The organism is Reyranella aquatilis, assembly GCF_020880995.1.
GTDB lineage: Bacteria > Pseudomonadota > Alphaproteobacteria > Reyranellales > Reyranellaceae > Reyranella > Reyranella aquatilis.
Genome location: NZ_JAJISD010000003.1, coordinates 1 through 56,074, shown reverse-complemented (window position 1 = coordinate 56,074; position 56,074 = coordinate 1). Strand labels below are relative to the sequence as shown.

Below are 56,074 nucleotides of genomic sequence, written 5' to 3'. Positions count from 1 at the left end.
CAACGTGCGTGCCAATCCGCAGGCCCGCGAGATCGCCAAGCGCGACAAGGTCGACATCCGCTACTACAGCATCATCTACAAGGTCACCGAGGACATGCAGGCCCTGATGGTCGGCCTCCTCGACCCGACCTACAAGGAGACGCTGGTCGGCAACGCGCAGATCCGCGAGGTCTTCAAGGTCACCAAGGCCGGCAACGTCGCGGGCTGCATGGTCACCGACGGCAAGGTCACGCGCGGCAACAAGGTTCGCCTGCTGCGCGACAACGTGGTGATCCACGAGGGCACGCTGAAGACGCTCCGCCGCTTCAAGGACGAAGTGAAGGAAGTGCAGCACGGCTTCGAGTGCGGCATGGCGTTCGAGAACTACGACGACATCAAGGTCGGCGACATCATCGAGTGCTTCGACGTCGAGCAGGTCCAGCCGACCCTGTAGTCAAAGTCGCTCCCCCGTCGCCGGGGGAGTCGGCGCCGTCTTGCGGCGACGGTGGGGTCACAAGTCCACCGTCGCATTGACAGTTCCGTCGGCGTAGGACGCCGACACCTCCCCATTTGAATGGGGAGGTGCAAACAAGAGGTAACGCCATGTCGCGGCGTCGTTCGTCCGACAAGGAACATCGCGCCCCCGGCCAGCGTCAGCTCCGGGTGGGTGAGGAGATCCGCCATCTGCTGGCCGACCTGCTCGAGCGCGGCAACATGCGCGACCCCGAGCTGCGCGAAGCGTCGATCACCGTGACGTCGGTCGACGTCAGCCCGGACCTGCGCAATGCCACGGCCTTCGTCATGCCGCTGGGCGGCGGCGATCAGGAAAGGCTGCTGGCGGCGCTGCGTCGTGCCGCGCCGTGGTTCCGTGGCCGGGTCAGCGAGAAGGCGGGCCTGCGCAGCGCCCCCGAGATCCGCTTCGAGATCGACCGGACGTTCGACGAGGCCGACAAGATCGGCGCGCTGCTGCGCCGGCCCGACGTCGCGCGCGACATCAAGGACGACGATTGAGGTAGTACTCGTCGCGCGGGAAGAAATCCGTGTTGGGCGAGTCCGTCGGCACGGTCCTGCCGTCGTTGAGCACCTCGATCTTCTTGTCCTCGAACCACCTGCCCAGTTCGGCCCGGTCTATCCGCGCCGCCGTGAGATGCGAGGCCACGCCCGGCCGCGCCAGCAGCGCGGCGATCTTTTCGCGGCTGTAGGGGATGGGCCGGTCGCTGCCCAGCATCGCCGGATGGATCATCGTGACGTAGGGAAAGACCGAGCGGAACGTCGCCACCGATCGCTCGGTCGGCGCCCACTGCACGTAGATGCCGCCCGGCGCCAGTTTCGTCCGCACCTGCTCGAAGAACTCACGTGAATTGAGCAGGCCCGACAGCGCGGTCTTGGGCAGGATCGCGTCGGCCTCGATGACGTCGTAGCGCACCGGATCGAGCGCCAGCGAATGGCGGCCGTCGGCGACCGTCACGTCGAAGCGCCGGCTCGACAGCAGCTCGTCGACTCCCGACTTTCCCCCGGCGGCGGTGTAGGTCTTCAGCGTCTCGATAACCGGCGCCACGATCTCGATCACCTTTACCTGCTCGGTCGCGGGATTGAGCCCCGCCGCATAGGGCGTGCCGCCGGTGCCCGAGCCGATCACCAGCACGCGCCTCGGCGCATCGTGGGTCAGCGGGCCGATGGCGCCGAGATAGGCGTGGACGGTGTCGAAGGGCAGGCGGCTCTGCGAATGGCCCTGGATGTACAGGCGGCCGCCCTCGTCGCGGGAGTCGTTGCCCGACATCTTGAGCAGGCTGAGGCCGGTCTTGTCCTCGGCCACGATCGCCTTCTCGTCGGTGAGCCCGTGCAGGCGCCGCCAGAACTCCTCGCCGCCGGGAAAGAGCGCCAGCCCCGCGACCAGGACGGCTGCCGGAACGTAGGCCCAGCGGGTCGCGCGCGGTCCGGCGAGCTGCAGGACGGAGAAGGCGAGGCCGATGGCGACCAGCAGCTTCAGCGTGCCCGCCGTTCCCACGAGGTCGAGCAGGAGGAGCCCGGCCACCAGGCTGCCCATGCTGTTGCCGACGATGTTGGCGAGCTGCACCAGACCGACGCGGCTGCCCAGCCGGTCGAGGTCGCGCTGCACCGCCTTCTGCACGACCGGGAAGGAGAAACCCATGATGAATGAGGCCGGCAGCACCACAACTGCGAGCAGCAGCAGGATCAGCGCCGGGTTGGCGGTGTTGGGCCCCATGATGTCGTGATCGACGAAGGTGGCGGGGAGGATTCCTGCACCGATGCCGAGATAGACAAACCAGGCGCCGGCCAGAGCGAGCGCCGTGGCAATGCCCTGCATCAGGAAGAAGAAGCGCCGCGGATCGGCGATGCGGTCGATGACGCGTGCGCCCACCAGCAGGCCGGCGGCGTCGCCCAGCAGGAACACGGTGAGCACCAGCGAGAAACTGTAGCCGTTCGATTGCAACAGCACGCCGATCAGCCGGTACCAGACGATCTGCAGGGCGACGATCAGGAAGCCGCTGATGAACACCAGCAGCGACCAGCGCCACACGACGCCGTCCGCCGTCTCCGCCGCGACCGTCTTCGGCACCGGTTGGGCGGCTTCCATGTCGAGTCCGCGCGCCAGCAGCAGGCCGCCGCCCGCCACGACGAGGTTGATCAACGCCCCGAGATAGACGGCATTGTCGAAGCCCACCGTGCCGATCAGGTACCAGCCGCCGAAGAAGGCGCCGACACCCGCGCCCAGCGTGTTGAGCCCGTAGAGCCAGCCGATCAATTGCGCGGAGCCGGCGATCTGGCTCACCACCGCCTTGGACAGGAAGGGCAGCGAACAGCCCATCAGGAAGGTCGGCCAGAGCAGGCCCGCGAACACGACGGCGAAGATCACGGCACGCGATTCGGCGAGCGGCAGCAGGCCGCGATAGATCACGTCGTAGTAGAGCCACGGGCTCAGCAGCGCGAAGGCGGCGATCCCGACCTCGCAGATCGCGAAGGCGATCAGCGCCGCGCGGCGCGACAGGCGGTCGGCGTAGAGGCCGGCGGCGAGGCTGCCGATCCCGAGACCCAGCAGGAAGGCGCCGACGACGAGGGCGGCGGCGATCGTGTCGGCCCCGGCGAACAGGCCGAGCAGCCTGTGCCAGGCCGTCTGGTAGATGAGGGCCGCCACCCCCGAGAGGAAGAACAAGCCAAAGAGTGTCGTTTGCCGGACGCGATCCGACTGCCGGCCCAAATTCATGCCTGCACCCTGCCTGAAGGAACGGCTGGCGCGCAACGCCCTGCACGCCTAAACCCCTCCGCCATGGCGCGCAGGAAAAAGGGCGAGAAGATCGACGGCTGGGTCGTGCTGGACAAGCCCGTGGGCCTCGGCTCGACGCCGGCGGTCGGTCGCGTGCGCCGGCTGTTCGGCGCCCAGAAGGCCGGGCATGGCGGCACGCTGGATCCGCTGGCCAGCGGCATCCTGCCGATCGCGCTGGGGGAGGCGACCAAGACCGTGCCGTTCATCATGGATGGCCGGAAGGAATACCGCTTCACCCTGCGCTTCGGCGAGGCCCGCTCGACCGAGGATGCCGAGGGCGAGGTGACGGCGACCAGCGACGCCCGGCCGACCGACGACGCCCTTCGCGCGGCCCTGCCGGCCTTCGTGGGCGAGATCGAGCAGATGCCGCCGGCCTTCTCGGCGCTGAAAATCGACGGAAAGCGCGCCTACGACCTCGCCCGGGCGGGGGAGACGGTCGAACTGAAGCCGCGCCGGGTCCTGATCGAGCGGCTGGAGATGGTGGGACGGCCCGACAGGGATCACGCAGATTTTGTGGTCGGCTGCGGCAAGGGCACCTACATCCGGTCGCTCGGCCGCGACCTGGCGAAGGCGGTCGGGACCGTCGGACACCTGTCGGCGCTGCGCCGGACGGTCGTGGGGCCGTTCCGCGAGGCAGCGGCCATTTCGCTTCCCAAACTGGAGGCCCTCGGGCATATTCCCGCGCTCTTCGGGGCCCTGGCTCCCGTTGCGACCGCGCTGGACGACATCCCGGCGCTGGCCATGACGGAAGCCCAAGCGGACCGGCTGCGCCAAGGCCAGCCGGTGTTCTTGACCCGGGACGCACCTCCGTCCGGCGCACTCGTACGCGCCGAGGTCGGCAGCAGGCTCGTGGCGCTGGTCCGTTCGGACGGCGTCGCTCTCCAGCCGGTGCGCGTGTTCAACCTTTAGTTTCAGGAGATGACCGATGTCGATTACAGCCGACCGCAAGGCGGAGCTGATCAAGTCGTATGCGCAGGCCGAGGGCGACACCGGTTCGCCGGAAGTCCAGGTCGCGATCCTCAGCGAGCGCATTTCCAACCTCACCGAGCACTTCAAGGGCCACGCGAAGGACCACCATTCGCGCCGCGGTCTGCTGAAGCTCGTCGGCCAGCGCCGCCGCCTGCTCGACTACCTCAAGTCGCGCGACAACAAGCGCTACGAGACGTTGATCGAGCGTCTGGGTCTGCGTCGCTGATCCAACGGCCCCGTCCTTCGGACGGGGCCTTTTCGCGTCGCGTCGTCCGGTCCCCGTGATTTCGATCGGCTGACGCGACATCGCAGTAACCGGGAAGGCAGGGGCGAGAGCAAACGCCTGTCCCGGTCCTGTCGGCGCAAGGGCGTCGGCGGGCGGTCGCAGCCAAACGGGGGCAGGCGACCGTGATGGAAAGGATGAATGAGAATGTTTGAAGTCTTTCGCAAGGAACTCGACTGGGCCGGGCGCAAGCTCGTGCTGGAAACCGGCAAGATCGCCCGCCAGGCCGACGGCGCCGTCATGGCGACCTACGGCGGCACCACCGTGCTGGCCGCCGTCGTGTTCGAGAAGAAGCCGAAGCCCGGCCTCGACTTCTTCCCGCTGACCGTGAACTACCAGGAGAAGGCTTTCGCCGCGGGCAAGATCCCCGGTGGCTTCTTCAAGCGCGAGGGCCGTCCCAGCGAGAAGGAAATCCTCACCTCGCGCCTGATCGACCGCCCGATCCGCCCGCTGTTCCACGAGAGCTACCGCAACGAGACGCTGGTCGTCGTCACGACGCTGGCGCACGACCTCGAGAACGATCCCGACATCCTGTCGATGGTCGCCACCTCGGCGGCGCTCACGATCTCGGGCGTGCCCTTCATGGGCCCGATCGGCGCGGCGCGCGTCGGCTACGCCGACGGCAAGTACATCGTGAACCCGACCAAGGCGCAGATGGAGACGAGCGTGCTCGATCTCGTCGTCGCCGGCACCAAGGAAGGCGTGCTGATGGTCGAGTCGGAAGCCAAGGAGCTCTCCGAAGAGGTCATGCTGGGCGCCGTCATGGAAGCCCACCGCTCGTTCCAGCCGGTGATCGACGCGATCATCCAGCTCGCCGAGCATTGCGCCAAGGATCCGCTGCCGCTGACCGATCCGTCGGAAGCGTCGAAGACCGTGGCCGAGAAGCTGAAGTCCGAGATGCGCGGCAAGCTGGTCACGGCCTTCGCCGAGACGCAGAAGCAGGCCCGCCAGGCCAAGATCGGCGACGTGAAGGCCGAGGCCAAGAAGCTGTTCGAGGGCGATGACGCCGCGCTGGCCGCCTTCGGCGAGCAGTTCGGCAACCTCGAGGCCGACGTCGTGCGCAATGCCATCCTCGACACCGGCAAGCGCATCGACGGCCGCGACACCAAGACCGTCCGTCCGATCGTGGCGGAAGTCGGCGTGCTGCCGCGCGCCCACGGCTCCTCGCTGTTCACCCGCGGCGAGACGCAGGCGCTGGTCGTCACCACGCTGGGCACCGGCCAGGACGAGCAGATCATCGACGCGCTCGAGGGCGAGTACCGCGAGCACTTCATGCTGCACTACAACTTCCCCCCGTACTCGGTGGGTGAAGTCCGCCGCATGGGTTCGCCCGGCCGCCGCGAAATCGGCCACGGCAAGCTCGCCTGGCGCGCGCTGCGCCCGATGCTGCCGTCGAAGGACAAGTTCCCGTACACGATCCGCATCGTCTCGGAGATCACCGAGTCGAACGGCTCCTCGTCGATGGCCTCGGTCTGCGGCGGCTCGCTCGCCCTGATGGACGCCGGCGTGCCGATGGAGCGCCCGGTGGCGGGCATCGCCATGGGCCTGATCAAGGAAGGCGACCGCTACGCCGTCCTGTCGGACATCCTGGGCGACGAGGACCACCTCGGCGACATGGACTTCAAGGTGGCCGGCACCGAGAAGGGCATCACCTCGCTGCAGATGGACATCAAGATCACCTCGATCACCGAGGAGATCATGAAGGTCGCGCTCGGCCAGGCGAAGGACGGCCGCATCCACATCCTGGGCGAGATGGCCAAGGGTCTGGGCGGCGCGCGTGAGGGCGTCGCGTCGACCGCGCCGCGCATCACGCAGTTCACGATTCCCAAGGACAAGATCCGCGAAGTGATCGGCACGGGCGGCAAGGTGATCCGCGAGATCACCGAGCAGACTGGCACCAAGATCGACATCGAGGACGACGGCACGATCAAGGTCGCGGCGGTGGACGCCAAGGCCGGCCAGCGCGCCATCGACTGGATCAAGGGCATCGTGGCCGAGCCGGAAGTCGGCGTGATCTACACCGGCAAGGTCGTGAAGACCGTTGAGTTCGGCGCTTTCGTGAACTTCCTCGGTGCGCGCGACGGCCTCGTGCACATCTCGGAGCTGGCGCCGCGCCGCGTCGCCAAGGTGAACGACGTGGTGAAGGAAGGCGACCAGGTGAAGGTCAAGGTCCTGGGCGTCGACGACCGCGGCAAGGTCCGCCTCTCGATGAAGGCCGTCGACCAGGAGACCGGCGAGGACATCTCGAACAAGCCGGTCGATGTGGCTCCGGCCGCCGGCGAGTAAGGCCTCCAAGATCGGTTACGGAAACGGCGGCCCACGGGCCGCCGTTTTTGCGTGAGCCTCGAGCCCGACACGGGCGGCTCCGGCGTCTCCGCCGATTTGAGCGTCACGCCAGCCCGATGAACAATGCGTGCGGCGCGTGAGGCGCCTCGAGCGCGAGCGGCAGCCAGTCGCGGCGAAAGCGCCGCCAGATCTCCCTGCTCGTCGGGCTGCCCAGGCCATGGCCCGGTGCGACCTCGGCTTCGAACAGCCAGGGATTGAGGTCGGCGTCCAATCCGATATCGATGCCAAAGAAAGTTGGCGGCAGACCGCGCCAACCGGGGATGGCGCGCATCGCCCCCAAGATGCCACCCGTTTCCAGATAGCCGGCCAGTTGCGCCGCCGTCTGGACGAGTCGGTCTCTCACGCGCCGCGCGTCCGCGGTGTCGAAGGCCGTGTCGAGGAACGTCCGCAGCGCCACGCCCGGTGCCGCGAACGCACCGACCGGATGCTCGAGGGCGGACTTTTCGGCCGACAGCGGATTGACGAAGAGCGCCCCGTGCGTGCCGTCGCGGTAGGGGGCGGGCGACACGAAGACCAGCCCATCATGCCAAAGGCTCGAAGCACTGGTGACAGGCGCCCGCAAACTGATGTGCAGGCGGATGTTGATCTTGCGCCCTTCGTAGAGAAAAGGAGGCTCGATGAAGCGCTGCAGGACGGCAGGGCCTTGGGGCCACGGCTCACCGCCGGCGCCGCTCAAGGTGCGGATGCCCTGCGTACCCGCGAGATGCGGTGCCTTGACGATCCACCTGGCGTGCGGGTCGCTGCGAACAGCCGTCTTTGCCGCCTTCTCCTGCGCGGGCAGCCGGTAGGTTTCCGGCCACCACGCGGGGGGCTTCCTCGCTGAACCCTCGATCAGGCGGGCGAGGAGATCCTTCCGATCGATGCGCACCAGCGCCTCGACGTCGCGGTATTGCCAGAAGAAGATGGCCTGGTCGGCAAACTCATCGTTTTCGAGGAGCCGACTGCGAAGCGCCCGGCGCTGATCCGGCCGATCGAACTCGATCATCCATCGGGCAAAGTCGAGGGCGGGACTCGGCGGGGCATTCCGGCCCGGATAGGAGAGCTGGCGCGCAAAGGCGTGATCGCCGGCAAGATGAATGGCGTTGGCCGCGATCGCCCGTGTCTTGATCGTCGCGTCCGACAGGGCCAATGCCCGCAGGTAGTGGTGGGCACTTTCACCATAGTGCCCAAGCCTGCGGTGGCAGTACCCCAACCACTCTTCGATCTCGGCGGTCGTCCCGAACCGGGCGGCCCGCTTGAACTGCACCACCGCCCTTTCGTGCTCATAAAGCCGCGCCAGTGCCCAGCCGAACAGCTGGATCGCATCGCGCGAGTTGGGATGTTCCAGCGCAAAGCGCTCGGCGAGACCGAGCGCGGCGGGACGATCCGACTTCATCAGTCCGTCCACCGCTTCGTGGGCCTGCGCCGGTGTCAGCTGCAAGATCTTCACTCGGCCGGTGGGCAGGGGGTGTCACTGAAGGCGGCGCTGCCGCACGACTGTCTCGGGTGACACTTGCAAAGGAGGTGCAATTATTTCTTCACCATTAATGAAAGTTGATTCTGTAAAGACGCGAGACAATAATACGGTGGGGCTATGGGAATTGGGAAGTCGCTGATCCGGCAGCTGTCGTCTGCGGATCGGCAGGCTGATGCGACCCGCTCGAGGGTCGCGTCGGCTACGGATTGCTTGGGTACTGATCCGCCAGCGTCTTTCGAAATCAGGCCTCCGGACGCACCGCAGGGCGCGGCTGAGTGGATGTTCTCGGGTCACGAGAGGCAACGGGGAGACGGGTCATGGCAGCTTCATCCAAGAAGGCTAACGAGGCGCGCGAGCAGCACGATGACGACGACCATGGCGGGCGTCAGCCGCAGAGGCCGAACGATGTGCCGGAGCGGGGGGATCGGCACGATGATGATTCCGAACGCGGCGGCACCCCGAAATCCTTCGTGAACGCACCCCAGGCAAAAGACGACGCCTTCTCCTCGGCCGCGACCGGCATCACCGAGAACAGCATTGGAATCTACCGCCTGGACGTGATGCGCAACGACCTGGGAGGTAGTGCGAAGAAGCTCTGGTCGCTCGACAACGGCGTCAACAACACCGGCGCCCTGAACGGCTACGTCGCCGGTGATCTGCTGGTCCAGGACACAGCCCGCTCGCAGGCCGGCAGCTCCGACACCAGTCTCAACGGCGCCAGGATCTGGATCACGACCGATGGACAGGTCGGATACGACGCGTCGACGCTGTCGCCCTCGTTCAGGGTCCAGCTACAAGCCCTCAACGACGGCCAGTCGCTCACCGACAGCTTTACCTACGCCATCAGGCTGGCGAACGGCGCGCTGAGCTGGGCGACGGCGACCGTTCAGTTCGCCGGCTCGAACGATGCCGCGGTGATCTCGGGCGTGACGAGCGGGACGGTGACCGAAGCCGGCGGCGTCGCAAACGCCATTGCCGGCTTGCCGACGGTGACGGGGATCCTGACCGCCACCGACGCCGACAATGCCGCCAACAGCTTCCAGGCGGTGACGGCGGAGACGTTCACCGCGGGCGGCTACGGCAGCTACACCCTGACCGCCGGCGGAGCCTGGACGTACATGCTCGACAACGCCAACACCGCCGTTCAGTCGCTCAACGCCGGCCAGCACCTGACCGACACGTTCACGGTGCGCACGATCGACGGCACCGCTGAGCAGGTGACCGTCACGATCGACGGCACCAACGACGCGGCGGTGCTTTCGTCGGCGGTGGCAAATCTGACCGAAACCGACTCCGCCACCGACCTTTCCACGAGCGGGACGCTCACGGTCTCCGACGTCGACAGCGCGGCGTCCTTCGTCGCCCAGGCCGGCACGGCGGGCGCCTACGGAACCTTCGCGATCGATGCCGCGGGCGCCTGGACCTATACGGCAACCTCGGCGCACGACGAGTTCGTCGCCGGCCAGACCTATACAGACAGCTTTGTCGTCACATCGGCAGACGGTACGGCGACGTCGGTAACCGTGAACATCCTGGGCACCGACGACGTGGCGGTGATCTCGGGCGTCGTGACCGGCGCGGTCGTCGAAGCGGGCAGCGACAATGACGGCGGCACGCCGGTCGCGATCGGAACCCTCGCCGCTGCCGACGTCGACAGCGCGCCGAACAGCTTCCTGGCGGTGGCGGCAGCGACGGCTAGCGACAATGGCTATGGCGCCTATACCTTGGCGGCGGATGGGACCTGGACCTATACGCTCGACAACGGGAATGCAGCCGTCGAGGCGCTCGGGGCCGGCGATACGTTGACCGATTTCTTCACGGTCCTCACCGTCGATGGCACCGCGCAGCAGGTCGCTGTCACGATCAACGGTGCAGCCGATGGCCCCGTCAACCATGCGCCGGTGGCGAACGACGACATCCTGAACTCGGTGGTGACCTTCGAGCCGGGCACCTACAGCGAGAGCCGGTTGTACGACGACAGCCTCGGATACTATCGCTCATACGTGGACACCACCGAAGGCTATCGGTTTGCCGACAACGGCAGGGGCAACTATCGGCTGGGAGACTATGTCGAGGGACCATCCATCACCGTCTACGAGGGCGTCGACTATTCCTACGCGCTGTACAATTACGGCGCGGAGGGAGCCCCCTACGATACTGTGACCCACAATATGCCCATCGAGATGACGCGCATGGATGGCGGCGTCTTCGTGCTCGCGCGCGCCAACATCGTCGGCTACGACGCCTACTATAGGTCGGCGGTGCTGACCGAGACGGTGACGGGCTACCTTAACGGCGTCCAGGGGGTCACCCTGACGTTCGACCTGCCGAACACAGTGGACATCACGGTGAGCCACACCCACACGGTCGATCTGAGCGGCCTTGGAATGGTGGACAGGGTCGAGTTCGTGACCGAGGGCACGAACAACTCCTCCTACAACTACAACCATACCTTCATCGACAACATCGAGATCGTGCAGTCGCTGACGAACGAAGACACGCCCGTCCAGATTGCGTCCGCGACGCTGCTCGCCAACGACACCGATGCAGACAATGGCCATGTGCTGCATGTCGGATCGGTGTCGGCGACCAGCGCCCTCGGCGCCGCGGTGTCGATCGATGGCAACGGCGCGATCACCTACGATCCCACCGTATCGAGCGTCCTCGGTGCGCTGGGCGAGAACGAGTTCGCCAACGACAGCTTCACCTACACCGCTGTCGACGAACATGGCGCCAGCTCCCAGGCCACGGCATCGCTCCGCGTCGCCGGCGCTGCCGACGGTTCCGTCAACCACGCGCCCACGGTCGCCGATTCTCTGAACGGCGGGACGATCTATGTCTGGGCAGGAGCGGACATCCCCAACTACGACGGCGGGGGGCCGGGATACAACTTCAATCCGGATGCTCCGCCGGCGGTCGTCCATGCGCTCGACAATGCTACGGATGCGGACAACGATCCCTTGTCCGTGGCGAGCTACGAGGTCGTTGTCGGCAATTACATCGGCATGTGGGTCGATAACGCCTACTATGGCATCGACAGCAGCCAGGCGATCTCGCTCGATGCGGTCGCCAGTATCTTCACGCTCGATCCGAACGCCTATGCGCTGCAGGGTCTGCGCGTTGGCGAGTCCGCGACGCTGACGGTGGCCTACACCGTGTCCGACGGCCAGGCGACGACCGCGGACAGCGTTTCCTGGACACTGGTCGGGACTGACGAGGCCAGCCTCGTCGGTCAATTGCTGATCGCCTGATGTGACATCGTCCCGGATCGGGTCGAAGCTCGCCGATCCACCTCCCTCTGCACCGGTAGCGGCGGCCACGGGCCGCCGCTTTTGCGTACAGGACCGGGGCTCGGCATGGCCCATTGGAGTCACGATCGAGTGCACTTCGATGCGGCCGCTTCCCCGGGCGCGGGAATGGTGCGAGACCTGCGCCGTTGCACTCAAGGAGAACCCCAATGAAGAAGAAACGGCCTCTTCTCGCGACAGTCGCCGCGACCCTCGCCCTGGCGGCCGCTGGCGGCAGCAGCCAGGCCCAGCCTCTGACCGGGACGCCTGCGCCTCCGGCTTCCCGGTTCACCACGCCCATGCCGCCCGGCGTAGTCGTGCCCGACAGCGTCGAGACGCGCTTCGGCACCTTGCGTTTCCTGGGCGGCGTGCCCGACCAGGCCAGCACCGACAGGATCTACGACAATCTCGACTTCCAGCGGGCGGTGCAGGCCTATCTCCTGGCGCTTCCGGTGGTCAACCAGATGGCCAATCGCGCCGGCATCCTCGCAATGGGCCCGGCGAACACTACCGTGCCGATCTGGGAGCAGCTGGTCGATTCGCGCACCGTCGAACTGACGGCCAACGACAACACCCCCTACACCTGGTTCTGGCTGGACCTGCGCAAGGGCCCGCTGGTGGTCGAGGCGCCGCCCAAGGTTCTCGGGTTGGTCAACGACATCTGGTACCGCTGGGCCGGCGACATCGGATTTACCGGCCCGGACCGGGGCGAAGGCGGCAAGTTCCTCATCCTGCCGCCCGGCTACAAGGGCGAGGTGCCACCGGGCTACCATGTCGTCCGTCCGGGAAGCCTCAGCGTCTGGGTCGCGTGGCGCAGCTTCGTCGTCGACGGCAGCCCGGCGCCGGGCGTGGACCTCGTCAAGAAGATGACGAAGGTCTATCCGCTCGGCCAGGCTGCGGCGGCGCCGGCGATGAACTTCGTCGACATGTCGGGCAAGCCCTTCAACATGGTGGGTCCCGGCGACTTCCGCTTCTGGGAACTGCTGAACGAGGCCGTGCAGAACGAGCCGACCGAGACGCTCGATCCCACGACGCTCGGCTTCTGGGCGTCGATCGGCATCCAGAAGGGCAAGCCCTTCGCGCCCGACGAGCGGATGAGGAAGATCCTCACCGAAGCGGCCGCCGTAGGCGACGCGACGGGCCGCTCGCTCTTCTACCGGAACCGGGAGAAGGAGGCGTTGTTCTTCGACAACCGGAAATGGAAGCGCCCGTTCATCGGGGGCTACAGGTTCGAGTGGCAGCCCGGCGTCGCCAACCTGACCGGAAGCGCGATGTATTTCTTCGCGGCCACCGGCGTCACGCCGGCGATGGACACGCAGGTCGTGGGCGAGGGCTCGACCTATCCGTGGACGGCGACCGATGCGGACAACAACCCGCTCGACGGCGGCAAGAGCTACAAGCTTCATCTGCCGCCGAACATTCCGGTGAAGACCTTCTGGTCGGTGATCGTATACGACGCCCAGACCCGCTCGATGCTGCAGACCGATGCGCAGTTCCCGAGCGTCAGCAGCCAGAACAAGGCGGTGAAATCCAACTCCGACGGGTCCGTCGATGTGTATTTCGGGCCCAAGGCACCGCCGGGCCGCGAGAGCAACTGGATCCAGACCGTTCCCGGCAAATCGTGGTTCACGATCCTGCGGCTCTACGGCCCGCTGGAACCATGGTTCAAGCAGGAGTGGCGGCCGGACGACATCGTCCTGATGCCGTGAGGCGCGGCACGGGCGCGTGCGAACGACAGGCGGCGCGCCCTCGCCGGAATCGACTTCGGCGGGGCGCCTCGTCTAGCGTGCGGCCCGACTATTGCTTTTGGTGGGGCCATGAAGATCACGCGACGTCTGCTGACCAACCTTCTCTGCGCGGCGCCTCTATCGGCTGCGGCTGCGGTTCAAAGCCGGGCCCAGACCGCGGGTGCAGGAGATTGGCCGTCCCGGCCCGTCCGGTTCATCGTGCCCTGGCCCGCGGGCGGACTGAACGACATCATCGCGCGCTCGTTCAACGACAAGGTTTCGGCGGCGTTGGGCAGGACGGTGATCACCGACTTCAAGGCGGGGGCGGCGGGCCGCATCGGCGTGACCGAGATCGCCAAGGCCAGGCCCGACGGCTACACGATCGGCATGGGCAATCTCGGCCCGCTCACCATCTTCCCGTCGCTGTACAAGCAGATGCCCTACAGCGTGAAGGACGACCTGATTCCCATCACCATGTTCGCGGCCTCGCCGCTGGTGCTGGTGGTCGGGGGAGACTCGTCCATCAGGACGGTGAAGGACCTGATCGACGCGGCGAAGGCCAGGCCCGGCGTTCTCAACTATGCCTCGGTCGGGCCGGGCAGCCCCGCGCACCTCACCTTCGAGATCCTGAAGAAGCGCACCGCCATCGACCTCCTGCACGTGCCCTTCAAGGGCACCAACGAATCGCTGCCGGCGATGTTCGCGGGCGACATCCACGCGATGTTCGACACGCTGCCGCTCGCCCTGCCGCACATCCAGGCGGGCAAGCTTCGCGCGCTCGCGGTGACGACCCTGCAGCGCGTGCCGCAGCTTCCCGACGTACCGACGTTGAAGGAGCTGGGACTCGTCGATGACGAGGTGGTGACTTGGTACGCCGTGATAGCGCCTGCCGGTACGCCGCAGCCGATCGTCGACCGGCTCTACAGGGAATACACCGCGGCCGCCGGCACGCCTGAGGTGAAGAAGATGCTGACGGACAATGGCCTGATCTACCTGCCCAACACGATGGCGCAGTTCCAGGCGCGCATCGTCGAGGAAACCGCACGCTGGGCGCAGCTCATCAAGGAGAACAATCTCCAGCTGGATCAGTAGTCGAGGGATGATCACATTCTTGTTTGCGTAACTTCCGGCATGACAAGGCTTTCGAAGCTCTCCCGCCGCACCCTTCTCGCCGGTGCCGGCGTCGCCCTGATGCCATTCGCGTCGGCACATGCCGCAGGCCTCGTGCCGACGCCGGCACAGACCGAGGGGCCGTTCTATCCGGCGGGCTTTCCGGCCGACATGGACAACGATCTCGTGCAGGTGCGCGGGCAGGCGGCGCGGGCCATGGGCCAGGTGCTGCACCTGCAGGGCCGCGTGATCGATCTCGCCGGCGGGGCGCGCAACGGCGCGATGGTCGAGATCTGGCAGTGCGACGCCCAGGGGATCTACGACCATCCGCGCCAGTCCGGCCGCGACAAGCGCGACGCGGCGTTCCAGGGCTATGGCCGCATGCTGGTCGATGCCGGGGGGCGCTACAGCTTCCGCACCCTGAAGCCGGTCGCCTATCCCGGCCGCACGCCGCACATCCATCTCAAGGTGGCGACCGCCGACGGGCGGATGCTGACCAGCCAGTTCTATGTCGCGGGCGACCCGCAGAACGAGCGCGACGGCATCTTCCGCAACGCCGCCCGCACTCCGGGCCAGCGCGAGCGCATCGAGATGAAGCTGGAACCGGCGCCGGGCCTGGAACCCGACGCGCTGGCGACCACGATGGATATCGTGATCGGCTGAGGCGGCGGCGGGCTACTGCTCGCCGGCGGCGGTCGGCACGGCGCTGCCGTCGTGCGGCAGGCCGATCGCGTGGTATCCCGAATCGACGAAGTGCACCGTGCCGGTGACGCCCGCGCTCAGGTCCGACAGGTAGTAGAGCGCCGCGCCGCCCACATCCGACAGCTCGACGTTGCGGCGCAGCGGCGCCGCCTCGCGCGAGACGCGATAGACGTAGCGGGCGCCGCCGATCACCGCACCGGCCAGGGTGCGCATCGGGCCGGGCGAGATCGCGTTCACGCGCACGCCCTGCGGGCCGAGATCGGCCGCGAGATAGCGCACGCTCGCCTCGAGCGCGGCCTTGGCCACGCCCATGACGTTGTAGGACGGCATCACGCGCGTCGAGCCCTCGTAGGTCAGCGTGATCAGGCTGCCGCCCTCGGTCATCAGCGGCAGTGCGCGGCGCGCGATCTCGGTGAAGGAGTAGCAGGAGATGGTGAGGCTGCGCTGGAAGTTGGCCTTGCTCGTGTCGACGTAGCGGCCCTTCAGCTCCTCCTTGTCGGAGAAGGCGATGGCGTGGACGACGAAGTCGAGCCGGCCCCATTCCTTCTTCAGCGTCTCGAACAGCCGGTCGAGGCTCGCCTCGTCCTCGACGTCGGCCTCGACGACCACTTTGGAGCCGAGCTTCTCGACCATCGGCAGCACGCGCTTGCCGAAGGCCGAACCCTGGTAGGTGAAGGCCATCTCGGCGCCGGCCGCATGCAGCGCCTGGGTGATGCCCCAGGCGATCGAGCGGTCGTTGGCGACGCCCATGATCAACCCGCGCTTGCCCGCCATCAGCCCGGAGACTTTGGGAAAGTCCGAGCCGTCGTTGCGATCGTCTGGCATCGATCCTCTCAGTGATCGTAGCGGGAGAAGAGCAGGCAGGCGTTGGTGCCGCCGAAGCCGAAGCTGTTCGACATCACGGTCTGCAGGCCGGCCTTGTCGATGCGCTGGCGCGCGATGGGATAGCCCTCGGCGCCGGGATCGAGGTTCTCGATGTTGGCGGAGGCGGCGATGAAGTCGTCCTTCATCATCAGCAGCGAATAGATCGCCTCGTGCGCACCGGTCGCGCCCTGGCTGTGCCCGGTCAGCGACTTGGTCGAACTGACGGTCGGCAGCTTGTCGGGCTGCTTCTCGCCGAAGACGGCGCGGATCGCGTCCAGTTCGGTGATGTCGCCGACCGGCGTCGCGGTGCCGTGGGTGTTGATGTAGTCGACCGGCGTGTTGCGCCGCGGCGCGCCCGGGAAGCCTTCCAGGGCGAGCTTCATGCAGCGCAGTGCGCCTTCGCCCGAGGGCGCGACCATGTCGGCGCCGTCCGATGTCGCGCCGTAGCCGATCACCTCGGCATAGATCTTGGCGCCGCGCGCCTTGGCGGTCTCCAGGTCCTCCAGCACCACGATGCCGCCGCCACCGGCGATGACGAAGCCGTCGCGATCCTTGTCGTAGGCGCGGCTCGCGCGCTGCGGCGTGTCGTTGTACTTCGACGACATCGCGCCCATGGCGTCGAACAGGACCGACAGCGTCCAGTCGAGCTCCTCGCCGCCGCCCGCGAACATGCGGTCGGCCTTGCCGAGCTGGATGGTCTCGACGGCGTTGCCGATGCAATGGGCCGAGGTCGAGCAGGCCGAGCTGATGGAATAGCTCGGGCCCTTGATCTTGTAGGCCGTCGCGAGGTTGGCCGAGACGGTGCTCGACATGGCGCGCGGCACCTGGAACGGGCCGACGCGCTTGGGCCCCTTTTCCTTGGCCGTGATCGCCGCCTGGACGATGGCGCCGGTCGTCGGGCCGCCCGAACCGGCGACCAGGCCGGTGCGCTCGTTGGAGATCTCGGCTTCGCCGAGGCCGGCGTCGGCGATCGCCTCCTTCATCGCGAGATAGGCATAGGCCCCGCCATTGCCCATGAAGCGCATGAGGCGGCGGTCGACCAGCTCCTCGACGTTGAGCTTGAGGGTGCCCGCGACCTGACTGCGGAAACCCAATTCCCTGTATTGCGGCACGAACTCGATGCCGGACTTGCCTTCCTTCAGCGACTGCGTGACCTCGGCGGCGTTGTTGCCGATCGGGGAGACGATGCCGAGGCCCGTGACGACGACCCGCTTCATCAGACCGCCGCCGCGGCCGGAGCGGCGCCGTCCTTGATCAGGCCGACCTTCATGTCGATCGCCTCGTAGACCGGGTTGCCATCGGCCGTCACGAACCCGTCGCCCACGCCCATGACGAGCCGGCGCAGGATCACCCGCTTCGGATGGACGTGATAGGTCAGCTTCTTGACCGTCGGCACGATCATGCCGGTGAGCTTGACCTCGCCGACCCCGATCGCGCGGCCGCGGCCCGGCGCCTTCATCCAGCCGAGGAAGAAGCCCAGCATCTGCCACAGCGCATCGAGGCCGAGGCAGCCTGGCATCACCGGATCGCCCTGGAAATGGCAGCCGAAGAACCAGAGGTCGGGTTTGACGTCCAGCTCGGCGATGATCTCGCCCTTGCCGTATTTGCCCCCGGTGGAGTCGATCTTCACGATACGGTCGAACATCAGCATCGGCGGCAGCGGCAGCTGGGCGTTCCCGGGACCGAACAGGTTCCCCTTGGCGCATTCGATCAGGTCTTCAAAAGAATAGCTGTGCTTCTGCTCGCTCACATTCACCGTCCCGCAGGCCGCCCGGAAAGGGCTTCAGGGCCAGAATAAGGATGCCGGAGGCCCGGCGCAAACCAGCCCCTCCCGCGGGACAGGCCCTTTTCTTGTCTTTTTCGTCTGCTTACATAAGACTGCAATCATGTCAGGCAATAGCCCCGATTTTACCGCCTCCCTGCGCGCAGCCGGCCTGCGTCCGACCCGTCAGCGGGTGGCGCTCGCGCGGATTCTGTTCGAGAGCGGGCACCGCCACGTCACCGCCGAAGGGCTGCATGCCGAGGTGAAGGCGTCCCGCATGCCGGTATCGCTGGCCACGGTCTACAACACGCTGAACCAGTTCCGGGACGCGGGCCTGCTGCGCGAGGTCGTGGTCTCGCCGGGGCGGTCCTATTTCGACACCAATACCGGCGACCATCATCACTTCTTCGTCGAGACCGATGGCGAATTGCATGATTTCCCGTCCGATACCGTAACCGTGGCGGGCCTGCCGGCGCTGCCCAGCGGCACCAGCCTTTCCCGCGTCGATGTGATCGTCCGCGTGCGGCGCTGAGGCGTCGTTTCTTGAGAATCGTTTGCAACTTTTAGAACGTTTCTAAGAATCTTGACGACCCCCTGCAGGGCCTCCTAAATCCCCGGGCGAGATTGGCGGATGGGCCGATCGTAAAGGGAGAAGGATCATGGCGAACCTCAAGGGCTCCAAGACCGAAGACAACCTCAAGGCGGCATTCGCCGGCGAAAGCCAGGCCAACCGCCGCTACCTGTATTTCGCTCAGAAGGCCGACGTCGAAGGCCACAACGACGTCGCCGTCGTGTTCCGCTCGACCGCCGAGGGCGAGACGGGCCATGCGCACGGCCATCTCGAGTTCCTCGAGGTGAGCGGCGATCCGGCCACCGGCCTGCCGATCGGTCCGACCGACGCCAATCTCAAGGCCGCGATCGCCGGCGAGACGCACGAGTACACCGACATGTACCCGGGCATGGCGCGCACCGCGCGCGAGGAAGGCTTTGCCGAGATCGCCGACTGGTTCGAGACGCTGGCCAAGGCCGAGAAGAGCCACGCGGGCCGCTTCCAGAAGGCTCTCGACTCGATGGGCTGAGCCCCCCGGGCTTCGCGAAGGGGACCCCTCGCGGGTCCCCTTTTTCTTATCACCCACCGCTAACGCCACCCGCCGGCAGCAGAGCAGAACGAACATGCGCGAAGGCAGCCTCGAAGCTCCGATCCGTCACGCCCTCGATTGGCAGAACCCCTGGTTCTGGGACGAGGCTGCGCTCGAAAAGGAAATGGAGCGCGTCTTCGACATCTGTCACGGCTGTCGCCGCTGCTTCAACCTGTGCGATTCGTTCCCGCGCCTGTTCGACCTGATCGACAACGGGCCGACCGGCGAACTCGATGGCGTGAAGAAGGAAGATTACGCCGCCGTCGAGGAAGCCTGCACGCTCTGCGACATGTGCTTCATGACCAAGTGTCCCTATGTGCCGCCGCACGAATGGGCGCTGGATTTCCCGCACCTGATGCTGCGCCATCGCGCGGTGCAGGCGCGCAAGAAGGGCGTTGGCTTCATCGACAGGCAGCTGGCCGATACCGACCGCAGCGGCCGGCTGGGCAACTTCCTCGCCGCCGCCGTCAACTGGGCCACCGACGAGAAGAACACCACGGCGCGCCAGAGCATGGAGCGTCTCGCCGGCATCCATCATGGCGCCCGCCTGCCGCGCTATGCCTCGGAGACCTTCGAGCTTCGCGCCCGCCGCGAAGGCGCGCAGTTGAACGAGGCCGCGCCGGCCTTCGGCAAGCGCAAGGCGGTGCTCTATGCCACCTGCTTCGTGAACTTCAACAACACCGACATCGGCGCCGCGGCGCGGGCGGTGCTGGCGAAGAACGGCGTCGAGACCGAGGTCGTGCACCCGGCCTGCTGCGGCATGCCGAAGCTCGAGCTGGGCGACATCGAGTCCGTCGCCAACGCGGCGAAGCAGGTTTCCGCCGCCCTCCTGCCGTGGGTCGACAAGGGCTACGACATCATCGCGCTGACGCCGTCCTGCGCGCTGATGCTGAAGTTCGAATGGCCGCTGATCTGCCCGCACGATCCGGCGATCGAGCGCCTGTCCAACGCCACGTTCGACCTCTCCGAATACGTCGTCGACATCGCCAAGAAGCACGGGTTGGCGCCGGGCCTCGAGCCGCTGGAAGGCGGCATCAGCGTCCATCTCGCCTGCCATGCGCGGGCGCAGAACATGGGCGCGAAGGCCGCCGAGATGCTGCGCCTGGTGCCGCAGACCAAGGTCGCGGTGATCGAGCGCTGCAGCGGCCACGGCGGCATCTGGGGCGCCCGCACCGAGAACTTCGAGACGGCGGTCAAGGTCGGCAAGCCCGCCGCGCAGGCCGCGCTCAAGAACGACACCAGCTACGTTGCCTCGGAGTGCCCGCTGGCGGCCGATCACCTGATGCAGGTGATGGAGATGACCGCGGGCGACACGGCGCCGAAGCCCTCGCGCGCCAGCCATCCCATCGAACTCTTCGCCCAGGCCTACGGCCTCGCAGGGGACAAGCCATGACCGTGCGCAAGATCGAGCCGTCCGACATCATCGCGACCGCCGAGTACGCGAAGCTGCGGGCCGATCGCCGCCGCCAGATCGCCGAAGTGAAGAAGAACCGCCGGCTCGAGGTCGGTCCGTTCGCGACGTTCTACTTCGAATCGTTCGACACGATGCTGCACCAGGTGCACGAGATGCTGTTCATCGAGAAGGGCGGCGCCGAGCAGCTGCCCGACGAACTGGCAGCCTACAATCCGCTGATTCCCACCGGCAGCGAGCTGGTGGCGACCGTGATGTTCGAGATCGACGATCCGCTGCGCCGCGCGCGCGTGCTCGGCATGCTGGGCGGCGTCGAGCACAAGGCGTTCATCCGGGTCGGCGGCGAGACGATCCGCGGCGTGCCGGAGGACGACCAGGAGCGCTCGCGCGAGGACGGCAAGGCCTCCTCGGTGCAGTTCATCCGCTTTCCTTTCACCACGCCGCAGATCGAAGCGTTCCGCAGCGGCGCCGCCGATATCGTCGTGGGCTTCGATCACGCCAACTACGGCCACATGGCGGTGATGCCGCCGAACGTGCGGCAGGCGCTCTCCGGCGATTTCGCCTGAACGGCGTCCTCCCGCCTCAGTAGTTCATCGGCAGGACGAGCACGACCGGATCGCCGCGCATGCCATTGGGCACCGGCGGCAGCGGCATGGCGCGCCGGATCGCGGCCATCTCGGCCTCGTCGATCAGCGGCCAGCCGCTCGACCGGTCGAGCCGCAGGTCGATCAGCCCGCCGTCGCGATTGATGGTCACGCGCGTGACGACGCGGCCGTGCTGTCCGCCGGCGCGCGCGGCCGCCGGATAGCTGCGATACGGCTCGATGTGGCGATACACGCGCGACAGATAGTCGTTGCGGGCGCCGCCGTCCGAGGCGGCACCCTCCATCGAACCGCTCGACGGCGGGCCGAGACTGGAGGTTTGCGGCGGGTAGTCCTCCAGCCTCTTGCCCGGAACCTGGGCCACGCGCGGCGCGACCGGCGGGCGTGACGCGGGGCGGACCTGAGTCGGTCGCGGCATCTCCGCCTGGGGCTCCAGCGTCACCTGCGGTTTCCACGACGAGGCGTCGGTCTGCCATGCCGCTTCGGCTTCGGCCTCGCTCGGCGTGGCGGGCGCCGTCATCGCCGTCGCGGTCTCGGTTGGCGGGGGAAGCGGTGTCTCCGTCGCGGTCGGTGCCGGGACGGGCAGCGGCGTCGGCGGGGCGGGCATTTCGCTCGCCGCTGCCGGCACCGAGGGCGCCGGCACCGCCGGTGTGGGCTTGGGCGCGGATGGGGGCGCGACCTCGGGCGCTCGCTCGCGGGGCTGAGCGGGCTCCGGCTTGGCGGGCGCAACGGCGGTCTGCTGCGGGGGCGGGGCGGGAACTTCGGGTGGGGCGGGTTCGGCGGGTGCCGTTGCTGCGGCCGGGGGCGCCTCGGGCCTCACCGGCGATGGCGAACTCGCGGGCGATGCGGCCACCGGCGTCTCGGCGTTGCCGACCGACAACGGCGCCGGCTCCATCGAGATCATGATGGGCGTCTCGAAATGATCGAGGCGATGCAAGGGAGAGGCCCACCACAGTCCCGCGGCGACGAGCGCATGCAGGCCGACCGCCAGGGCAAGGGCTGCCGGCGACATGCGCCCGGATTGCGACCGGATGAAACTGTCGTGCGTCACGGCTTCCGCGTTTTACGACCCGGCGCCGGCCGCGGCCAGCCGCATCGGCGCAGGCCCGGGCGCCGTCAGCGCTGCTGGTTGAAGTTGAAGCTGACGGGCAGCTGGAACGTATGGCGATCGCCGGTGATGTCCGCCGGCAACGGCGGATAGGGACTGGCTCGGCGGATCGTGTCCATGACGCCGTGGTCGAGCGAGGTCAGCCCGCTCGACCGCTCGATGGCCACGTCCAGCAGCCGTCCGTCGCGCGAGATCGTCACCCGCGCCAACACCGTGCCGCTGGTACGAACCGGGCCCGTCTCCTTGGGAACGTAGGGGAACTGGGAAATCCGGCGCATCACCTGCCAGAGATACTGCTCCTGCGCCCGCTTCTGGCCGTAGGTGTCGGCTGGGTTCTGGAACGTGGGCGAAGACTGCCGGGCGGCCGACTGGGTCTCGCCGTGGGCCGGCGGGGCGTTGAGCGGTGAGGGCCGCGGCGCCGGCTGGCTGTGGGCGGGCGGCTGCGGCGCCGGGCGCGGCGCGGGCGGCGGGGGTGGCGGCGGCCGGACCGCCTGCTGCGGCGGAGGCGGAGCGGGACGGGGCACCGGCAGCGGCTTGGGCACGTCGCGCTCGGTCACGGGCGGTGGCGGCGCCTCGAGCGGCGGCAGCGCCTGTTCCAGCGACGGAGGCGGCGGAGGGGGTGGCACGGGCTCGGGCCGGGCCATCGCCTGCTGCTGCGGCGGGGGTGGCGGCGGCTCGGGCTCGGCACGCTTGGCCTCGGCCTTCGGTTCGGGCTTCGGCTCTTCCTTGGCCTCCGGGCGCGGTTCTTCCTTCCGGACCTCCTCCTTGGAGCCTTCCTGGGCCGTCTTGTCGGGCGTCGGGATGTCGGTCGCCTGCTTGGCGGGCGTTTCGGCGCCGGCGACGTCGCGGGGATTTTTACTGGGTTCGGCGGCGGGCGGCGGCAGGCCGAGCCGCATCGGTGGCGCGGGGGGGCTGGGCGTGGGCGTCGGGGCGGCTGGCGGGGGCGGCGGCGGGGCGCTGGCGGCCGGCGGAGGCGCGGGCGGCGCGACCGGTGGCGCCTCGGGCTTGGCCTCCGGGATCGGTGGCAGGGGTGCCGGCGCCTCCATCGACACCTCGATCACGTCCTCGCGCGGTTCGACGGGACGCAGCGGCGAGATCCAGTACAGCGCCAGGCCCACGCCGACATGCAGCAGCACCGTCAGCGCGAGGGCGGCCGGCGGCATATGCTCGAAGCGCGAATAGGTGAGACTGACGTCGTGGGCCACGGTGACCCTGTTCTACGAGGCGACCCGGTCGGCCGCTAGTTGATCGGCTCGGACTTATAGACGCCCCACATGCCGCTGCGCTCGATCCAGCCGCTGACGCCGCCGGCAACCTTCACCCGGCACCAGTCGCCGGCGCAGGAGCGGATCTCGCCCAGCACTTCCGGCTCCAGCTTGGCGACGACCTCGGCGGACGAGGCCGGCGTCTTGTAGAGGCTGGCGGTCTTCGCCGAGATGATGAAGGACCGCTTGCCGGTGAGCAGGCTCTGATGGACCCAGCCGCTGGCGCCCTGCCAGTCGCGGATCTTGCGCCAGTTTTCGTACTCGGCGACGATTTCCACGGGCATCGCCTTGCGCTTGAAGACCCAGTCGACGGGATAGCGCGAACCGGGGCCGGTGCGGACGTTGACCTCGTCGGACCGAAGGGACGCGAAGCGGGGGATGGGCAGGCCCGAACCCTTGCGCTGGGCATTGGTCGGTTTGTCGGCGGCCAGCGCGGCCCCACCGCCCGTCTGGGGCAGTGAAAACGCCGCCAAAGCGACGCTGAAGCCACAAACCAGGACCGACGATCGAATTCCCATTGGCCGCTATATACCTTAAATCTTCATATTCAGCGACAAGTCTTTGAAATGGCGCGACTTTCCGGCACGCGGTCCACTGGGCCCGTTTGCTGGACAAAACGCGCGCGGACTTGGTAATCGGGCGGGGTCCCTGTCTCGAGCCAGCGCCGGTCCCATCCTCACATGCCGTCCACTCCGAAGAAAAAACCGCTGGTGATCGTCACCCGAAAGCTTCCCGACGCGATCGAGACGCGCCTGATGGAGCTGTTCGACACCCGCCTCAACGCCGACGACAAGCCGATGACCGGCCCTCAGCTCGTCGAGGCGGTGAAGACCGCCGACGTGCTGGTGCCGACCGTAACCGACCGCATCGACAGCCGGCTGCTGTCGCAGGCCGGGCCGAAGCTGAAGCTGATCGCCTCCTTCGGCACCGGCGTCGACCATATCGACCTCGACACGGCGCGGCAGCGCGGCATCACCGTCACCAACACGCCGGGCGTGCTGACCGAGGACACCGCCGACATGTCGATGGCGCTGGTGCTGGCGACGGCGCGGCGCATGGGCGAGGGCGAGCGGCTGGTGCGCGGCGGCAAGTGGTCGGGCTGGAGTCCGACCTCGATGCTGGGCGCGCGGCTGCAGGGCAAGCGCATGGGCATCGTCGGCATGGGCCGCATCGGCCAGGCGCTGGCCCGCCGGGCGCGCGGCTTCGGCCTCGCCATCCACTATCACAACCGCAAGCGCGTCCACGGCGACATCGAGCGCGAGCTTGAGGCGACCTACTGGGAGAGCCTCGACCAGATGCTGGCGCGCATGGACATCGTGTCGGTCAACTGCCCGCACACGCCCGCGACCTTCCATCTCCTGTCGGCGCGCCGCCTCAAGCTGATGAAGCCGACGGCGATCCTGGTGAACACCGCGCGCGGCGAGGTGATCGACGAGAACGCGATGGTGCGCATGCTGAAGGCGGGCGAGATGGCCGGTGCCGGCCTCGACGTCTACGAGAACGAGCCGCAGGTGAATCCGAAGCTGCTGGAGCTCGATCGCGTCGTGCTGCTGCCGCACATGGGCTCGGCCACGCTCGAGGGCCGCATCGAGATGGGCGAGAAGGTCCTGATCAACATCAAGACCTTCGCCGACGGCCACAAGCCGCCGGACAGAGTCTTGGCCACTATGTTCTAGCGCTTCATGGCAGTGCCGCAGGCGGCATTGCCATGAAGCGCTATAAATCCCCCTCCACCATCTCGCGCGCGCGATTGTCGATCAGCACGTCGCGCGTCGCGCGGCCGACCTGGGCGCCGATCAGGATGGTGAGCGAGGTCCAGTACATCCAGACCATGATGGCGGCGAAGCCGGCGGTGGCGCCGAACGCCGAGGTGAGCTGCGTCACTTCGAAATAGAACACCAGGGCGCGGTTGCCGGCCGCGAACAGCAGCGCGTTCACCAGTCCGCCGATCAGCGCGTATCGCCACGGCACCTTGCCCGTCGGCAGCCACTTGTAGATCAGCGTGAAGAAGCCCGAGAGCAGGCCGTAATGCACCGATGTCGAGATCGCCGGGCCGATCCAGACGCCGAGCACCGGAAAGCGTTCGAGCACGCCGGCATAGGCCGAGACGAGGACGCTCGACAGGATCACGACGATCAGGAGCACGCCCAGCACGATCATCAGCAGGATGGCGAGCAGGCGCGATTTCAGGCTGGCCAGGACGGGATGCACGGTCGGGCCGCGGTTGTCGCGCCAGATCGCATCGATGCCGTCGTCGAGTTCCACGAAGACACGCGTGCCGGTGTAGAGCAGCACGGCCGCACCCGCGAGTGCTGCGATGCCGCCGCCGCGGAACAGGTCCTCCGAGGCGAAGCGGCGGATGGTGCGCAGCTGGTCCTGCGCCACGACGGTGCCCAGCGCGTCGAAGATCGCTTCCTGCGCCATGAACCGGCCGACGAACGGCTCGGCGATGGCGATGGTGAAGATCATGATCGGGCCGAGCGCGAACATCGTGTAGAACGCCATCGCCGCGGCCGAGGTCGACAGCCGGTTCGCGAAGTAGCCGTAGCCGGCCTCGTAGGCGATACGCCAGAGCGTGGTGATCATGTTCAACGCAGGTGAGCAATGGCGTTGGCATAATACGCGAGAACAGGCCGTTCGGTTGCCACCACCGAAAAAAGCCCCTCGCCGCTCTCCTCGACGAGGTGGCGCAGCGACAGCATGCGCAGCCCGACATGGAAGGCATAGTCGCGATCGCCGCGCGGCAGGTAGAGCTTGGCGCCGCGGCTCTCGAAATGCGCGACCAGCGCCGAGGCCCTGACCTTGAGTTCCAGTTCGTCGAGCGGCCGGTCGGCCTCCAGGAGGACCGTCGCGATCAGCGATACCGGCAGCACGGGCACGAGCCGCGCGATCTCCCCCATCACGTCGGTCGCCAGCCGGCCGATGATCTCGAAACGCTGGTCCTTGCCGAGGGCGCGCAGGTCGTCGCCGCCCGGCCCACCCTGCGCTCCCAGCCAGTCCCGCGCCGAGATCGGCGCGCCGAAGTTCACGCAGGCATAGCCGAAGCGGAACCACTGGCCGCGCAGCATCAGGCCGACCTGGCTCGCCCAGAAGGACAGCGCGGTGCGCGCGGCGTACCAGACGCTCCGCCGCGGCGCCTCGCGGTCGAGCGAGCGCAGCAGGGTACGGTCCTCCAGCACGCGATCGTAGTTCAGCGCCACCGGCACGAAGACGATGTCGTGCGTGCCCTTGGGGTCGAACGATTTCAGCATGTAGTCGAACAGGCCGAGCTTGGGCTCGCGCAGCCGTCCGTCGCGCGACAGGCCGCCTTCGGGATACATCGCCTGGGCGACGCCGGCCTCGGTCGCCATGTGGACGTAGCGCTCCAGCACGCGGCGATAGATCGGGCTGTCGGAGTTGCGGCGCACGAAGTAGGCGCCCATGGACCGGATGAGCTGCTGCAGCGGCCAGATCCGCGCCCACTCGCCGACGGCATAGGAAAGCGCGGTGCGCTCGGCCGCGAGGAAGGCCACCAGCACGTAGTCCATGTTGCTGCGGTGGTTCATCACGAAAACCACCGTGGTGTCGGGCGCCACGCCGGCCAGGGTGCGCTCGTCGGCATAGCCCAGGCGCACGCGATAGAGGAAGCGCGCGACCGCCCGGGCGATCGAATAGCCGACCCGGAAATAGACGTAGGCGTTGAAGGTCGGCACGATCTCGCGCGCATAGCGGTGGACTTCCGTCATCGCCACTTCGCGCGGCACGTTGTGGGTGCGCGCATGCTCGTTGGCGGCCGCCACGACCTGCGGGTCGTAGATCAGCCGGTCGATCAGCACCTGCCGCTTGGTGAGCTGGAACGGCTTGATCTCGACGGCGAGCCGGCGGTTCACGCGGTCGATCAGCCGGTTGAGCCGGCGCCGCAGGAACCAGCGGCCGCTCGGGATCAGCAGCCGGTCGAGCAGCGACCACAGCGCGAAGGCCAGGATCGCGACGAACAGCCAGAGCGGAAGGGTGACGGGCTCGCTCATATGCGGCTTCCCCGCCGTTGCCGCGTCAGTACTGCTTGAGGCCGAGCCCGGCGATGGCGAGCAGGATGGCGGAGACGCCGAGGACCAGCGTGGTCGCCAGGGTGCCCAGCAGGCGGCCCTTCGGGATGAGGCCCAGCATCCCGCCCGCGTGCAGGATGCGGGCGACCAGCAGCGCCACGGAAAGCCCCGCCACCATGCGGAAGCCGTAGAAGTCGCTCGCCATGTAGATCATGAGGAGACAGAGCGGGGCGAACTCCATCAGGTTGCCGTGCGCCCGCACCGCCGCCTGCATCTCGGCATCGCCGCCGTCGCCCAGGTTGATCCGCTTGCGGCCGCGCATCAGCCCGACATGGACGGTGAGCATGGCGGCCATCAGACCGAGCAGGCCGGCACAGACGAAGAATACGGGCATTGGCGGCTCCCCCCGGACGGCCTCTCGATTTGCCGGCATTCTATGACCATATTCGCCAGGCACCAGCCGTCGAACGCACAGGGAGCCGTGCCATGTGGCGAATTCTGCGCAAGAAGACCGAGATGCCGACCGCCGACCGCGCCCTGCCGGGCCGCCCGGCGCCGGACTTCGAGATTCCCGTGATGCATTACGTCAACGGCAACCGCATTCAGCCGCCGTTCCCCGAGGGCCTCGAACAGGCGATGTTCGGGCTGGGCTGCTTCTGGGGCGCCGAGCGCGCGTTCTGGGAAGCGCCGGGCGTTCATGCGACCGCGGTGGGCTACGCCGCCGGCCTGACGCCCAACCCGACCTACGAGGAAGTCTGCTCCGGTTACACCGGCCACAACGAGGTGGTGAAGGTCTGGTTCGACCCGGCGAAGACCTCCTACGAGGCGCTGCTGCGGCTGTTCTGGGAGAGCCACGATCCCACCCAGGGCATGCGCCAGGGCAACGATGTCGGCACCCAGTATCGCTCGGGCATCTACACCTTCTCGGAGGCGCAGAAGCAGCAGGCGCTCGCCTCGCGCGCCGTCTTCCAGCAGGCGCTCGCCCGCAAGGGCTACGGCAAGATCACGACCGAGATCCTCGAGGCCCCGGCCTTCTACTACGCCGAGGACTATCACCAGCAGTATCTCGCCAAGAACCCCGGCGGCTATTGCGGCCTCGGCGGCACCGGCGTGTCCTGCCCGATCGGGCTGGGTGTCGCGGCGGAATAACGAGAAGCGCCTGCTCTCAAACTCCTCTCCGCCACGCAGTGGGGGAGAGGAAGGGGCCCATTGCGCAGCAATGGGAAGGTGAGGTGGTATTTGATCCGGACGGACACGGCCAAGCGATTGAGGGACACCTCACCCTCCCCACGCTTCGCGCGGGTCCCCTCCCTCTCCCCACGCTGACGCGCGCGGAGAGGGCGTTTCAAGACGCGGCCGCTAGACCGGCATCGGCGTGCTGTCGTAGCCGAATTCCTCGTCGAGCGCGGCGATCTGGCGGCGGAAGTCGATGCGCAGCCTCGCCTTGTCGCTTTCGTCGAGCCACGAGCCCTCGACCGAGTTCAGGCTGAACATCCGGGCCTTGTCCGGCCCCCAGCCGATCGTGTCGAACAGCGTCGTGAAGCCGTGGCCGAGATTGGTGCCGAACATCGCCGGGTCGTCGGTGTTGATCGTGACGTTGAGGCCGGCCTCGACCATGCGGCGGATGCGCTGCGGCCGGTGCGGCCGGTTGTGCAGCAGGCTGGTCCAGGCGCAGGGCGTGAAATAAAGCCCGTCCTTGCGCGCCTCGGCCATCACGTAGTCCGAGGCCAGCATGTTGTAGCCGTGGTCGATGCGGTCGCAGCGCAGCACGTCGCGGCAGATCAGGTAGTTGGTCGGCGGCGCCTCGAGCGGCGTGAGGTAGTCCTCGCAGCAATGCGCCGTGCAGCGCAGCCCGCCCTTGCGGGCCAGCGCATAGGCCTCGGCGAAGATCGCAGGCGGGCCGACGCTCTCGTTGCCGTCGAGGCCGATGCCGATTACCAGCTCGTGGCGATGGGCGAGCGCGGTCTCGACGATCTCGACCGCTTTCGCGGGCGAATTGATCGAGCGGTCGATGCAGCAGATCAGCCGTGCCGAGATGCCGAAGTCGCGTCCCACCCGTTCCACGCCGTCGGCCATGCCCGCGACCATCGACGGATAGTCGATGCCGTTGGGATAGAAGTAGTCGGGATTGAAGAAGAACTCGACGTGCCGCAGGTTGCCGTCGCGGCTCGCATCCTCGCAATACTCGTAGACCGCGCGGCTGAAATCCTCCCGGGTGCGCAGCACCAGCGCGGAGAGGCGCAGGATCTCGAGGAAGCCGTCGAAATTGGGCCACTGGTAGAGCTGCTCCGCGGGCCGCGGCAGCGGCAGGCCGTACTTCTTCGCGAGTTCGGCCACCGTGGTCGCGCGCAAGGTGCCGGCGATGTGGCAGTGCAGCTCGGCCTTGGGGATGCGCCGCAGATAGTCGTCGGCAACGGCTTTCGCCATGGCGGCGCTCCTCACTTCTTCTCGATGTTGTAGAGCAGCATCACCGGCGACTTCAGCACGCCTTCGAGATTGTTGCGCCAGGCCGACGGCGTCGTGAACTGCGCCAGCGGCAGGTAGAGCACCTGCTCGTAGGCGCGGGCCTGGATCTCGGTGGCGATCGCCTTGCGCGCCGACTCGTCGGCCGCGGTGGCGAACTTCAGGCGAAGCTCGTCGGTCTTCTCGTCCTTCGGCCAGCCCCAGGCGGCGGCCGGCGGGCCCGAGGCGACCAGGAACGGGTTGCTGAGCGGGTTGCCCTGGTCGGGCACGGAGTTCGTCGTGTGGGCGAGGTTCCAGCCGCCCTTGTCGACGGGCCCGGTGTTGAGCCGGCGCGTGGCGAAGGTCTGGAAGTCCATCGACACCATGTCGACCTTGAAGCCGAGATCGACCAGCACCTGGCGCGTGACGTTGCCCAGCGCCGCAATGCCCGGCGCGTTGGCGACGTGCAGCATCACCAGCGGCTTCGAGAAGTCGACATTGGCCTCCTTCAGCATTGCCTTGGCGGCGGCCATGTCGAAGGAGGGGATGCCCGCCTTGCTCTCGTAGGGCATGCCGCAGCCGAAGACGGCGGCGCAGTCGGTGGCGAACTTCGGATCGCCGGCCACGACGGCGGCGTACATCGACCGGTCGACGGCGCGGGCGATCGCCTGCCGCACCTTGAGATTGTCGAACGGCGGCTGCAGGTGGTTCATGCGCATGATCGCCTGGAAGCCGTACTGGCTCACCACCTCGGCCTTGGCGCCGGACTTGGCATCGAACAGCGGCAGCAGGTCGGCCGGCACGCGCTCGAGATAGTCGACCTCGCCGCGGGTCAGCGCGCTCACCTGGGTCTGGGCGTCGGGCATGCCCAGCATCTCGACCCTGTCCATCTTCGCGACTTTGCCGCCGGAGGCCCAGTTGGGCGGCTCGCTGCGCGGCTTGTAGTCGGCAAACTTGTCGAGGACGATCTTGACGCCCGGCTCATGCAGGTCGGCGCGGAACCTGTAGGGACCGGAGCCCACGATCTCCTTCACCTGCTCGCTGCCCGGCGTCTTCGCGATCCGCTCCGGCATCATGAACGGCACCGGCGCGCCGATCTTTGCGAGGCTGTCGAGCACCAAGCCGTAGGGCTCCTTCAGCACCAGCCTGATCGTATTGGCGTCGGCCGCCTCCAGCGAGGCGGTGAACTTCGCCAGCGTCTGGCCCATGCTGTCGCGCGAGCCCCAGCGCTGGATCGAGGCGACGCAGTCCGCCGCCGTGACCGGCTGGCCGTCATGCCATTTCAGGCCGGGCCGCAGCACGAAGGTGTAGGTGAGCTTGTCGGGGCTGATCGTGTAGCGCTCGACCATCTGCGGCTTCGGCTCGAACTTGTCGTCGACCGCGAACAGCGTGTCGTAGATCAGGTAACCCAGGTCGCGCGTCGTGAACGACGTCGTGAAATGCGGGTCGAGCACGCGGCTCAGCGTCTCGGGCGCCACCTTGAGCGTCGACTGCGCCTGTACGGGCAGGGCGGCAAGAAGGGCGGAGGCGGTCAGCGCGGCCAGGGGCCAGGAGCGAAAATGGGTCATGCGGTGTTCCTCGATTCGGAAGCCGGTCGTGCACGCGTCATGCCACGTACGCTGTCCCGCTCGGCCCGTCAGCATGGCGGGCGTTCCGCGGTGCTGAAAAGCGCTAGTTTCGGGACGGAGTGTGCGGTTTTTTCGTACGGTCGGCCTGCGGCCGCATCAGGGGCGCCCGCGTCCCGCCTTTGTCGTACCGACTTCGCGCAGGCTGCCGGTCCAGGCACGCCGCGCCGGCAGGCCCTGCAACTCGTCCCTCAAGAATTCCGCGAGCATCGACGCGACCGGGGAGGGTCTGGCGTGGCGTGGCGCGATCAGGGAGAGGTGGGAGCCGCGCACGTGGCGGTCCGCCAGCGGAATGTGCACCAGGTCGCGGTCGGCGAAGTCGGCGCCGATATCGGGCAGGCTGAGCAGCGCGATCTGCCTGTGCTCGCGCACCAGCATCTTCATCACCTCGACGGAGTTGGTCGTGACGACGCCGGCGAAGTGAACCTTGGCCCGTTCGAGCGCCGTCTCGAGGATGCGCCGCGAGGTAAGCGAGGCATCGGGAAAGACGAAACTATAGTTGGCGCACTCCGCCAGCCGGATCGACTTGCGGTCGGCCAGCGGATGGTCGCGCGCCACCACGATACCCGAACTGGGCTGGATGCTCGCCAGCACGCGGATCTCCGGCAGCTTCGGAACGGCATAGCAGATGGCGAGATCGAGCTTGCCGGCAACCAGCCGGTCGACGATCTCCGCCGTGCCGCCCATCAGCACGTCGAGCGACACCAGCGACTGGCGCTCGCGCATGTGGGTCATGAGCCGAGACACGACCGTGCGCGAGAAGCTTTCCATCAGGCCGAGCGAGGCATGGCCGCGTACCATGCTGCGCAGCTGGCCGATATGCTGCACCAGCTTCGCATGGTCGTGCTGCCAGCGCTGGATCTCCGCCGCCACCCTCTGGCCGGCCGGCGTCAGTCGCATGCCGCGCGGCAGCCGCTCGAACAGCGCCGCGCCGTACTCCGCCTCGAGGTTCAGGATCTGCCGGTTCACCGCCGAGGGCGAGAGGTTGAGCCGCGTCGCCGCGCGCCGGATCGAGCCCGTCTCCGCCACCACGAGCAGCCACGATGCCGCGGGTGCGATGATCGGCATGGCGCCGTCTAGCCGGCCACCAGCGGCCGCAGCGCCGCGACGAAGCGGTCGAGCTCCTCCTCGGTGTTGTAGACGTGCACCGAGGCGCGCATCACGTCCTTGAGGCCGCGGCCCTTGAGATCGAGCCGTGAAGAGAACTGCGTCGAGACCGAGACGTTGATGCGCTGGTCGCGCAGGGCCTGCTTCAGCGCCGGGTGATCCTTGCCGTCGACGGCGAAGGTCACGATGGCGCCCTTGGTGACGCCGAGGTCGGTGAGGGTCACGCCCTTTACCGTCGCGAGGCGCGTGCGCAGGCCGTCGGCCAGTTCGCGCAGGCGCGCCCAGATGGCCGGCATGCCCAGTTCGTTGCACTGGTCGGCCGCGACCTTGAGGCCGATCACGCCGGCGAAATAGCGCTCCCAGTTCTCGAAGCGCTTGGCGTCGGGCATCACCGTATAGTCGTTGTCGCCGGACCAGCGGGCGGCGTGGTTGTCGAGGAAGATCGGCTCGATCTGCGCGGTGCTGCGCTGGCGGGCGTAGAGGAAGCCCGTGCCGCGCGGACCGCGCATGTACTTGCGTCCCGTGGCCGACAGGAAATCGCAGCCGATCTTCTTCACATCGACCGGCATCATGCCGACCGACTGGCAGGCATCGAGCAGGTAGAGGATGCCGGCATCGTTCACGATCTTGCCCACGGCCTCGGCCGGCTGCACCAGCCCGCCCTGGGTCGGGATGTGCGAGATCGACACCAGCTTGGTGCGCTTGTCGATGGCGCGCTCCAGTGCGGCGAGATCGATCTGGCCATGCTTGTCATCGGGGATGACGACGATCTCGGCGCCGGTCTTCTTCGCCACCTGCAGGTAGGAGATGTAGTTCGACGAATACTCGCTGACGCAGGTCAGGATGCGGTCGCCCGGCTTGAAGTCGAGCGAGTAGAAGGCGAGGTCCCAGGCGCGCGTGGCGTTCTCGACATAGGCGATCTCGCCGGGCTCTGCGCCGATCAGCGTGGCGATCGAGGGATAGAAGCCGTCGAGCACCGGCCGCGCCCGGTCGGCCGCCTCGTAGCCGCCGATCTCGGCTTCCAGCCGAAGATGGTCGATGGTGGCGTCGAGGGTGCGGCGGCTGGGCAGCGAGGAGCCGGCCGCGTTGAGATGCAGCACGTGGGCGCAGCCCGGCGTCTCGTCACGGATGCGGTCTATGTCGAGCGCCATGTCAGAACTTCCCCTGTTCCTTCAGCACGTCCTCGGCGACACGCAGCGCGTCGATGGCGGCGGGGAAGCCGCAATAGGCGATGGCGTGGGTGAAGATCTCGCGCAGCTCGACCTTGGTGCAGCCGTTGTTCAGCGCGCCCACCAGATGGATCTTGAGTTCGTGCGGGCGGTTGAGGGCGCAGAGCATGGCGATGGTGATCATGCTGCGTTGCTTGCGGTCGAGCCCGTCGCGCGTCCACAGCGAGGCATAGGCGAATTCCTCGGAAAAGGCGCGCACCGGGGCCCAGAAATCGTTGTTGGTCGCGTCACGCCGGGCGAGATAGGATTCGCCCAGAACCTCGGACAGGACCTTCCGTCCTGCATCGCTGAGCGTCTTGTGAGCCTGTTCTTCGGACATGTCGCCTTCCTCCTGGTTCAGCCGTTTCCTGCCTAAAGCCACGCCGGAGCCCGAGCAACTCACCATTGCTCATGCGGGCGATACGCTGTCAGTGACCTTCGTCCGCAACCCGCGCGCCCGTCGCGCGTCGCTGCGCGTCGACCCCGCCAACCGCCGCATCGTGCTGACGGCGCCGCTGCGCATGGCGCGCGTCGCGGCGGTGGGTTTCGCCGAGGCGCAGGCCGGCTGGATCGCCGCCCGGCTTGGCCGCCTGCCCGAGCGGCGGCCCTTCGTCGACGGCGCGGAGATCCCGCTGTTCGGGGTGCCGCACCGCGTGCGCCACCGGCCCGATGCGCGCGGCACGGTCTGGCGCGAGAACGGCGAGATCCATGTCGCCGGCCGGGCCGAACATCTGCCGCGCCGGCTGAAGGACTGGCTGACGGCTGAGTTGCGCGAGCAGCTGGTGCCGCTGGTGCTCGCCAAGGCGGCGCGCACCGAGCGGTCGGTGAAGCGCATCACCGTGCGCGACACCCGCTCTCGCTGGGGAAGCTGCGGCCCCGATGCCGCGATGTCCTTCTCCTGGCGGCTGGTGTTTGCGCCGCCCGAGGTGCTGGACTATCTCGCGGCGCACGAGGCCGCGCATCTCGTCCATCTGAACCACGGACCGCGCTTCTGGGCGCTGGCCCGCGCGCTCTGCGACGGCCCCATCGAGGGACCGCAGGCCTGGCTCAAGAGGAACGGCGAGATCCTGTTGCAGTACGGCGGCTGAGGCCCCGTTGCACGGAACCCGACGCGCTTCTGGCGTCAGGTTGCCGAGGGACCGCGAAAGACATAAATCGGGCTCGACCAGATCAGGTGGCCGTCCTCTTGGGTCAGGCACGCGTAGAGAGCATTGTCACCGGCAGGCTTGAGTGCGACGCGACGGGCCAGCTTGACCTCGCGATGCGGGTTCTCATCGGGCAGGCGGAAGATGCGGATGCGGCGCCGGATGCCGCCAGCATCGATCACCATGTCCTCGCGGCCGACGTCGGCGACGGAGATCTCGCACTTCACCAGCGGCGTTTCGATGCGCAGCGTACCGGCGCGCGGGTCCGTTAGCCAGGCATCGAAGCCGCCGAACCCGCCGGTCGTCAGCGCCGTCCATGACAGGGCACCGGGGGCGGTCTGCTCGATCTTCCGGTCGAGGTTCCACATGTTGATCGGCACGAAGCGCTCGAAGCTGTTGCCTTCGAGCGTGCAGCCGCCGTCCCAGATGGTCTGGCGCCCGCGCCCGCGATACTCCGAGCCTTCCCAGATCACCCGGATGCGCCGGCCGAGGGCCGTTGCCTCGTAAGGCCGCCATGTCTCGAGGACATCGAGTCCGTTGCGGATTTCCAGCCGCTCGATCGGGGCCGATGCCTGGGCCTCGATGATGAATTCCACAGCCGCGTCGGTCGATTGCACGATGTCGCCCATCATCGCCTCTCGGCCGCGCGTGTGCTGCGCTGCGCCGAGATTCGGATCGTCAGCATAGAGCATCGCCTCGGAGTCGAAGGCGGCACGGACGTCCAGCACCATCCGGCAGCCGGTGGTGGCGTAGTGATGGCGCCGGCGCAGCGCGTCGAACAGGCCGGCGCGCGTCAGGTCGGTGGCGAGCAGGCACGACAGGCCGCCATAAGCGCCGAACAGCGAGGCCCCAGGATGGCTTGCGCCGTGGCGCCCCTTGTGGCCGTCGGAATTGGCCAGAATGCCGATTCGGTAGCCCTGCTCCAGCGCGTCCTGGACGAGCCATTCGAAAGTGCCCCAGTCCGAGTGGACCTCGACGGAGCGTTCGATCCGCGCATCATGGGCCATCTTGATGTCGGCGTAGCGGCCGCCGATGTGGGCGAAGACCACGCAATCCTCGTCCTTGAGCGCCTGGAAGAGCTGCTCGGCGCTGTTGGAATCGCTCTTCAGGTCAGAGGTGTCGTCCACCAGCGCGTGCGACGAGCGATGGATCTGCCGGCCCTCGTGCATGAACATGACGTTGCGGTCGCCGCCCAACCCTGTGTTGCCCGACCATTCGTAGCCCGGGAAAATGATGAAGCGGCCGTCTTCGTTGTATTCGCGCGTCAGCCTGTTGAGCTCATTCCAGAATGGCGTGGTGATCTGAAAGTCGTTGCCCTGGTGGCTCATGCCGTCGAGGAATGCGCGGTCGCGGGCGAACTCGATCAGTTCGCGGGCCGAGTTCGTGCCGATGGTCTCCTCGGACTGGCCATGCAGGTCGCACCAGTAGGACCGGAGCGGCGCGTCAGCTGCAATGCGCAGTGGGTTGCTCCGGCACAGCACACGGCCGGCCGAGTCGAGCACGTCGATCAGCAGGTCGCCCGGCTGTTCTATCGAGAGGCCATCGATCGACTTCGCTGCCTCGCCGCGGCCCATCGAGAAGCGCTCCGGCAGGCCGCGGACCGGGAGATTGGCGCACAGCGAGAAGGTGCCCTCGACCTGGTCGCTGGGATTGCCCCATTTGTCCTCGCCCTTGAAGCCCAACCGGAAGTTCTCTCCGGTCCTGCGCAAGGTCGGGAGGAGGGCCTTCCATGTCACCGCGCGCCCGGACACGATGGGGAAGTTCGGCTGGATCGGCAGCTCGACGTAGTTGTAGGTCGCGAAGGCATCGACCAGGACGCGGAATTCGAACGTCGGTTCGACGAAGGTCTGCATGCGCATGCCCGGCGAACCCTTCCGGCGGTCGCCGAAGCGGACAGTGATGGTGTCGCCTTCGTTCAGGAAGCCGCGAATCACGCGAACGAACAGGGTCTTGTCCCATGGCCGGATGTTCATCTTCGGGTCGTAGCGCACCTCGAGCACCGCGCCGTTCGACGCTTCCACGGTGGTGTAGTTCACAGCCGTCGGATCGCTCCACTGCGGCTTGCCCATGTCGCCCGCGAAACGCTGGACGATCTTGATCGAACCCGTGTCGTCGATGCCGAAGTATCCCGCCGTATAAACGAGCGTGAACGACTGGAAGCTGCCGGCCTCGACCGCGTCGGTGGGCGAGAGGATGGCCGAGCCCATACGCTCGGGCAGGTAGGTTGAGTGCGGCATGTCGATCCTCGGCGATGGTGGACCGGGCAGCCGCCCGGTTGTCGCGGGAAACTACAATCTTGAGTTCACGGATGACAAGACGTATTAAGTCGTCTTATAATCAAGTCGAAGAGGTTTCGTGCGCCCCAATCAGACCCGACCGTTTCCGTGGATAGAGCCCGAGCGGAACAGCCCCGTCCCGTTGCAGACGCAGATCGCGCGCTGGCTCGAACAGCTCATCCTTTCGGGCAGCCTACGCGCAGGCGAGCGATTGCCCGCCGAAGTCGCGCTCGTCGAGCGCCTCGGCGTAAGCCGTGTCACCGTTCGGCTTGCGATGGACGACCTCGTGTCGCGTGGTCTCGTCACGCGCGCCCATGGAAAAGGAAGCTTCGTGTCGCCGGCCGTCGTGCGACACGACCTCCTTTCGGAACAGGGCTTCTTCGACATTCTGCTGACGAAGGCGCCCAGGCCGGAAGTGCGGCTGATCGCCTTCGAACGCGCCGTGCCGCCGCCGAAGGTAGTGGATCTTTTCAAGCTAGCGCCGGGCGCGCAGGCCGTGAAGCTCGATAGGCTCTATTTCTCCGCTGGCCGCCCGATCGTGCTTGCCGCCAACTGGCTTACCCCGGACGCGGCGTCGCTGTTGCCCGCCGACATCGAGGCGATGTCCACCGCTGCCGTCCACAGCGTATTGCTGCACCATCCGATCGCATCCTCCACAAGCGCCATCGGCGCAGAGCTTGCCGGAGCCACCGTCGCGCGCTGCCTGGGTGTTGGCGCGAGGAGCGCGGTCCTGGTGCTGACGCGTACGCGCTTCGACGCCCAGGGCCGGGCACGCGAGCACAATCGCTTCACGGTCGACCCGTCATCCTACGAATTCACCTTCTCGACCAAAGGCGACGTCGCGCTGGCGGCCGAGTTGCGGGCCGTGGCGGCCTGACCGGCAACAACGCAAGGGCCACGATATGAATATGCGCATGCGCTGGATACGATTGCTCCCCATCCTGCTATCGGCGACCGTCTCGCTCCTGGGGCTGGGCGCTGCGGCACAATCCACTTCTTCGCAAGCCACGGCGCTGGTGGTGCCTTATGCCCCGGGCGGCGGGCATGACAGCGTGGCCCGGATCCTTGCCCCCCGACTGGCCGAGCGTCTCGGACACTCCGTTATCGTGGAGAACCGGCCCGGGGCGAACGGCATGATCGGCGCCGACTACGTGGCGCGCGCCAAACCCGACGGGCGGACGATCCTGCTCGCCTCGCCCGCCGAGATCGTGATTGCGCCGAGCGCCTACAAGAAGATGAACTACGATCCAATGAAGGATCTTGCGCCGGTGACCCTGGCCGCCACGACGCCGGTCGTCATTGTGGCGAACCCCTCGCTCGGGGTACGCACGTTGGCCGACGTGATTGCGTTGGCCAAGCGCACGCCGGAAGGGTTGGCCTACGGCACACCGGGCGAAGGCAGCTCGCAGCACCTGGCCGGCGCCTGGCTGGCGCATCTGGCGGGCATCAAGCTGCTGCACATCCCCTACAAGGGCGCCGGCCCGGCCACCAATGATGTCGTGGCAGGCCACGTCCCGCTGGCCATTGTCGGCATGGCGCCCGTGCTTCCCTTCATCCGGGACGGCAAGCTCGTGGCGATCGCTGTCACCTCGCCGGAGCGTGTCACCTGGGCAAAGGACGTATCCGCGGTGGCTGAGTCGCCCGGCATGAAGGACTTCGCGGCGTCGCACTGGATGGGCGTCATGGTGCCGGGGCGCACACCGGCCGACATCGTGCAGCGCCTGCAGGCGGACTTCGCCACCGTGCTCAAGCTGCCCGACGTGCGCGACCGCCTGGCGGCGCTGGGGGTCGATCCCGTTGGAGATTCCACGGCCGCATTCCGCGACTATCTTGCCGTCGAGCGCTCTCTTTTCGCCCAGATGTACAAGTTCTCCGGACTTACACCCGAATGAGCGATCTTCCGAAGTCCAGTCGCCCTGCTCTCATTGAAACGGTGAACCATGTTGGCTGATCCTCCCTTTGGTTTCGTACCCTTCGATGCACGGCGCAGTACAAAGCCCCGCCGAACCGGGCTCTCCATGGTGATCGACGATGGCCTACCTCTCACCTACCTGCGCGGGGTGTTCGAGCTGGCCGCTCCCTACATCGACCTGATCAAGATAAAGACCGGTACGGCGCGGCTCTACCCGCGAGACCACCTGATGCGCAAACTCGCCATGTGCGAGGAATTCCAGATACGGCCCTTTCTCGGTGGGCAGTTCCACGAATATGTCTTCGCGATGCTGGGCGAGGCGGCGCTGCCGAGATTCTACGCCGAAGCACGGGACCTTGGAATCCGCACCATCGAGATCTCCGACAACACCGTGCCGCTGACGCCCGAGCAACGCCGCTGCCAGATCTCGGCCGCGGTTGCGAGTGGCCTCTCGGTATTCGGCGAGGTCGGCTCGAAGGAGACACTCAGCAATCCGGCGCTGCTGGTGGAGCAGGCAGAAGTCTGCCTGAGCGCCGGTGCTGAACTCGTGCTCGTGGAAGCCGCCGAACTGGTCGAAAATGGGCGCGTGCGCCGCGACAGTCTCGAGGTCCTCAAGCGCGGCCTGCCTCAGGACCGTATCATGATCGAGCTTCCGGGGCCGTGGATCTCCGGCGTCAAAAGCTGCGACATCGAAGAGATGAAGAAGATCCTCTTCGCCGAGTTCGGCCCCGACATCAATCTTGCGAATATCGGGGTGACGACCATCTATGACACCGAAGCGCAGCGCGTGGGCCTCGGAACGGGCGGGCCCTTGCACAGCTGAGCAGAGCGTGCCGAGGCGACCGATCGTTATGGTACTTGCGCAGTCCTGAGGGTCCAGGCGCATGACCATATCTGGTCCCCGTTCCGAAGGTGGCCGGTGTCGTTTCGGTGGCCGCCCGTGTCGATCGGAAGCGGCCCGGATGGGGCTCTCTGCGACGGCCCCATAAGGGGGCCGCAGGCGTGGCTCAAGAGGAACGGCGAGATCCTGTTGCAGTACGGGTCCTGACCGTTGGCTCCACCTCGGCTGGGGCGGTACACTTCGCGGACAGGGCAGGGAAGGTCAGCGGTCCAAAAGTGTTGAGATCTCTACTCGCGGTTGGCCGCACGTTCGCCGCCCATCCGATGACGCGCGACAACCAGCTCGGCGCCTGGAGCCGGTTCGCCTCCTGGCATCTGCGCAGCCGCCTCAGCCCCGAGGTGGTGGCGCCCTGGATCGGCGGCCAGCGGCTGGTCGTGCGCCGCGGCATGACCGGCGCGACCGGCAATCTCTATTTCGGCCTGCACGAGTTCATGAGCATGGGGCTCGTCCTGCACTTCCTGCGCGAGGGCGACCTGTTCCTCGATGCCGGCGCCAATGTCGGCACCTACACGGTGCTGGCGTCCGGCGTCTGCCGCGCGACGACGATCGCCATCGAGGCCGATCCCGGGACCGCCCGCGACCTCGCGCGCAACGTCGAGATCAACGGGCTGCAGTCGCTGGTGACGATCCGAGAACTGGCGCTCGGGCCCAGCGAGGGCAAGGTGATGTTCACCACCGGCCTCGGCGCCATGAACCAGGTCGTGTCGGAGCATCGCGAGGGCATCCGCATCGTCCCGCAGAAGACGCTCGACACGGTCGTGGGCGAGGCTGCGCCGGCCTTCCTGAAGCTCGACGTCGAGAAGTACGAGGATCAGGTGCTGCAGGGATCGATCGGAGTCCTGAAGAAGCCCAGCCTCAAGGTGGTGGCCCTCGAAGCCACCTCGGACTGGTCGTTGGGGCTGTTCGCCGATCTCGGCTTCGAGCGCGCCTTCTACGATCCCTTCACCCGCATCCTGCAGCGCGAGCCGAACAAACTCGCTTTCTCCGACGGCAAATGGACCCGCTCCAACGAGTTCTTCGTGCGCGACTGGCCTTTCGTCGAGGAGCGGGTGAAGACCGCGAAGCCGGTCACGGTGCTGGGAAAGACGTTCTGACCGCTTGCTTCCCCATTCAAATGGGGAAGTGCCCCGTCTTACGGGGCGATGGGGTCATGGGGCGAGGCAACGTGCATGACCCCCCCCCGTCGTCGTAGGACGACGACACCTCCCCATCTGAATGGGGAGGCGGTTGATCATTCACCCGAATCTTCCGGGATCGCAGGCCTGGAGCGCGGCCGGCAGGTCCTCGCCGTCCATCAGGCGTGCGATCATTCGGCCCGTGGCGGTGGCGAGCGTCAGGCCGAGATGCTGGTGGCCGTAGCCGCAATAGACGTTGGCGAGGCGCGGTGCGCGGCCGATGGCGGGACGATAGTCGGGCAGGGTCGGGCGCTCGCCGATCCAGCGGCTGGTCTCGGCGCCGCCGACGCCGGGGAAGATGTCCGCGAGATGCTTCTTCAGGAGATCGGCGCGATGCCAGGACGGCGGCTGGTGCGGTGCGGCCAGTTCGACCGTGCCGGCGATGCGCAGTCCCTCCGCCATCGGCGTGAAGAACAGGCCGCGCTCGGGCGGGCTGACCGGCAGGTCGAACTGCACGTTGTCGGGCGCGACCATCACGTGATAGCCGCGCTCGGCGACCAGCGGCGCGTTGAAGCCGAGCAGGCGCGTCAGCTCGCCCGAGGCGCGGCCGGCCGAGATCATCACGGCGCCGGCGGGCAGTTCGGAGTCGGTGAGCTGCACCGCCGTCACGCGATTGCCGTCGCGCCGGAAGCCGCGCACGCGGCCGCGCATCACCGTGCCGCCCTCGGCCGTAAACCGCTCGACCAGCGTGGCCACGACCTTGTGCGGATCGATCGTGTGCGTGCCGTTGGGATAGTGGATGCCGCGCACGATCGTGCGGCTGAGGCCGGGCGCCAGTTCGCGCGCGCGGTTGCCGTCGACGATCTCGAATTCCGTGCCCTTGCCCGACTGCAGCCCGCGCATCTCGTCGGTGCCCTGGAACGCGGCCTCGCTCTCGTAGACGTAGAGCGCGCCGCGCGTGCGGAACAGCTCGCCGAGGCCCGAGGCCTGGATCTCGGCCTTCCACGCGATGTCGGCCTCGAGCATCAAGGGCTTGAACATGTCCTTGCCCTTCTGCACCTCGGCCGGGCTCATCGACGCCAGCGCGAAGCGCGCCATCCAGGGCAGCAGCCAGGGGAGGCTGGGCGGATGGACGGTGAGCGGTCCGTTCCTGTCCATCAGCATCGTCGGCACCTTCTTCAGGGTGGCCGGCCGTGCGAGCGGGATCAGGCTGTCGACCGACAGGAAGCCGGCATTGCCGAAGGAGGTGGCATTGCCCGGCTCGGCGCTGTCGAGCAGGGTGACCCTGTGGCCGTTGCGCTGCAGGGCGCGGGCGGTGGCCGCGCCGACGATTCCGGCGCCGATGACGATGACGGGGTCGCTGGTGACTGATTCGCTCATGGACCGACGTTAGCACGCCGGCTGCGGGAGCCCGAGCCGGCGATTGATTTGTTGCTGTGAATCCCTATTTAGGGCGCATGTCTTCCGCACAATCAGACAGTTCCTCCGGTCCCGGCTGGCATGCCACGACCATCCTCTCGGTTCGCAAGGACGGCCAGGTCGTCATGGCCGGCGACGGCCAGGTGTCGATGGGCCAGACCATCGTCAAGGGCAACGCCAAGAAGGTCCGCCGCATCGGCAACGGCCAGATCATCGCGGGCTTCGCCGGCGCCACGGCCGACGCCTTCACGCTGTTCGAGCGGCTCGAGGCCAAGCTCGAGCGTCATCCCGGCCAGCTCCTGCGCGCCGCGATCGAACTCGCCAAGGACTGGCGCACCGACCGCTACCTGCGCAAGCTCGAGGCGCTGATGGCGGTGGCCGACAAGGACGTGTCGCTGCTGCTGTCGGGCACGGGCGACGTGCTGGAGCCCGAGGGCGGCATCATCGCCATCGGCTCGGGCGGCAACTACGCGCTCTCCGCGGCGCGGGCGCTGATCGACGTGGAGGGGCTCGACGCCGAGGCGATCGCGCGCAAGTCGATGAAGATCGCCGCCGACATCTGCGTCTACACCAATCACAACATCGTCCTCGAGAAGCTCTGATTTTCCATGAGTAACGACTTTTCCCCGCGCGAGATCGTCTCCGAGCTCGACAAGCACATCATCGGCCAGCAGGAGGCCAAGCGCGCCGTCGCCATCGCGCTGCGCAACCGCTGGCGCCGCCTGCAGCTCTCCGATTCGCTGCGCGACGAGGTGCTGCCCAAGAACATCCTGATGATCGGCCCGACCGGCGTCGGCAAGACCGAGATCGCGCGGCGCCTCGCCAAGCTGACCAATGCGCCATTCCTCAAGGTCGAGGCGACCAAGTTCACCGAGGTCGGCTATGTCGGACGCGACGTCGAGCAGATCGCACGCGACCTGATGGAGGCCGCCATCGAGATGGCGCGCGAGAGCCTGCGCAAGGACGTGAAGGCCAAGGCGGAGCTCGCCGCCGAGGACCGCGTGATCGACGCGCTGTGCGGCGCCAATGCCAGCGAGGAGACCAAGCTGCGCTTCCGCCACAAGCTGCGGGCCGGCGAGCTCGACGACCGCGAGATCGAGATCGAGGTCGCGGACTCGGGCGGGCCGATGCAGTTCGAGGTGCCGGGCCAGCCCGGCGCGTCGGTCGGCATGATCAACATCGGCGACATGCTGGGCAAGGCGTTCGGCGGGCGCACCAAGAAGCGCAAGATGACGGTGGCCGACAGCTACCAGACGCTGATGCGCGAGGAGAGCGACAAGCTCCTCGACCAGGAGCGTGTCGTGCGCGAGGCGCGCGACATGGTCGAGCAGAACGGCATCGTCTTCATCGACGAGATCGACAAGATCACGGCCCGCAGCGAGTACCGCGGCGGCGGCGACGTGAGCCGCGAGGGCGTGCAGCGCGACCTGCTGCCGCTGATCGAGGGCACGACCGTGAACACCAAGCACGGGCCGGTGAAGACGGACCATGTGCTGTTCATCTGCTCCGGCGCGTTCCATCTCGCCAAGCCGTCGGACATGCTGCCGGAGCTGCAGGGCCGCCTGCCGATCCGCGTCAGCCTGGCCTCGCTCAGCCAGGAGGATTTCCGCCGCATCCTGACCGAGCCCGAGGCCAGCCTGGTGAAGCAGTACAAGGCGCTGATGGCGACCGAGAAGGTCGAGCTCGACTTCAAGCCCGACGCGATCGACGAGCTGGCGCGCCTGTCGGCCGACATCAACGAGACGGTCGAGAACATCGGCGCGCGCCGGCTGCACACGGTGATGGAGAAGCTGCTGGAAGAGATCAGCTTCACCGCCTCGGACAGGCCGAACACCAAGATGGAAATCGACGCCGCCTATGTCCGCTCGCACGTCAGCGAGCTGGCGAAGAACGCGGATCTCTCGAAGTTCGTGCTCTAGAAATTGCCTCCCCATCCGAATGGGGAGGAAAAGTCTAAAGGCAATACGCCGCGATCAGGTCGACGAGATAGGCGGGGCCGTTCAGGCCCCACAGGATGAACGACACGATCGTCGCGGCCACGACCAGGCTGGCCAGCCCCCAGAGCAGCACGGGGCGCCAGCCGGCGGTCATGCCGGCTGCGGGGCGGCCGCCGGACGCGCCAGCCGCTCCTCGACGATCGGGTAGTGCAGGGCGGCCGAGACGAGGCCGAGCGCGATCGAGATCCACCACATCATGTCGTAGTTGCCCTGCAGGTCGAACAGGCGTCCGCCGCCCCAGCCGCCGAAGAAGCTGCCGACCTGGTGGCCGAAGAAGACGATGCCGTTCAGCATGGTGACATGGACCGGCCCGAAGATGTAGCCGACCAGTGAGGTGGTGAGCGGCACGGTGCCCAGCCAGAGGAAGCCCAGGGCGGCCGCGAAGATCAGCACCGAGGCGGCCGACAGCGGCGCGATCACGAAGCCCAGGAAGACCAGCGAGCGCAGCAGATAGAGGGTCGACAGGAGGTTCTTGCGCTTGAAGCGGTTGCCCATCGAACTCCACAGGATGGCGCCGGCGATGTTGAAGAGGCCGACCATGCCGATCGCCCAGCCGCCCAGTTCGGCGGGGGACAGCTGGATGCCGAACAGCGACAGGCCGATTCCCTTGTCGGAGATGTAGGCCGGCAGGTGGCCGCCGACGAAGGCGACGTGGAAGCCGCAGACGAAGTAGCCGACCACCAGCAGGACGTAGCTGCGCTGGGCGAAGGCCTCCGACAGCGCCTCGGCCGTGGTCTGGCTGCCGCCGCTCGCCTTCCGCGAGGCCGCGATCTCCTTGCGATCGTTGAGGCCGAGGGGCAGCGCGATCATGATCACGGCCAGCGCGGTCAGCGCCCACATGGTCGGGCGCCAGTCGCCGAAATAGTTCTGCAGCACCGCGGCCAGCGGCACGATGAAGAACTGGCCGAACGAGCCGCCGGCCGAGCAGATGCCCACCGCCAGCGCCTGCTTGGCGGGCGGGGCCACGCGCAGGATCACGCCCAGGACCGGGCCGAAGGTCGCGGCGGAGAGGCCGATGCCGACCAGCACGTTGCCGACGATCAGCATGAGGCCGTCATGCATGGTGGCGGTGACGATCATGCCCAGGACGTAGAGGACGCCGCCGCCGGCGATGGTCGGTGCGGAGCCGAACCGGTCGGCCAGACGCCCGGAGAAGGGTGCGATGGCGCCCATCAGCAGCATCGACAGCGCCGTGCCGAAGGAGAAGAGTTCGCGCCCGACATGGAGTTCGGCGGAGATCGGCTTCAGGAAGATTCCGAAGCTCTGGCGGACGCCGAGGCCGATGGTGAGCACGAGGAAACCGCACCAGACGGCGGTCCAGTAGGAGCGTTGGGTCATGGCCGCAACCTGAGGCGATGAGTGCCGGGTGGCAAGATGTTCGGCCACAGTGTTTCCATAGAATTACTTCATGCCGTCACAAGCTACGATGTGGCACAAGATATCCATGGCGCGATTGCGGTTCCTGTGCGGCTTGGCAGCTTTCCTGCTGGTTTTGGCAGGAAGCGCGTCGGCCGCGCCGCGGCTAGAGCGCGAGCGCTGTGCCTTCAAGCCGCCCAAGGGCGACCGGGTCGAATGCTTCGTCCTGGTGGTGCCCGAGAATCGCGAGCAGCCGCAGGGCCGCGAGATCAAGCTGAAGGTCGCCATCCTCAAGGCCAAGCGCACGGCCGGCGTCGAGCCGCTCGTCTATCTGTCCGGCGGGCCCGGTGACGCGCCGCTGGTGGCCTCGGCGCCGGGCGCCGACGCGCTGAGCGAGGGCGACTGGTGGAACGAGACGGCGGCCATCCGCCGCCGCCGCGACGTCGTCATCCTGAGCCAGCGCGGCGCCGGCGGCTCGACACCCAATCTCGACTGTTTCGACACCCGCACCTCCGATCCCGCCAAGGCGCGCCGCCGCGCCGTGACGGAACAGCAGGAGCGCGACATCCTGGTCCGCTGCCGCGCCGGACTCGACCGGCGCAAGATCGATCTCGCCATGTACACGACGCCGGCGCTGGCCGACGACGTGGCCGATCTCGCCGCGGCGCTGGGCCAGAGCAAGATCAACCTCTACGGCGTGTCCTACGGCACGCGCTGGGCCCTCGAGGTGATGCGCCGCCATCCCGACCTGGTGAGGGCGGCGGTGCTGGACGGCGTCTATCCACCCCAGGTCAACGGCGAGCAGAACGAGCCGGAGATCGTGCGCCGCACCTTCGAGCAGCTCTACAAGGACTGCGAGGCCGATGCCGTGTGCCGCGAGCGCCAGCCCAACCTGCGCGGCGAGGTCGAGGCCTTGATCACCGGCGCCGAGCGCACGCCGCTGGAACTCTCGATCACCCTGGAGGACGGGTCGCACGCGGTGCGGCTCGACGGCACCCAGGTGATGATGGTGATGCTCAACATGATGCGCGAGGGCGAGGCGGCCTCGATCCCGGAGATGGTGACGGCCGCGCGCAAGGGCGACATGCGGCTGCTCAAGCTCTACGCCGAGGACCTCGAGACCAACGACGGCGGCCTGATGGAGCAGAACGCGCAGCAGTTCGACGGGCTCTACAACAGCGTCGAATGCCGCGAGACCTGGCCGATGGTCGATCGCGCGGCGCGACGCAAGGCGATCGAGACCAACGGCATCTACGGGCTGAACGCCCGGGCGAGCAAGTCGCCGACCTTCTGTCCGGTATGGCGCGTGACCCCCGCGCCCGCCGCCGAACGCCAGCCGGTGAGGTCCGAGGTGCCGACGCTGCTGCTGAGCGGCGGCTACGACTGGCTGACCCCGCCCGCCTGGGCGCGCGAGGCGGCAAAGACGCTCCCGGCCTCGCGCAACGTCGTCTTCAGGGCCCAGGGCCACGGGGTCGTGGTGCAGGATGCCTGCGCCGCGCGCCTGCGCGACGTGTTCATCGAGGATCCGAACCCCAAGCGCGCGCTGCCGTGCCGTCCCGACACCGCGCCGAACTTCACCGCCGCCTGGGAACGCGCGCGCAACATGCCGTGATCTTGCTTCCCTCTCCCGCCCGCCGCGCGGGCGGAAAGGTCGCTTGAGGTGATGCGCCGGTTCGATACGTTGGCGCAAAGGGAGACGAAGCAATGAACCGCGTGCTGGCCCATACGGGCGTCCAATATCCGATCGTACAGGCGCCGATGGGCTACATCGCGCGCAGCCAGCTCGCCTCGGCGGTGTCCAACGCCGGCGGCCTCGGCATCATCGAGACGTCGAGCGGCGAGGTCGATGCCTGCCTGGCCGAGATCGAAAAGATGAAGACGCTGACCGACAAGCCGTTCGGCGTGAACCTGCCGCTGCTCTTCATCCGCGAGCCGCGGGTCGTCGACATGGTGGCGAAGTCGGGCGTGAAGTTCGTCACCACCTCGGCGGGCTCGCCGGCCAAGCTGCTGCCGACGCTGAAGGCGGCGGGACTTATCGTCTATCACGTGGTGCCCAATCTCTCCTCGGCGCTGAAGGCCGTCGAGGCGGGTGTCGACGGGCTTATCGTCGAAGGCGGCGAGGGCGGCGGCTTCAAGAATCCCGACGACGTCTCGACCCTGGTGCTGCTGCAGGCGGTGCGGGAGAAGACCGACGTGCCGCTGATCGCGGCGGGCGGCATCTGCGACGGGCGCGGCATGGCGGCGGCCTTCGCGCTCGGCGCCGAGGGCGTGCAGATGGGCACGCGCTTCGTGAGCTCGGCCGAGAGCCCGGTGCATCACAACTACAAGCAGGCGATCGTCGATGCCGACGATACCGGCACGGTCATGCTGAACCGCAAGTCGACGCCCTGCGTGCGGGCGCTCAAGACCCAGCGCACCGCGGAGATCGAGCGCGAGGGCTCGTTCGACCGCTCGATCTTCGGCTCGGTGAAGGACGTCTATTTCGGCGGCGACATGGAGGCCTCGCTGGCGCTGGCCGGCCAGACGGTCGGCCTGATCCACGAGGTACTGCCGGTGGCCGAGATCATCCGGTCCACCGTGGAGGGCTTCCACGCCATCCGCCGCCGGCAGGGCGAAAGGTCCCTGGCCGGCGGCTTCTGAGGCGTCCTACTTCAGCAGATCCGGCGCGATCAGCCGGGGCAGGAAGAGGGCGATGTCGGGCCAGATGATCATCGCCGCCAGCACCACGATCATCGGCACCAGCATGATCAGCGTGTCCTTCAGCGCATAGCGCAGCGGCACGCCCGCGACGGCACAGGAGATCATGAGGCAGAGCCCGTAGGGCGGCGTCACCAGGCCGAAGGCCAGCGAGACGATCGACACGATCGCGAAATGGACGGGGTCCATGCTCACCGACTTGGCGAGCGGCTCCAGCACCGTGCCGACGATGATGATCGCCGGGATGGCGTCGAGGAAGCAGCCCACGACGAGGAACACGAAGGCGATGAAGAAGCCGACGCCGATCGGGCCCATGCCCCAGGTGGTGACGTTGGCCAGCAGTTCCTGCGGGATTCGGTAGTAGGCCAGCAGCCAGCCGAAGGCGGAGGCCGTGCCAATGCAGAACAGCGCCACCGAGGCGAGTTTTCCGGTGTCGACCAGCGCCTTGTACAGCTCCTTCGGGCCCATCTCGCGATAGACCACGATCGACAGCACCGCCGAGTAGAGCACGGCCACGCAGGCCGATTCGGTGGCGGTGAACCATCCCGCGAGGATGCCGCCCACGATGATGACGGGCGTCATCAGCGCCGGGATCGACACCCAGATCGACTTCAGGAGTTCGAGGAAGGTCCCGCGCGGGTAGGTCGGGTAGCCACGCTTGACCGCATAGACGTGGACCGTGGCCATCTGCGCGCCGGCGATCAGCAGGCCCGGTACGACGCCCGCGAGGTAGAGCGCGCCGATCGAGGTCGAGATCAGCCCGCCCCACACGATCATCAGGATCGAGGGCGGGATGATGACGGCCAGCACAGCCGAGACCGCCGTGATGGCGATCGAGAAGGAGAGGTCGTAGCCCTCGCGTGTCTGAGCATCGATGAAGATCTTGCTCTGGCTGGCGGCATCGGCGGTCGAGGAGCCGGAGATGCCGGCGAAGAAGACCGAGAGCACGACGTTGATCTGCGCCAGCGAGCCCGGGAAGCTGCCGACGATCGCGCGTGACAGTGCCACCAGCCGGTCGGTGATGCCCCCCACGCTCATGAGGTTCGCCGTCAGCAGGAAGAACGGCACGGCGAGCAGGATGAAGGAGTTGTAGGCGTTGAAGGTTTCCTGCGCGAGCATCATCGTGCCGAGGCGTGGCTCGAGATAGAAGAGCGGCAGGCAGGCCAGCCCCAGCGCGAAGGCCACCGGCACGCGCAGTACCAGAAGTACGAAGAAGCAGCCGAACAGGATGGAGGCGGCTTCGCCGGCCGAGAAAAGCGCGCCGGTCATGTCGGGCTCCCGCCGAGAAGGATGCGGAATTCGTCGTAGAACTGCTCGCCCAGGAAGACGATCCAGGTCACCGCCGCGACGGGCCAGGCGATGTGGATCATCCAGAGCGGCAGGTCCGCGAGCTCGGAAGTGCGATACCAGGCGAACCGCGTGAACTCGATGCCGCCCACCACGAAGACCAGGGCGAAAGCCAGGATGCCGAGCCGGGAGGCGATGCGGACCGCCGCCTCGCCGCGGCGCGGCAGGGCGGGCCACACGTCGACCTCGAAGTGCGAGGCTTCGCGCACGCCGATCATGGCGCCGATCATGATCATCCAGATGAACAGGAAGCGCGCCATCTCCTCGGTCCAGATGTAGGACGGGATCAGCGCGGTGTAGCGCGAGATCATCTGCAGAGTGACGGGGATGATGATGACGGCGACGGAAAAGGCGAGGAGCCCTGTCAGAAATTGGGCATAGGCGGCCGTGAATCGGCGCCAGGGGCCGGGCGGCGAGACAGAGGAGGGCATTCGGGAACCGTTGTCTGGGAACGCCTCCGGCCGGGCGGCCGGAGAAAAGCGCAGCGGAGCCGGGGCCCCGCTGCGCGCACGGGTCAGTTGGTGGCGACGATCTGTGTGAAGATGCCGTCGGCGCCGATCTCCTTGGCGTAGGCTGCCATGACCGGATCGACCAGCTTCTTCATCTCGGCGCGATCCTTGAAGGGAATGCGCTTCAGCTTGCCGGCCTTCTCCAGCGCGACGAGCTTCTGCTCATCCTCGGAACTCTCGACCTGGCGGCCATAGGCGCCGGCTTCCTTGCCGGCCCTGACGACCGCGTCCTGCAGGTCCTTGGGCAGCGACTTGAAGGTCTTGCCCGAGAAGCAGACCGGCCGGATGGTGATGGCGTGCTCGGTCATCGCGAGGTTGGGCGCCACCTCGTAGAACTTCATCGATTCGACGCCGGCGGCCTCGTTCTCGCCGGCCGAGATGACGTTGTTCTGGATGGCGTTGTAGACCTCGTTGTAGGCGATGACCGTCGGCGACATGCCGGCCGCGGCGAAGGTCTTGGACCAGATCGGCGCGCCCTGCACACGGACCTTGAGGCCCTTGATCTCCGCCAGGTTGCTGACCGGCTTGTTCACGAAGATGTTGCGCACGCCGCCGCCGGCATAGCCGACCAGCATCACGTCGGCCTTCTGCGCGATCTCGCCGGCCACCGGCTTCAGCAGGTCGAGGTCGAGCACCTTGTTCCATTGCGCGAGGTCGCGGAACAGGAACGGCGCGTCGATGAACGGCGCGGCCTTGGAGAAGGTCGACATGTGGGCCGGCGAGACGATGGCGTAGTCCACCGCCTTGCCCTGCGCCATGTACTCGAAATACTGCTTCTCCAGTCCCAGCGACGAGTTGCGGTGGAGCACGAAGTTGATCGGCTTGCCGTAATACTGCTTCACCAGCTCTTCGAACTTGAGCAGCGTCTTGTTGAACGCGTGGTCGTCGTTGAACTGGACGGCGCCGTTCAGGGTCAGCGGCGCCTGCGCGTTCGCGATGAACGGCGCGGCAAGAGTCGTGGCGGCGATACCGCCCATCAGCAGTCTGCGCTTCATGTCGTTTCCTCCAATGGCCCTGTTTTGGTTCGGAGACCGGGACCCAAGCGCGGACTATGCATGCCTTTCGGGTTCCGCGCGACCGGTTGTCAGACAACCTCCGTCTTTTTCGGGAGGCTGGTCCGGACTTTGCGTCGGGTTGTGCAGGCGAGCGTTATTCGATATCATCGAAACACATAAATATTCTGTATAATGTCCCTCGGTCTTCCCTCCCCGATCCTGTCCGCGAACTTCAACGGGCCTTTCGTCCCGAAGCTCGTGTCGGTGCTGCGCGAGGGCTACGGGCTGGCGGCCCTGCGCGCCGATGCGATCGCCGGGCTCACGGTGGCGATCGTCGCGCTGCCGCTCTCGATGGCCATCGCCATCGCCTCGGGGACGACGCCGGAACGCGGACTGTTCACCGCGATCGTCGGCGGCTTCCTGATCTCGGCGCTGGGCGGCAGCCGCTTCCAGGTCGGCGGGCCCGCCGGCGCCTTCATCGTGCTGGTCGCCGGAACCGTGGCGCGCCACGGAATCGAGGGAATGCTGCTGGCCACCATGATGGCCGGCGTCTTCCTGCTGGCGGCCGGGGTACTGCGACTCGGCACCTTCGTGAAGTTCATCCCCTATCCGGTCACCGTGGGTTTCACGACCGGCATCGCCGTCATCATCTTCGCCAGCCAGATCAAGGACCTGTTCGGCCTCACCCTGCAGGGAAAGGAGCCGGGAGAGTTCGCCGCCAAGCTGGAGGCGCTCGCGGGTGCCGCCGGCACCCTGAACGCGGCGGCCGTCGTCCTGGCGTTCGCGACCATCGGCATCATCGTCGGCCTCAAGAAGCTCCGGCCGAACTGGCCGGGCATGCTGGTCGCCGTCGTGGTCACCTCGCTCGCGACCGTTCTCCTCGGCCTGCCCATCGAGACGATCGGCAGCCGCTTCGGCGGCATTCCCTCCATGCTGCCCGCGCCCAGCCTGCCCGACCTGTCGCCGGCGAAGATGCTGGCCGTGCTGCCGGATGCGCTCTCCTTCGCGCTGCTGGGCGCCATCGAATCGCTGCTGTCCGCCGTGGTGGCCGACGGCATGACCGGCCGCCGCCACCGCTCGAACTGCGAGCTGGTGGCCCAGGGGGTGGCCAACATCGCGGCGTCCCTGTTCGGCGGCATCTGCGCCACCGGCACGATCGCCCGCACCGCGACCAACGTGCGTGCCGGGGCGCGCGGACCGATCGCCGGCATGCTTCACTCGGTCTTCCTGCTGGGCTTCATGCTGCTGGCCGCGCCGCTGGCCGCCTACATTCCCCTGGCCGCGCTGGCCGGCGTGCTGTCCGTGGTCGCCTGGAACATGGCCGAGAAGCACGAGTTCGCGACTCTCATCCGGTCCTCGCGCGGCGATGCGGTGGTCCTGCTGTCGACCTTCCTGCTCACCGTGTTCCGCGACCTGATGGAAGGGATCGTGGTCGGCACGGCGCTCGGCGTCCTGCTGCTCATCCAGCGCCTCACCGCCACGGCCGGCATCGTGGCCCAGCCGGCCCGCGCGCCCTTCGCCGCCGATCTCGTCACCGATCCGCGCGTGATCGTCTACCGCCTGTCCGGGGCCTTCTTCTTCGGCACGGCCTCGACCGTGGGCGCGGTGCTCGACAACATCGCCGACCAGCACAAGGCCTTCGTCATCGACCTGACCGCCGTGCCCTTCGTCGATTCGACGGCGGCGAACGTCATTGCGGGCGCCGGCCGGAAGGCCGCCCGGCACGGCGTCCGGGTCTACGTCACCGGCGCCTCGCCGTCGGCGCGGCACGCCCTGCTCCGGGCCGGCGCGGTTCGGCCGCAGGTCCGTTACAAGCGGACGGTCGAGGAGGCCGTGCAGGAGGCGCATCTCCTGTAGGATGGCCCATGGCCTCCATCGTCCCGATCTCCAGCCCGTTGCTGCGGGCCGAAATCTCGTCCACCGGCGCCGAACTGGTGCGCCTGCAGGACTCCGCCGGCGCCGACCTGCTGTGGGACGGCGATCCCGCCTTCTGGACGGGCCGCTCGCCGCTGCTGTTTCCCATGGTCGGACGGGCCCGCGGCGATCGCATCATGGTCGCGGGACGGGCCTACGAGATGGGCCAGCATGGCTTCGCCCGAACCTCGACCTTCACGCCGGTGCGGTCCGATGCGGCCTCCTGCACCTGGCGCCTCGAGGCCAGCGAGGAGACGCGGCGGCGCTATCCGTTCAATTTCCGGCTCGACGTCACCTATCGCCTGGAGGGCGCGACGCTGCACATGGAGGCCGACGTCACCAATATGGATGATGCGGTCATGCCGGCGTCGTTCGGCTTCCATCCGGCGCTGCGCTGGCCCCTGCCGTACGGCAAGCCGCGGTCGGCGCATGAAGTCGTCTTCGAGAAGGACGAGCCCGCGCCGATCCGGCGGCCGGTCGATGGGCTGCTGAGCACCGCACAATTCCCGACGCCGGTGCGCGATCGTCGCCTGCCGCTGAGCGACGAACTCTTCGACGCGGGCGCGCTGATCTTCGACACGCTGGCCAGCCGCAGCCTCGTCTATGGCGGCGCCATCCGCGTCGATTTCCCGCGCATGCCCCATCTCGGCCTCTGGACCAGGCCCGGCGCCGGCTACGTCTGCATCGAACCGTGGCAGGGCTATGCCAGCCCCGAAGGCTTCGACGGCGACTTCGCCGACAAGCCCGGCATGGTCGCGATCGCGCCGGGAAAGACCGAAACCTTTGCGATGGCGATCAGCGTTTCGCCGCCAGGCTCCTGAACAGGGCGTCGCTGCGGTCGTCGGCGGGGAAGAAGCTCTCGATGCGGACTTCCTGCAGGGTGATGTCCTGCGGCGTGCCGAGCGTGGCGATGGTGGTGAAGACGGAGAGCGCCTTGCCGCTCACCAGGTAGTCGACCGTCAGCATCGGCGGCGGCCGTTCCTCGAAGCGCAGCTTGCGGAACGAGGCCGGCACGTCGGGATAGGCCATGATCTCCTCGATGAACGCCAGCGCCCTGGGTTCGCCGCCGGCCGCCAGGATCTCGGCATAGGTCGCCGCGACGAGGTAGCGCGCGACCTCCTCCCAGTTGGAGATCTTGGAGCGCAGCGCCCTCGGATCGAGGATCCAGCGCAGCAGGTTGGGCGGCTTGCCTGGCGGCGGCGGGGGCGGCGGGCCCTCGAACAGGAACACGGTGAAGGCGTTGGCCGCCTCGTTGGCCTGAAGCAGGTTCCACAGCCGGTCGATGACGACGGCCGGGTAGGGCTCCTGCTGCTTCAGGATGAAGTCGATGGCCTGGCGTACCGGCGCGAGCTCGGGCGCGGCGAGGTTGCTCTCGCGATAGGCGGGGGCGAAACCCGCCGCCAGCAGCATCTCGTTGCGCTGGCGCAGCGGCACATCGAGCGCCGTCGAGAGCTGCACCACCATCTCGCGGCTGGGCCGGGCGCGGCCCGACTCGAGGAAGCTGACATGGCGTTGCGAGACGCCCGACTGCAGGGCGAGCGAGAGCTGGCTGGCGCCGCGACGGCGGCGCCACGAGCGCAGCATGGGCCCGAACATGTCGGGCTGGGACGAGGAGGCGATGCTCATGGGGTGGACCCTATCACCGGGCCGCCGGTACGCCGATTACCTGCCCGGTAATTGAGGAAGGCTCGGGGCGATGCGATGTCCGGGGCGTCCACAACACAAGGAGGACGACATGAACGCTTCATCCGACCGACTGCTCCGCCGCACCCTGTGGGCGAACGCCGTCCTGTCGATGCTCTCGGGCGTGGGCCTCGCGGCCTTTGCCACGCCTCTGGCGAAGCTCGCGACCCATGCGCCGGTGACGGTCCTGGGCCTCGACCTCGCGATCGTGTTCGAGCTGCTGGGAATCGGCTTCGTGCTGTTCGGCGCCGTGTGCGCCTGGGTGGCCGCGCAGTCCCGCCTGCCGGTTGCCTGGGCGAGGGCGATCTTCCTGCTCGATGCCTCGTGGGTCGTCATCACGCTGGGCATCCTCGCCCTGCCGGTCCCGTGGACCGGGGCGGGTTATGCCGGCGTCGCCGTCATCGGTCTGGTCGTGGCCGATCTCGCGATCCTGGAGTATCTCGGCCTGCGCCGCCTGGGCGCCGCCACGGCCTGATCGGCGTCGCGGCCGGCCTGCCGGCCCATCATCATCGCGCCCCGGCCGCGTGCCAGGGCGTCACCGCGACCGGAGGAAACGACCATGGACAGACTGAAGCTGCTGAACGACGTCAAACTGCCCTTCGCCGAGCTGCTCGGCCTGCGCTTCACCGAGGCGAGCGACACGCGGGTGAAGGCGGAAATGACCGTCCGGCCCGAGCTCTGCACGCGGCCCGCCATCCTGCATGGCGGCGCGGTGATGGCCTTCGCCGACACCCTGGGCGCCGCCGCCACCGTGCTCAACCTGCCCGAGGGCAAGGGCACGACGACGATCGAGAGCAAGACCAACTTCGTCGGGCCCGCGCCGGTCGGCACCACGGTGATCGGCGAGACCACGCCGGTCCATCGCGGCCGCCGCACCATGGTCTGGACGACGCGCATCACCACCGCCGAGGGCAAGCTCGTGGCGGTGGTCACGCAGACGCAGATGGTGCTCTAGAGCCGTTCCAGGTCACATTGACCCACTTACCTCATCCTGAGCGACCGTCGTGAGGGTCAAGCGTTTGCCCATGGCTTTTTGTCCCTGAGGATTGCGTTGAGGATGGTCACGAGCTTGCGCATGCAGGCGACGATGGCGACCTTTGCGGGC

General features: G+C 67.5%; 52 protein-coding genes (1 of these 52 cut by a window edge). 28 read left to right on the top strand and 24 right to left on the bottom strand.

The annotated features are described in order from the left end of the window. A protein-coding gene (infB, locus tag LJ725_RS08445) for a translation initiation factor IF-2 (protein ID WP_230550211.1) crosses the window boundary here: on the top strand, positions 1–433 show its end. The gene continues 2,303 nt to the left of window position 1, outside the view; 433 of the gene's 2,736 nt are visible here — the last part of the coding sequence; the start codon falls outside the window, past its left edge; it ends in the stop codon at positions 431–433. Positions 434–582: 149 nt separating this feature from the next. After that, positions 583–990: a 30S ribosome-binding factor RbfA gene (gene rbfA / locus LJ725_RS08440; RefSeq protein WP_230550210.1), complete on the top strand. Its 408-nt coding sequence runs from the start codon at positions 583–585 to the stop codon at positions 988–990. Here rbfA and LJ725_RS08435 read toward each other — a convergent pair. Beyond that, positions 974–3,205: a spermidine synthase gene (locus tag LJ725_RS08435; protein ID WP_230550209.1), complete on the bottom strand. Its 2,232-nt coding sequence runs from the start codon at positions 3,203–3,205 to the stop codon at positions 974–976. The two genes, rbfA and LJ725_RS08435, sit on opposite strands and share 17 nt — an antisense overlap. 63 nt (positions 3,206–3,268) lie before the next feature. Between LJ725_RS08435 and truB the strand changes: the two genes are divergently transcribed. The 3 genes from truB (at position 3,269) to pnp (ending at position 6,803) form a co-directional block, all read left to right on the top strand. Then, a complete protein-coding gene (gene truB / locus LJ725_RS08430) occupies positions 3,269–4,174 on the top strand; it encodes a tRNA pseudouridine(55) synthase TruB (RefSeq protein ID WP_230550208.1) in 906 nt (301 codons plus the stop codon). Positions 4,175–4,190: 16 nt separating this feature from the next. Beyond that, entirely contained in the window at positions 4,191–4,460 is a 270-nt protein-coding gene (rpsO, locus tag LJ725_RS08425) for a 30S ribosomal protein S15 (RefSeq protein WP_230550207.1), read from the top strand. 204 nt (positions 4,461–4,664) lie between these two features. Beyond that, entirely contained in the window at positions 4,665–6,803 is a 2,139-nt protein-coding gene (gene pnp / locus LJ725_RS08420) for a polyribonucleotide nucleotidyltransferase (RefSeq protein ID WP_230550206.1), read from the top strand. Positions 6,804–6,906: 103 nt separating this feature from the next. Here pnp and LJ725_RS08415 read toward each other — a convergent pair whose 3' ends face one another. Continuing rightward, positions 6,907–8,283 (bottom strand): hypothetical protein, encoded by a 1,377-nt coding sequence (locus tag LJ725_RS08415; RefSeq protein ID WP_230550205.1) that lies wholly within the window; start codon positions 8,281–8,283, stop codon positions 6,907–6,909. 353 nt (positions 8,284–8,636) lie between these two features. Between LJ725_RS08415 and LJ725_RS08410 the strand changes: the two genes are divergently transcribed. The 4 genes from LJ725_RS08410 (at position 8,637) to LJ725_RS08395 (ending at position 15,106) form a co-directional block, all read left to right on the top strand. After that, entirely contained in the window at positions 8,637–11,570 is a 2,934-nt protein-coding gene (locus tag LJ725_RS08410; protein ID WP_230550204.1) for a VCBS domain-containing protein, read from the top strand. A 206-nt stretch (positions 11,571–11,776) separates the two neighbouring features. Then, positions 11,777–13,315: a DUF1254 domain-containing protein gene (locus LJ725_RS08405; protein ID WP_230550203.1), complete on the top strand. Its 1,539-nt coding sequence runs from the start codon at positions 11,777–11,779 to the stop codon at positions 13,313–13,315. Positions 13,316–13,423: 108 nt separating this feature from the next. Further along, positions 13,424–14,425, top strand: a complete 1,002-nt coding sequence (locus tag LJ725_RS08400; protein ID WP_230550202.1) for a Bug family tripartite tricarboxylate transporter substrate binding protein — start codon at positions 13,424–13,426, stop codon at positions 14,423–14,425. Between the two features lie 39 nt (positions 14,426–14,464). Beyond that, complete coding sequence (locus tag LJ725_RS08395; protein ID WP_230550201.1) at positions 14,465–15,106, top strand: protocatechuate 3,4-dioxygenase; 642 nt, start codon at positions 14,465–14,467, stop codon at positions 15,104–15,106. Between the two features lie 12 nt (positions 15,107–15,118). On the opposite strand, the gene LJ725_RS08390 is transcribed toward LJ725_RS08395, so the two are convergent. Genes LJ725_RS08390 through fabA form a run of 3 tightly spaced genes read right to left on the bottom strand, consistent with a single transcriptional unit; the run spans position 15,119 to position 17,759 of the window. After that, on the bottom strand, positions 15,119–15,970 hold the full coding sequence (locus LJ725_RS08390; protein WP_230550200.1) for an enoyl-ACP reductase FabI: 852 nt from the start codon (positions 15,968–15,970) through the stop codon (positions 15,119–15,121). Positions 15,971–15,978: 8 nt separating this feature from the next. After that, positions 15,979–17,226: a beta-ketoacyl-ACP synthase I gene (fabB, locus tag LJ725_RS08385; protein WP_230550199.1), complete on the bottom strand. Its 1,248-nt coding sequence runs from the start codon at positions 17,224–17,226 to the stop codon at positions 15,979–15,981. Continuing rightward, a complete protein-coding gene (fabA, locus tag LJ725_RS08380; protein WP_230550198.1) occupies positions 17,226–17,759 on the bottom strand; it encodes a 3-hydroxyacyl-[acyl-carrier-protein] dehydratase FabA in 534 nt (177 codons plus the stop codon). The genes fabB and fabA overlap by 1 nt, the downstream gene beginning before the upstream one ends. A 136-nt stretch (positions 17,760–17,895) precedes the next feature. Here fabA and irrA point away from each other — a divergent pair, with 136 nt between their 5' ends. The 4 genes from irrA to LJ725_RS08360 all read left to right on the top strand — a co-directional run bounded on the left by irrA (position 17,896) and on the right by LJ725_RS08360 (position 20,887). Then, positions 17,896–18,303, top strand: coding sequence for an iron response transcriptional regulator IrrA (gene irrA / locus LJ725_RS08375; protein WP_230550197.1), 408 nt, complete (start codon positions 17,896–17,898; stop codon positions 18,301–18,303). 127 nt (positions 18,304–18,430) lie between these two features. After that, on the top strand, positions 18,431–18,850 hold the full coding sequence (locus LJ725_RS08370) for a rubrerythrin family protein (protein ID WP_230550196.1): 420 nt from the start codon (positions 18,431–18,433) through the stop codon (positions 18,848–18,850). A 94-nt stretch (positions 18,851–18,944) separates the two neighbouring features. Next, positions 18,945–20,303 carry a heterodisulfide reductase-related iron-sulfur binding cluster gene (locus tag LJ725_RS08365; RefSeq protein WP_230550195.1) on the top strand — a complete coding sequence of 453 codons (1,359 nt, stop codon included), beginning with the start codon at positions 18,945–18,947 and terminating at the stop codon, positions 20,301–20,303. Next, positions 20,300–20,887, top strand: coding sequence for a DUF3501 family protein (locus LJ725_RS08360; RefSeq protein ID WP_230550194.1), 588 nt, complete (start codon positions 20,300–20,302; stop codon positions 20,885–20,887). Before LJ725_RS08365 ends, LJ725_RS08360 begins: the two co-directional genes overlap by 4 nt. Before the next feature lie 16 nt (positions 20,888–20,903). Here the strand turns inward: LJ725_RS08360 and LJ725_RS29120 are convergent, their stop codons facing one another. The 3 genes from LJ725_RS29120 to LJ725_RS08345 form a co-directional block, all read right to left on the bottom strand. Further along, a complete protein-coding gene (locus LJ725_RS29120) occupies positions 20,904–21,974 on the bottom strand; it encodes an energy transducer TonB (RefSeq protein WP_329958348.1) in 1,071 nt (356 codons plus the stop codon). Between the two features lie 65 nt (positions 21,975–22,039). Then, entirely contained in the window at positions 22,040–23,236 is a 1,197-nt protein-coding gene (locus LJ725_RS29115) for a cell envelope integrity protein TolA (RefSeq protein ID WP_329958347.1), read from the bottom strand. Between the two features lie 35 nt (positions 23,237–23,271). After that, positions 23,272–23,814 (bottom strand): SH3 domain-containing protein, encoded by a 543-nt coding sequence (locus tag LJ725_RS08345; protein WP_230550193.1) that lies wholly within the window; start codon positions 23,812–23,814, stop codon positions 23,272–23,274. Positions 23,815–23,976: 162 nt separating this feature from the next. Here LJ725_RS08345 and LJ725_RS08340 point away from each other — a divergent pair, with 162 nt between their 5' ends. Next, the gene (locus LJ725_RS08340) at positions 23,977–24,972 is read left to right on the top strand and encodes a 2-hydroxyacid dehydrogenase (protein WP_230550192.1); all 996 of its coding nucleotides are present in this window, start codon (positions 23,977–23,979) and stop codon (positions 24,970–24,972) included. A gap of 40 nt (positions 24,973–25,012) precedes the next feature. Here LJ725_RS08340 and LJ725_RS08335 read toward each other — a convergent pair whose 3' ends face one another. Genes LJ725_RS08335 through LJ725_RS08325 form a run of 3 tightly spaced genes read right to left on the bottom strand, consistent with a single transcriptional unit; the run spans position 25,013 to position 27,715 of the window. Next, positions 25,013–25,882 carry a YihY/virulence factor BrkB family protein gene (locus LJ725_RS08335; RefSeq protein WP_230550191.1) on the bottom strand — a complete coding sequence of 290 codons (870 nt, stop codon included), beginning with the start codon at positions 25,880–25,882 and terminating at the stop codon, positions 25,013–25,015. Between the two features lie 2 nt (positions 25,883–25,884). Further along, the gene (locus LJ725_RS08330) at positions 25,885–27,303 is read right to left on the bottom strand and encodes a 1-acyl-sn-glycerol-3-phosphate acyltransferase (RefSeq protein ID WP_230550190.1); all 1,419 of its coding nucleotides are present in this window, start codon (positions 27,301–27,303) and stop codon (positions 25,885–25,887) included. 25 nt (positions 27,304–27,328) lie between these two features. Then, positions 27,329–27,715, bottom strand: coding sequence for an MAPEG family protein (locus LJ725_RS08325; protein WP_230550189.1), 387 nt, complete (start codon positions 27,713–27,715; stop codon positions 27,329–27,331). 92 nt (positions 27,716–27,807) lie between these two features. On the opposite strand from LJ725_RS08325, the gene msrA reads away from it, so the two are divergent. Then, on the top strand, positions 27,808–28,470 hold the full coding sequence (msrA, locus tag LJ725_RS08320) for a peptide-methionine (S)-S-oxide reductase MsrA (protein WP_230550188.1): 663 nt from the start codon (positions 27,808–27,810) through the stop codon (positions 28,468–28,470). A 210-nt stretch (positions 28,471–28,680) separates the two neighbouring features. Here the strand turns inward: msrA and add are convergent, their stop codons facing one another. The 5 genes from add to LJ725_RS08295 all read right to left on the bottom strand — a co-directional run bounded on the left by add (position 28,681) and on the right by LJ725_RS08295 (position 34,043). Then, positions 28,681–29,748, bottom strand: a complete 1,068-nt coding sequence (gene add / locus LJ725_RS08315) for an adenosine deaminase (protein ID WP_230550187.1) — start codon at positions 29,746–29,748, stop codon at positions 28,681–28,683. Positions 29,749–29,759: 11 nt separating this feature from the next. Next, complete coding sequence (locus LJ725_RS08310) at positions 29,760–31,331, bottom strand: ABC transporter substrate-binding protein (protein WP_230550186.1); 1,572 nt, start codon at positions 31,329–31,331, stop codon at positions 29,760–29,762. Between the two features lie 156 nt (positions 31,332–31,487). Beyond that, a complete protein-coding gene (locus LJ725_RS08305) occupies positions 31,488–32,456 on the bottom strand; it encodes a LysR family transcriptional regulator (protein ID WP_230550185.1) in 969 nt (322 codons plus the stop codon). 8 nt (positions 32,457–32,464) lie between these two features. Then, positions 32,465–33,646: an aminotransferase class V-fold PLP-dependent enzyme gene (locus LJ725_RS08300; RefSeq protein ID WP_230550184.1), complete on the bottom strand. Its 1,182-nt coding sequence runs from the start codon at positions 33,644–33,646 to the stop codon at positions 32,465–32,467. Between the two features lies 1 nt (position 33,647). Continuing rightward, on the bottom strand, positions 33,648–34,043 hold the full coding sequence (locus LJ725_RS08295) for a carboxymuconolactone decarboxylase family protein (protein WP_230550183.1): 396 nt from the start codon (positions 34,041–34,043) through the stop codon (positions 33,648–33,650). Here LJ725_RS08295 and LJ725_RS08290 point away from each other — a divergent pair. Beyond that, a complete protein-coding gene (locus LJ725_RS08290; RefSeq protein ID WP_230550182.1) occupies positions 34,042–34,791 on the top strand; it encodes a M48 family metallopeptidase in 750 nt (249 codons plus the stop codon). The two genes, LJ725_RS08295 and LJ725_RS08290, sit on opposite strands and share 2 nt — an antisense overlap. A gap of 35 nt (positions 34,792–34,826) precedes the next feature. Here the strand turns inward: LJ725_RS08290 and LJ725_RS08285 are convergent, their stop codons facing one another. After that, positions 34,827–37,085: a DUF3604 domain-containing protein gene (locus LJ725_RS08285; RefSeq protein ID WP_230550181.1), complete on the bottom strand. Its 2,259-nt coding sequence runs from the start codon at positions 37,083–37,085 to the stop codon at positions 34,827–34,829. Positions 37,086–37,203: 118 nt separating this feature from the next. On the opposite strand from LJ725_RS08285, the gene LJ725_RS08280 reads away from it, so the two are divergent. The 4 genes from LJ725_RS08280 (at position 37,204) to LJ725_RS08265 (ending at position 41,031) form a co-directional block, all read left to right on the top strand. Beyond that, entirely contained in the window at positions 37,204–38,001 is a 798-nt protein-coding gene (locus LJ725_RS08280) for a GntR family transcriptional regulator (protein ID WP_230550180.1), read from the top strand. 37 nt (positions 38,002–38,038) lie between these two features. Beyond that, complete coding sequence (locus tag LJ725_RS08275; RefSeq protein WP_230550179.1) at positions 38,039–39,016, top strand: Bug family tripartite tricarboxylate transporter substrate binding protein; 978 nt, start codon at positions 38,039–38,041, stop codon at positions 39,014–39,016. Positions 39,017–39,064: 48 nt separating this feature from the next. After that, positions 39,065–39,859 (top strand): phosphosulfolactate synthase, encoded by a 795-nt coding sequence (locus LJ725_RS08270; protein WP_268990555.1) that lies wholly within the window; start codon positions 39,065–39,067, stop codon positions 39,857–39,859. A gap of 293 nt (positions 39,860–40,152) precedes the next feature. Next, complete coding sequence (locus tag LJ725_RS08265; protein WP_230550177.1) at positions 40,153–41,031, top strand: FkbM family methyltransferase; 879 nt, start codon at positions 40,153–40,155, stop codon at positions 41,029–41,031. A gap of 141 nt (positions 41,032–41,172) precedes the next feature. Here the strand turns inward: LJ725_RS08265 and LJ725_RS08260 are convergent, their stop codons facing one another. Further along, positions 41,173–42,432: an NAD(P)/FAD-dependent oxidoreductase gene (locus LJ725_RS08260; RefSeq protein ID WP_230550176.1), complete on the bottom strand. Its 1,260-nt coding sequence runs from the start codon at positions 42,430–42,432 to the stop codon at positions 41,173–41,175. Positions 42,433–42,509: 77 nt separating this feature from the next. Here LJ725_RS08260 and hslV point away from each other — a divergent pair, with 77 nt between their 5' ends. Beyond that, entirely contained in the window at positions 42,510–43,073 is a 564-nt protein-coding gene (hslV, locus tag LJ725_RS08255; protein ID WP_230550175.1) for an ATP-dependent protease subunit HslV, read from the top strand. A gap of 6 nt (positions 43,074–43,079) precedes the next feature. Further along, positions 43,080–44,390 (top strand): ATP-dependent protease ATPase subunit HslU, encoded by a 1,311-nt coding sequence (gene hslU, locus LJ725_RS08250; RefSeq protein ID WP_230550174.1) that lies wholly within the window; start codon positions 43,080–43,082, stop codon positions 44,388–44,390. 34 nt (positions 44,391–44,424) lie between these two features. Here hslU and LJ725_RS08245 read toward each other — a convergent pair whose 3' ends face one another. Together LJ725_RS08245 and LJ725_RS08240 are read right to left on the bottom strand one after the other, a co-directional pair. Continuing rightward, complete coding sequence (locus tag LJ725_RS08245) at positions 44,425–44,562, bottom strand: hypothetical protein (RefSeq protein WP_230550173.1); 138 nt, start codon at positions 44,560–44,562, stop codon at positions 44,425–44,427. Continuing rightward, positions 44,559–45,806, bottom strand: coding sequence for an MFS transporter (locus tag LJ725_RS08240; RefSeq protein WP_230550172.1), 1,248 nt, complete (start codon positions 45,804–45,806; stop codon positions 44,559–44,561). The genes LJ725_RS08245 and LJ725_RS08240 overlap by 4 nt, the downstream gene beginning before the upstream one ends. Positions 45,807–45,912: 106 nt before the next feature. Here LJ725_RS08240 and LJ725_RS08235 point away from each other — a divergent pair, with 106 nt between their 5' ends. Together LJ725_RS08235 and LJ725_RS08230 are read left to right on the top strand one after the other, a co-directional pair. Beyond that, positions 45,913–47,436, top strand: coding sequence for an alpha/beta fold hydrolase (locus LJ725_RS08235; protein ID WP_230550171.1), 1,524 nt, complete (start codon positions 45,913–45,915; stop codon positions 47,434–47,436). 92 nt (positions 47,437–47,528) lie between these two features. After that, positions 47,529–48,464 carry an NAD(P)H-dependent flavin oxidoreductase gene (locus LJ725_RS08230; protein WP_230550170.1) on the top strand — a complete coding sequence of 312 codons (936 nt, stop codon included), beginning with the start codon at positions 47,529–47,531 and terminating at the stop codon, positions 48,462–48,464. 6 nt (positions 48,465–48,470) lie between these two features. On the opposite strand, the gene LJ725_RS08225 is transcribed toward LJ725_RS08230, so the two are convergent. From LJ725_RS08225 to LJ725_RS08215, 3 genes are all read right to left on the bottom strand, one after another. Then, positions 48,471–49,790: a TRAP transporter large permease gene (locus LJ725_RS08225; protein ID WP_230550169.1), complete on the bottom strand. Its 1,320-nt coding sequence runs from the start codon at positions 49,788–49,790 to the stop codon at positions 48,471–48,473. Next, positions 49,787–50,299: a TRAP transporter small permease gene (locus tag LJ725_RS08220; protein WP_230550168.1), complete on the bottom strand. Its 513-nt coding sequence runs from the start codon at positions 50,297–50,299 to the stop codon at positions 49,787–49,789. Before LJ725_RS08220 ends, LJ725_RS08225 begins: the two co-directional genes overlap by 4 nt. An 83-nt stretch (positions 50,300–50,382) precedes the next feature. Beyond that, positions 50,383–51,372, bottom strand: coding sequence for a TRAP transporter substrate-binding protein (locus LJ725_RS08215; RefSeq protein WP_230550167.1), 990 nt, complete (start codon positions 51,370–51,372; stop codon positions 50,383–50,385). Positions 51,373–51,564: 192 nt separating this feature from the next. On the opposite strand from LJ725_RS08215, the gene LJ725_RS08210 reads away from it, so the two are divergent. Both LJ725_RS08210 and LJ725_RS08205 read left to right on the top strand, forming a co-directional pair. Next, positions 51,565–53,229 carry a SulP family inorganic anion transporter gene (locus tag LJ725_RS08210; RefSeq protein ID WP_230550166.1) on the top strand — a complete coding sequence of 555 codons (1,665 nt, stop codon included), beginning with the start codon at positions 51,565–51,567 and terminating at the stop codon, positions 53,227–53,229. A gap of 8 nt (positions 53,230–53,237) precedes the next feature. After that, positions 53,238–54,107, top strand: a complete 870-nt coding sequence (locus tag LJ725_RS08205) for an aldose 1-epimerase family protein (protein WP_230550165.1) — start codon at positions 53,238–53,240, stop codon at positions 54,105–54,107. Here LJ725_RS08205 and LJ725_RS08200 read toward each other — a convergent pair. Further along, positions 54,082–54,912, bottom strand: a complete 831-nt coding sequence (locus LJ725_RS08200) for a helix-turn-helix domain-containing protein (RefSeq protein ID WP_230550164.1) — start codon at positions 54,910–54,912, stop codon at positions 54,082–54,084. The genes LJ725_RS08205 and LJ725_RS08200 overlap by 26 nt on opposite strands. Positions 54,913–55,021: 109 nt before the next feature. Between LJ725_RS08200 and LJ725_RS08195 the strand changes: the two genes are divergently transcribed. Together LJ725_RS08195 and LJ725_RS08190 are read left to right on the top strand one after the other, a co-directional pair. After that, entirely contained in the window at positions 55,022–55,444 is a 423-nt protein-coding gene (locus LJ725_RS08195; protein ID WP_230550163.1) for a hypothetical protein, read from the top strand. Between the two features lie 84 nt (positions 55,445–55,528). Next, the gene (locus tag LJ725_RS08190; protein WP_230550162.1) at positions 55,529–55,924 is read left to right on the top strand and encodes a PaaI family thioesterase; all 396 of its coding nucleotides are present in this window, start codon (positions 55,529–55,531) and stop codon (positions 55,922–55,924) included. The last annotated feature ends 150 nt before the right edge of the window (positions 55,925–56,074 follow it).

Excerpts from the sequence above, each read along its gene's own strand:
- LJ725_RS08270 (WP_268990555.1), top strand. The coding sequence starts at position 39,065 with ATGTTGGCTGATCCTCCCTTTGGTTTCGTACCCTTCGATGCACGGCGC.
- msrA (WP_230550188.1), top strand. The coding sequence starts at position 27,808 with ATGTGGCGAATTCTGCGCAAGAAGACCGAGATGCCGACCGCCGACCGC.
- hslV (WP_230550175.1), top strand. The coding sequence starts at position 42,510 with ATGTCTTCCGCACAATCAGACAGTTCCTCCGGTCCCGGCTGGCATGCC.
- fabB (WP_230550199.1), bottom strand. The coding sequence starts at position 17,226 with ATGAAGCGGGTCGTCGTCACGGGCCTCGGCATCGTCTCCCCGATCGGC.
- LJ725_RS08285 (WP_230550181.1), bottom strand. The coding sequence starts at position 37,085 with ATGCCGCACTCAACCTACCTGCCCGAGCGTATGGGCTCGGCCATCCTC.
- LJ725_RS08390 (WP_230550200.1), bottom strand. The coding sequence starts at position 15,970 with ATGCCAGACGATCGCAACGACGGCTCGGACTTTCCCAAAGTCTCCGGG.
- LJ725_RS08310 (WP_230550186.1), bottom strand. The coding sequence starts at position 31,331 with ATGACCCATTTTCGCTCCTGGCCCCTGGCCGCGCTGACCGCCTCCGCC.
- LJ725_RS08370 (WP_230550196.1), top strand. The coding sequence starts at position 18,431 with ATGGCGAACCTCAAGGGCTCCAAGACCGAAGACAACCTCAAGGCGGCA.
- LJ725_RS08360 (WP_230550194.1), top strand. The coding sequence starts at position 20,300 with ATGACCGTGCGCAAGATCGAGCCGTCCGACATCATCGCGACCGCCGAG.
- hslU (WP_230550174.1), top strand. The coding sequence starts at position 43,080 with ATGAGTAACGACTTTTCCCCGCGCGAGATCGTCTCCGAGCTCGACAAG.
- truB (WP_230550208.1), top strand. The coding sequence starts at position 3,269 with ATGGCGCGCAGGAAAAAGGGCGAGAAGATCGACGGCTGGGTCGTGCTG.
- LJ725_RS08205 (WP_230550165.1), top strand. The coding sequence starts at position 53,238 with ATGGCCTCCATCGTCCCGATCTCCAGCCCGTTGCTGCGGGCCGAAATC.
- LJ725_RS08190 (WP_230550162.1), top strand. The coding sequence starts at position 55,529 with ATGGACAGACTGAAGCTGCTGAACGACGTCAAACTGCCCTTCGCCGAG.
- LJ725_RS08305 (WP_230550185.1), bottom strand. The coding sequence starts at position 32,456 with ATGCCGATCATCGCACCCGCGGCATCGTGGCTGCTCGTGGTGGCGGAG.
- add (WP_230550187.1), bottom strand. The coding sequence starts at position 29,748 with ATGGCGAAAGCCGTTGCCGACGACTATCTGCGGCGCATCCCCAAGGCC.
- LJ725_RS08200 (WP_230550164.1), bottom strand. The coding sequence starts at position 54,912 with ATGAGCATCGCCTCCTCGTCCCAGCCCGACATGTTCGGGCCCATGCTG.
- LJ725_RS08325 (WP_230550189.1), bottom strand. The coding sequence starts at position 27,715 with ATGCCCGTATTCTTCGTCTGTGCCGGCCTGCTCGGTCTGATGGCCGCC.
- LJ725_RS08340 (WP_230550192.1), top strand. The coding sequence starts at position 23,977 with ATGCCGTCCACTCCGAAGAAAAAACCGCTGGTGATCGTCACCCGAAAG.
- LJ725_RS08335 (WP_230550191.1), bottom strand. The coding sequence starts at position 25,882 with ATGATCACCACGCTCTGGCGTATCGCCTACGAGGCCGGCTACGGCTAC.
- rbfA (WP_230550210.1), top strand. The coding sequence starts at position 583 with ATGTCGCGGCGTCGTTCGTCCGACAAGGAACATCGCGCCCCCGGCCAG.
- rpsO (WP_230550207.1), top strand. The coding sequence starts at position 4,191 with ATGTCGATTACAGCCGACCGCAAGGCGGAGCTGATCAAGTCGTATGCG.
- LJ725_RS08220 (WP_230550168.1), bottom strand. The coding sequence starts at position 50,299 with ATGCCCTCCTCTGTCTCGCCGCCCGGCCCCTGGCGCCGATTCACGGCC.
- LJ725_RS08215 (WP_230550167.1), bottom strand. The coding sequence starts at position 51,372 with ATGAAGCGCAGACTGCTGATGGGCGGTATCGCCGCCACGACTCTTGCC.
- irrA (WP_230550197.1), top strand. The coding sequence starts at position 17,896 with ATGTCAGGCAATAGCCCCGATTTTACCGCCTCCCTGCGCGCAGCCGGC.
- LJ725_RS08300 (WP_230550184.1), bottom strand. The coding sequence starts at position 33,646 with ATGGCGCTCGACATAGACCGCATCCGTGACGAGACGCCGGGCTGCGCC.
- LJ725_RS08245 (WP_230550173.1), bottom strand. The coding sequence starts at position 44,562 with ATGACCGCCGGCTGGCGCCCCGTGCTGCTCTGGGGGCTGGCCAGCCTG.
- LJ725_RS08210 (WP_230550166.1), top strand. The coding sequence starts at position 51,565 with ATGTCCCTCGGTCTTCCCTCCCCGATCCTGTCCGCGAACTTCAACGGG.
- LJ725_RS08235 (WP_230550171.1), top strand. The coding sequence starts at position 45,913 with ATGGCGCGATTGCGGTTCCTGTGCGGCTTGGCAGCTTTCCTGCTGGTT.
- LJ725_RS08290 (WP_230550182.1), top strand. The coding sequence starts at position 34,042 with ATGTCGCCTTCCTCCTGGTTCAGCCGTTTCCTGCCTAAAGCCACGCCG.
- LJ725_RS08195 (WP_230550163.1), top strand. The coding sequence starts at position 55,022 with ATGAACGCTTCATCCGACCGACTGCTCCGCCGCACCCTGTGGGCGAAC.
- LJ725_RS08365 (WP_230550195.1), top strand. The coding sequence starts at position 18,945 with ATGCGCGAAGGCAGCCTCGAAGCTCCGATCCGTCACGCCCTCGATTGG.
- pnp (WP_230550206.1), top strand. The coding sequence starts at position 4,665 with ATGTTTGAAGTCTTTCGCAAGGAACTCGACTGGGCCGGGCGCAAGCTC.
- LJ725_RS08240 (WP_230550172.1), bottom strand. The coding sequence starts at position 45,806 with ATGACCCAACGCTCCTACTGGACCGCCGTCTGGTGCGGTTTCCTCGTG.
- LJ725_RS08275 (WP_230550179.1), top strand. The coding sequence starts at position 38,039 with ATGCGCTGGATACGATTGCTCCCCATCCTGCTATCGGCGACCGTCTCG.
- LJ725_RS08405 (WP_230550203.1), top strand. The coding sequence starts at position 11,777 with ATGAAGAAGAAACGGCCTCTTCTCGCGACAGTCGCCGCGACCCTCGCC.
- LJ725_RS08395 (WP_230550201.1), top strand. The coding sequence starts at position 14,465 with ATGACAAGGCTTTCGAAGCTCTCCCGCCGCACCCTTCTCGCCGGTGCC.
- LJ725_RS08435 (WP_230550209.1), bottom strand. The coding sequence starts at position 3,205 with ATGAATTTGGGCCGGCAGTCGGATCGCGTCCGGCAAACGACACTCTTT.
- LJ725_RS08225 (WP_230550169.1), bottom strand. The coding sequence starts at position 49,790 with ATGACCGGCGCGCTTTTCTCGGCCGGCGAAGCCGCCTCCATCCTGTTC.
- LJ725_RS08345 (WP_230550193.1), bottom strand. The coding sequence starts at position 23,814 with ATGGGAATTCGATCGTCGGTCCTGGTTTGTGGCTTCAGCGTCGCTTTG.
- LJ725_RS08400 (WP_230550202.1), top strand. The coding sequence starts at position 13,424 with ATGAAGATCACGCGACGTCTGCTGACCAACCTTCTCTGCGCGGCGCCT.
- LJ725_RS08330 (WP_230550190.1), bottom strand. The coding sequence starts at position 27,303 with ATGAGCGAGCCCGTCACCCTTCCGCTCTGGCTGTTCGTCGCGATCCTG.
- LJ725_RS08410 (WP_230550204.1), top strand. The coding sequence starts at position 8,637 with ATGGCAGCTTCATCCAAGAAGGCTAACGAGGCGCGCGAGCAGCACGAT.
- LJ725_RS08230 (WP_230550170.1), top strand. The coding sequence starts at position 47,529 with ATGAACCGCGTGCTGGCCCATACGGGCGTCCAATATCCGATCGTACAG.
- LJ725_RS08260 (WP_230550176.1), bottom strand. The coding sequence starts at position 42,432 with ATGAGCGAATCAGTCACCAGCGACCCCGTCATCGTCATCGGCGCCGGA.
- LJ725_RS08295 (WP_230550183.1), bottom strand. The coding sequence starts at position 34,043 with ATGTCCGAAGAACAGGCTCACAAGACGCTCAGCGATGCAGGACGGAAG.